This window comes from Acinetobacter sp. TAC-1, from assembly GCF_029025845.1.
GTDB classification, from domain to species: Bacteria; Pseudomonadota; Gammaproteobacteria; order Pseudomonadales; family Moraxellaceae; genus Acinetobacter; species Acinetobacter guillouiae.
On record NZ_CP118893.1, the window covers coordinates 1 to 57,671 of the forward strand.

The following is a 57,671-nucleotide window of genomic DNA, read 5'->3' on the forward strand; positions in this document are numbered from 1 at the left end:
ATGAGTAACATAGTATATAAAGATAATAATTTGGTTGAAGCATCGTATTCACTAAATCTATCTGAGCAAAGGCTAATATTAATTGCGATCATTGCTGCTCGAGAAATTGAGAAAGAACTTACTTCTGATACTATACTTACGATTCATGCTTCTGAATACATGAAACAGTTTAATTTAGGACGTCAAGCATCTTATGAAGCGTTACAATCTGCATGTGATAATCTTTTTGAACGGCATTTGAATTATAAAGCAGTAGATCCTATAACTGGAAAAATAGGAATATACAAAAGTAGGTGGGTTTCAAAAGTTGGTTATGTTAAGGAAGAGGGATGCGTCCAACTAATTTTTGCACCAGATATTATCCCCTTATTTGTAAAACTTGAAGAAAAGTTCACAAGATATGAACTTAAACAAATCTCACCACTTACAAGCATTTATGCTATTCGCCTGTATGAGTTACTCATACGTTGGAGATCAACTGGTAAGTTATATATTTCTATAGATGAGCTTAGATCAAAACTCGGATTGATAGAAGATGAATATAAAAAGATGGGAGACTTTAAAAAAAGGGTTCTTACCGTAGCTTTAAATCAAATTAACAAATTTACGGATATTACTGTTTCTTATATACAAAAAAAGGAGGGAAGAAATATTTCAGAATTACATTTCATGTTTGAAGAAAAAGAACAAAATAAAACGAGTACAAGTGCTCCTTTAGAGCCAACTTATAAATTGACAGCTAAGCAATGTATATTCTTTGCTAAAAAGCTATGTGATATTACTAACTATCCAAAATTTGGTAATGATTTCGCACATCGTGGAGAGACTCTAGAAGACTTTCAGGAAAGGATATCAAGTGATCTTCTTGATAGCGATAATGTTAGAAAGTATTTTTCTTATTTGTTAGAAGTTGGTTATGCTCCTAAATACAAGAAGTAACCCTTTAGTTAATTGTCACTTTAAACAAAAGACCACGCCCTTTCATACTAAGTTTTTAATTAAGATTGCTTTCATGTGATTTTAATATGAATTAGCATAAGTTACATAACTTATGCTGGTTAAGTAACCACCTATCCTGCCTTTATAATTTATTGCTGCAGTTCTCATCATCATTGGAATAAGTGGACAGATTCCTGACACGGAATACTATAACTGAGGTCACCTAAATAGGATGCATAAGTTATGCAAGTTACGCCACTTAAATAAGTTAAGGCGCTAAAGCGATAAAAGCTACATGATAGCCAGTACTGAGCACTGGCGATCTAAGTCAATGCTGCAGTTCTCATCATCATTGGAATAAGTGGACAAATTCCTGACATGGAAATTGCAGCGAGATTGGCTAAAGTTACTGCACTGATTATCAGTCGAGATGTCGTTATTGATTATGCCTTATACGGAACTCCAGAATTAGCCCTCGTTGCGAACAACAAAGCCAGAAATCCTGCAGTTCCGCGGACGCTGATAAGTAGACAGATTCCTGACACGGAATACTATAACTTACATCACTTAAATAGGATGCGTAAGTTGTGTAAGTTACGCCACTTAAATAAGTTAAGGCGCTAAAGCGATAAAAGCTACATGATGGTCAGTACTGAGCACTGGCGATCTAAGTCAATGCTGCAGTTCTCATCATCATTGGAATAAGTGGACAAATTCCTGACATGGAAATTGCAGCGAGATTGGCTAAAGTTACTGCACTGATTATCAGTCGAGATGTCGTTATTGATTATGCCTTATACGGAACTCCAGAATTAGCCCTCGTTGCGAACAACAAAGCAGAAATCCTGCAGTTCCGCGGACGCTGATAAGTAGACAGATTCCTGACACGGAATACTATAACTGAGGTCACCTAAATAGGATGCATAAGTTGTGTAAGTTACGCCACTTAAATAAGTTAAGGCGCTAAAGCGATAAAAGCTACATGATGGCCAGTACTGAGCACTGGCGATCTAAGTCAATGCTGCAGTTCTCATCATCATTGGAATAAGTGGACAAATTCCTGACATGGAAATTGCAGCGAGATTGGCTAAAGTTACTGCGCTGATTATCAGCCGAGATGTCGTTATTGATTATGCCTTATACGGAACTCCAGAATTAGCCCTCGTTGCGAACAACAAAGCCAGAAATCCTGCAGTTCCGCGGACGCTGATAAGTAGACAGATTCCTGACACGGAATACTATAACTTACATCACTTAAATAGGATGCATAAGTTATGCAAGTTACGCCACTTAAATAAGTTAAGGCGCTAAAGCGATAAAAGCTACATGATGGCCAGTACTGAGCACTGGCGATCTAAGTCAATGCTGCAGTTCTCATCATCATTGGAATAAGTGGACAAATTCCTGACATGGAAATTGCAGCGAGATTGGCTAAAGTTACTGCACTGATTATCAGTCGAGATGTCGTTATTGATTATGCCTTATACGGAACTCCAGAATTAGCCCTCGTTGCGAACAACAAAGCCAGAAATCCTGCAGTTCCGCGGACGCTGATAAGTAGACAGATTCCTGACACGGAATACTATAACTTACATCACTTAAATAGGATGCGTAAGTTGTGTAAGTTACGCCACTTAAATAAGTTAAGGCGCTAAAGCGATAAAAGCTACATGATGGTCAGTACTGAGCACTGGCGATCTAAGTCAATGCTGCAGTTCTCATCATCATTGGAATAAGTGGACAAATTCCTGACATGGAAATTGCAGCGAGATTGGCTAAAGTTACTGCACTGATTATCAGTCGAGATGTCGTTATTGATTATGCCTTATACGGAACTCCAGAATTAGCCCTCGTTGCGAACAACAAAGCAGAAATCCTGCAGTTCCGCGGACGCTGATAAGTAGACAGATTCCTGACACGGAATACTATAACTGAGGTCACCTAAATAGGATGCATAAGTTGTGTAAGTTACGCCACTTAAATAAGTTAAGGCGCTAAAGCGATAAAAGCTACATGATGGCCAGTACTGAGCACTGGCGATCTAAGTCAATGCTGCAGTTCTCATCATCATTGGAATAAGTGGACAAATTCCTGACACGGAATACTATAACTGAGGTCACTTAAATGGGATGCATAAGTTATGTAAGTTACGCCACTTAAATGAGTTGAGGTGCTAAAGCGATAAAAGTGGCACTGTTGGAAATATAGATTTAAGTCGATGATTTTTCCTTTAAAAAAAGTACTTAAAGACGGCTTTGTTGCACAAAGCTGTTTGTAAGGTCTGATTCAGCAATATAATTTCCGAATGAAGAAGCCAGCAACTAAAATCTACCGTACAACGAATTGGTCCGCATATAAACTCAGTGCGAGAAACTTTCAGAGCCAAGTGAATGAGATAACACTAAATATAAAAAAATGGAAGAATAATTTACTAAGTTATTGTTTTTAAGTTGATCCTTGTTTTATATGGGGGTGATAATAACTTCTGATTACTAGTTTTTACCTTAAATATACCGATTGAAAGATTCATTTAAAGGCTATGAATACATGAGTTTTACAGTTTGGCTAGGTCAGCATGAGTACTTTTCACAAGATTTAAGATCGACCATGAACGTGATTAAGTTATAGGGGATTGATGAAATAGTTTTTATGAATTTCTGGCTTTCTGGGCTGATTTTATCAAATTCATGTCTATGCAAAATTGCGACATATTTCTCGTGCTGGTAGTTATCCAGAGTTTGGTCTGCATCTATCCATAGTGCAGACCTTTTTTTGGTGACAGTTTTTTCTTAGTGATTTTCGATCTGGATGTAGTGATTTCACGTTTGCAGAATATATCTTGGCGGTGATCCATCTAATATTCGTGATTATAAAGAGAGCTAATTCACAGGTTCTACAGATTATGTAGCGACTAACTATATCAAAGTCTATTTGCAGTTGATGGTTGGCGCTTAGTTTATATTTACGCTTAGGTTTCAGTTAAAAAATCAATATTCTGTTGAATCCGTGATTGAATCATCTGTAGGGTAGATTCTCGAATTTGATGGGGATACAGGCGCTGCGCAATTTGACTAAATTGAAGTGCAATTTCACGCATGGTCAAGATGATCTCATCGACTTCTAGAGTAGTCAGATTAGCTTCTGAAGTACCGAGTTTATGTATGTCATTTCGGGAAATATTGAGCGCTTCTCCCATAATGTCCATTTGATGATAACCACCTGGACCCTCGCAGAAGGTCACATCATAGGCTGGAGCCAATTTCCATTGACCATTTTTCTCCATGAGAAATGAAAAGTTCTTAGTATGGTCATCCCGATTATTGAAAAGCACATTAAACACAGCACGTTTAAAAGCATGCAATCTTTCTCGTACATCTTGCGTACACATCAAGGTTGCCCGGAGAAAATTGCGATAGTCTAGGCTACCTGGAACTTTATAGTCTGCTCCTGTATATGCAGCCAAACTCTGCATTGGAATCCGCATACCATTTTGACGATCGAATCGTTTAGAAGCAAAAGCCGTTAAACCATTGGGCAAATTAAAGAAATGGGTATCTGGAGTCTCAATTGCACAAAGTCGCAAACATTCTGCATAGACGGCTTCAATGGCGCAGACTTCAGGATGCTCTTGCTGAGCAGGAAACTTAATCAGCCAGGCTTCATGTTGATCAGAATCTTGAGTCGAAAACTCTAAATTGACAGGATCTCGGTAAACCAACGCTTTTGGTCTGGCACCTTGAGGGGAGCCACCCATGACCAATAAATGCTGTAGAAATTCACCACCTTCACCTTTGAGTACTTCTTGAACTTCCTGGGCCAGTTGTTGTAAAGGGATATTTTCTGAGGTTTGCATGTCAGCAACACAAGGTTCAAAGGAGAGGGCACCCATTGCGTGACTACTAATATAGGTCAGACGCTCCAAAGGTCCAATTCGTGCTGAATTTAAGCCAATTTTTTTGAAATATCGATCCATCAACATCATGCCCCAACCATCTGGTAAAGCGTCATAGACTGGACCTGGGAGTCCCATTTGATGAGTAGGAAAACCTTGTCTGAATGGTAGACCTTTTAAAGGCAGCAAGTAAGAAGAGAGCTCAACACCTTGCTGTATTGCTTCTGGACTATATTCAAAAGCAATGGTGGGTCTACCTGTCGTGGCTGTTGAACTAATCAGCGTTCCCCATAACCATGATTCGCCCCAACCGTTGTAATAAACATTAAGTCTATTGAGCATTATCCCTTCCTCTTAATACGGTGGCGCTTACTTTGACTCTCATAGCGAAGAATGTCATTCACACTGTTAAGCTGAGGTTTAAATAGTTCCTGAAGTTCGTTTAATCGACCCAAGACCATTGCAATACGGACTAAATTTTCAACAGATACATTTCGTCCCGCTTCAAGATTCGAAACTGTATTCACGCCGACACCAGCGCGTGCTGCTACCTCAGCTTGAGACATCTCCAGAAAGAGTCGTTGCTTACGTAAACGCTCACCTAAAAGAGTCACAACTTCTTCTGGTTTAGTGAAATATAAATCCATTAAATTGGGTCTTAAGAATGAATAATTTAATTAAATCACAAAATAATGGAATTAATCTATAGCTATAGTGTGGCTAAGGAGGGCTTTGTTGCACAGCACATCAGAAGGGTAGGTATAGTCCTTGGGTATCGGTTACAGAAAATCATCAGGATGTACTTTGACTGATTGTTGATACGGAGATTTCAGTATTTTCATTTTTCCTAATAGGTCACATTACTTAGAAAGGGTTCTTCGAAAATTAGTTCATACTTTAAAAATCCTATAAATATTGAGGATATTTTCTTAATGCTTTCAATATAGCATGCGGCTATATGTAACTCGAACGGGCTTAATCTGCCTTTCAGTATAAATTTTTTGGGCGTGAGAGGGGAGAGGTGTGAGGGCAAGCAATTTATATCGTGGATACTTCTAAATTACTTATGTAATAGAAGGTGGTAAACATGGATTTAGAGGTAATAACACTAAATATAAAAAAATTGGAAGAATAATTTATTAAATTATTGTTTTTATGTGGTTATTGGTGATGTTATGAATAATAATAACTTTTTCTTGATGAATTTTACCTAAAAAAATTGATCAGATAATTTTCTTTAAATGTCATGCATACATAAATTTGACAGTTTGAAGGGATCGGTATGTGCATTTTTCACAAGGTTAAAGATCGACCATAAATGTGATAAACGGCAGAGGATCATTGAAAAATGAATGGATTTAAACACTACATGTATGCACGAAAAAAAGTATCGCTGCGGTTCTGCTGACAGGCTGTATTGAGCATTGAATGCAAATGATGTAGTAATTGTCTACAGGCTATAGGACCAGCATGAAGAAGAATGAAATGTAGTTGCCAATTTATAACCTTGGTTGAAAAGCATAGCATTGTTATTCGGAGAAGTGAGGTAAGCCATCCTTCTCTTATTCATTTAAAATGATTCTTACTCAACTGATCTCGACTCATGGGCTGGTTCCAATTAGACGGATAATAACTTCCATCCCCTATCTTTTTCTTACCACATTTCTTGCATTTAATCCCTTCTTTGGAGATTTGATTCAGCATCACTGTTGTCGGTTGAATCAAATCAATGACATAGTTCGTTGGTTCAGGAAAAGCAGAAGAGGCTGCTTTATTGCAAAAGAGAACATTCGGATCAAATGGATTGGATTGCACAAAAGCCATGATACAGCCACAGAGTAATTCACCTGCATGTAATCTGTAACATCCATTCAGGTCATCAGACGAAGATTAATCTGAAATTTAAGCACTAAACGCCATAAATCTATGTATGGGCAGACTTTTTTGAGACATATGTTGATAAACATGCGGCAAGTTACATTGCTTAAAAGTCTATCTAAGTTAACGATCTATTCAATTCTGGATAAGTAATCTGAATATTACGATCCTAAATTACCCGAAGAGTATTAAGATTTCTAAGAATCGTGATTGTTGGTTTATTTGGGAAATTAATCAGTGGATTGAAGCAAAGATGATGGCTCATTAAGGATTGTGGGCTTCGACTACTTAAATTTTAGGTATTTTGAATAAAGCATATTTCAAAAATCTTAATTAATGGATTTAAATTACCATAAAAACCTTCAATATTGGCTTGAATCCATTGTTGTTGAGAGTCAATGCGAGACCAATCAATACCATAACCACAATGAGCAATCAGATGCTCAAAGAAAATCCGTTGTGTACGTCCATTACCTTCACGGAATGGGTGTATGACATTAAGCTCACAATACAAGTCGGCAAGTTGAGGAATCAGTTGTTGTGGTGCTAAGCCTTGAAAGTATTTTTTTTCTTGAAGCGTTTTGAGTAGTTTATTGGTTTCAATTTCAATACGGGAAAAATTACAAAAACGGGTGTCACCTTTGGAAATATCGATTTGTCTTAACTTTCCTGCCCAGTCGTATAAGTCGCCAAAGAGCTGCGCATGAATTGATTTTAAGTATTGTAAGTCGTAAGGTGGTTCAGCATATTCAATTAAGTTACTTGCCAATCCAGACAGTTCTAGTTCAGCTTGTTCTAAAATTTGTTCATCATGAATATTGAGTTTGTTCTTTAGGATATTTGTGCCAGGGTAACAATACAGGCTGTCACCCATTTCCCCATATTTATCCATACATGCACCTGACTAAGTTTCGGGTTGCGAATACTTCTTATATTTTTGCAAGATTTCAGCTTTACTTTGTTGAGTTGTTTGAGCTGTCGTTGTAATGCCTTCAAGCTTTAGGCTGGCTTGATAGTTTTGCGCACGTGTCGCTTGAATATATTTTTTTTTCTGTTCAGTGGTTCTGAGCATTTCGAAACTCCATTGATGCTACACGTGAAGTAAGTATAGCAGAGAATCTTTTTGATCAATGCTGCATACACAGCATTTCAAAATGTAATACAACGGTATTGTTTCATGTAATAACAGAAAACTAAAAAAAAGTGGAAGAATTTTTAAAATTTAGACCACCCATGATAAGTAAACCATATGTATTTGTTGATAATTGTAATTTTGAGAAAATTTAGTTGATAAATTAAATGAATTTTAATATACAAAGATATGCTCATTTTTTATATCGATAAAAATGTTAAAATTTGACTATTTAGTAAAAAATATAGAGATATTTATGGGGCAATTTATCATGCCCTTTTGCTTTGAGCGACAAAATGTTCAATTTAAGATAGTAAAAATTAACTCAGAACTACTGAAAATCAAAAAGATTAAACAGAGCCAGAAAGTAGTAGTACAAGCAAAGTTCAAAATAATCTATGTGAAAATTTGGCAAAAAATATTGCTATTAATGCAAACGGAGCCATGCTTACGTGTACATTCTAATTATGTTGCAATCTTACAGTTGATACATAATCTTGATGATTTTATCGAAAAATCACAGCAACACTTGTGCTTTGAGAGAAAAGCTCAGAAAGAGCTGGATGCTAAATTTTTTGCTAGATTTTTTAAGCTGACAAAGAGTTCAATAAAAGATCAACTTTTACCAAATTGTTCAGATCGTAATGAATTTAACCAATGCAATTTGATAAAAAATTAAGCGAAAGCGAATATGCCAAAGATTGAAACAGAAGAGCAATTCTTAGATTTAGCAGAAAAATTCCAAAAAGATTATTGTTTATTACGCAATCATGTTGTGAATACACAATTTGTCGATCTATCAGATGATTTACGTGAAAAAGCCCATGCTCTATATAAGGAAGCACAACAGATATATGGCTATATATCTAGTTCTAGACAATTAGGTAAATATTATTATCTAGCTTCTTTAAGTTATTTTGCATGCCCGACTACTAGTAATACTCAAGAGCTGTCGTCTGAACGTTATTTGATTCTACAAGCGAGTTTTTTAACATATCGGCAGTATCAAGAATTTGCAAAAATTGATAAAGCTGAGAATAAGCAAAAACATGTTTGTGATCTCTTTCGCTATGTATCACGATATGTTCTGGATTCTAATCATGCTGAATTATTTCAAGAATGCAGTGAGCTACTAAATCGCTATGTCATGTACGAACGTAACTTGAAAAAGGAGGATCGTAATCAACTTTTTAATATTAAAGATTTCAAACAAGTACAAGCCATAGAGTATTTATCGGCTCTATTAATAATTTTTAAAAGACTTGATGATCGTCGTGTTGTTCATCGTCAGCGTAAGTCAAAAAAAAGTAAAGTTTTGCAATGGCCGACGAAAAATGAACTCAAAAAATTTCGTGAAATTAAAACGGGTAAGCAAGTAGATATTGGACATAACGCAAAGATCAGTATTTATGATGCCGCTCTTCACAAAGATGAAGAGGGTGAAGTTGATCTATTAGATCCTGAAATGGAGTTTTATTCAGAAGATGAAAAGTCTAAAAATTTAAATTATATACTCAGCGATAATGCGACGCATCTAATGCGGCATCGCCAGCGCCGTCATGCTCCTTTTGTTACAAATCCACATTATTTGGCGCCAGATATACTGAAGCAAATTGTTTATGTGTTGAGAACCGAGTTATCCGGGCACTGGAGGGATGCTGCAATCGCTGCAGCATGTTTATTGTCACTTTTGACGGGATTATCACCCGTCGCACTGATGGATTTTAACGAGCTTATTCAAGATGGAATTTTGATCCAGAATGGTTCAAGTAGACGTCGCGAATATTTACTCAAATTAAATCTTAAAATTACAGAGCAGAAGATTAAGAGCTTAAATCATGTGCGGTGGAATGAAGTGATGACACATCAACTACATTTACCTTCTGCTTGGTTTGACTATATAGAACAAGCATCGAATCCACTAATTTCATCAACACACATTAATACGAAACTTAAGAATTGGCTTGATAATCGGTTTGTAGGTTCGATCACTGTAGAAAAACTGCAGGCTCAATTATATTTTCATATATATTATGAAACATATAATGAATATCTTGCTCATGTAATTGCTGGGCGGGATAGTCAGCATCACATGCCTGGTATCTATTATGGCGGGCTACCGAAAACTCAACTCAGTAGCACATATCTAGCCTTTTTAGAAAAAGCACTTACACCACATTCCACACATTTTACTGAAGACACGGCTGAACTAAAAATATTGCAACAACAATTCAAAGTGCAATCTGCATTATCTATAGGAAGGATAGGGAGCCAACTGGCACTTGAACCCAATTTTGTGAAAGAGCAATTCCATATTTTACATAGACATTGTCACGAAAACATCCAAGAAGATAAGCACATTATTAATCAACTTAATGCATATGCGTGTTGGATGTGGCATATCAGTTTGTTGAGTTTGGCAAGTCGGCCTAAAAAAAACCTGTTGGGGAATTTGGATGATTATTGTGTTGAGCTCAAGCTTTTATATGTGAATGATAAAAAAAATAGTAAAGCAAGAAAAGATGGTCGTTTTATCCCTTTATCTGATTTTTTCATAAAAACACTGCAAAATTACACTGCCTTTTTAGAACAAATTATTGAAGCGTACGGTTCATTTTTTAGACAAGTCTTTGCAAAGAAGAAGATAACTGTAAATGATCTTTTTGGTAAGGTCATTTTTAGTAAAGATATCTTGCCGATAACTGTCAAAGAATGGCAGAGCAGGAAAATTAAGTTAATCCCTTTATCGAGAAAATGGGTGAATTCATATATGCAAGGAGTCTTTCCAAAGAATATGTATTCGAATTGGTTACGTCATTTTGACATGAACTTTTTGATGCATGAGCAGCAAGAGGGTAAACCAGCATTAGCTTTTCACTTAATTCAGGCCCTGTATGGTCATGACCAACGTGACCGAGAGGCTTTTCATCCGCATTCTTCACTTATCCCGAATGTCTATGTACAGCAAGCCCGCCAGCAATTGCAAGATAATGTCAAATCTTTATCGATTAAACACTTAGAGCGAAAATAGTTGTATGCAAAAAATCAAAGAACTAATAAAACCACAACTAGATGATCTATTTGTTGATATTCATAAAATGGTGAAAAAGTCGCTAGATAGACAGCCTTCTCCACCTGAAGTATTGACGAAAGAAATGCAGCAAAAACTTGATCAGCAGATCGCTGAAAAATGGCATGACATTAAAGATAGTGTTGATTGTTTGAGTCAAAAGTTGAGCCGAGACGAACAATCAAAACTGATGCAATTTACTGAAGATGAATTTAATAAAAGAAGGAAGCAATTCAACCAGAATGTAGATAAAAAATCATACAGAATTAAGCTAAATCCACATACTAAACGGATCGTACTGCCTAGAAAAATTGAGAGTACAGAGTCACGGTTAGAACAGGGGCATCTACATATCCATGTACTTAAGGAATTAAGGCAGTATTGGCAAGATTCATTTGAATATTGGAATGAACCAAAGTACTTATGGGGAAATTTATGCTTAAGTTTTATATATATTTCAGGCTGTGCAGATGAACAGCATTTGATTGCTATTCAGAAGCAATTGCAGGAGGCCATTGAGCTTGGTACAGATCTGAATTGTTTTCGGTTATACCATTCGGACTACAAAAAAATCACTAATCCATTGTTACTACATTATCGTGTTGAAAACTCTCAATATGGCAACGATGTAGAACAGGGAAAGTTGTACCAATGGAAACATGTTTTTTTTAACCCATATGCGCAGTTCATTTTGCAATATTTAAAAAAGTTGAAAGCTACTCAGAAAGAATTTTGTCTGCAACATTCAGTTGAAGATTGTATTTTAGAAAGCTTGAGTAAGATAGGCAGGAAAAAAAGTCTTGGGGATCTGCAATATCAAATTAAACGCCGTGGATTTCGTGCATTTAATGATGTGCAAATGGTACTCGAATTTAATCCAAACCTCAGCATAGATATATTTTTGAGTAATGTGCTTCAGCAAGAGATTAATACTGTTGCTTTAAGGCCATCCGAATTTAGATTGCTGTGGAATAATGATTACAATCAAGTCACAGAACCAGATAATCGCCCTATTCATTTTGAACAAGAGCAGTTACTTCCTGAAGTTCCGACTGTTCAAAGCAAATTACAAACGATTCCGTATGAGTTGATGTTGTTTGGTCAAAAGAAACGTAAAGGTCAAAAAGTTGAGCGTTTAGATAAAAAGAGGAATAAAGAAGAACGCACGCTACGTTTTTGGCAAGAAACTAGAAGGGTGTTAGAGGAGAAGATAGTTGATGCTAATACAGAGGAAAAGTCTTTAATTGATGCTCAACTACGCTTAATTCACTGGTTAATGCATTTAAAAAAACGAGGGCTTCAATTATCAACTATTGAAAGCTACTTAGGATCGTTTGGCAAAGAATTTATATTTGAGATTTGGCTCAATAAATTAGATTTAAAGCAACAATCCATAGATGACTATGAGGATTTATATCGGCAGCTATTGAAATACAGCAGTGAACGTGATGAAAAAGCAGTTCAACGAGATTCGGTGAAAGGAAAAACCTCTCGTAAGATGCACCAAAGCGCAGAATACCGTTTTGGTCGCCTAAAAGATTTTCATCAATTCTGTATAGAGAATTATGATGCTCCAGGGGTATTGGTGCTACAGAATTCAAGTTTTAAGCATTTACAAATTTGCAATGCACGGCTAGTGAGTCCTTTGCTATTTGGCAAATTATTGGAAAAACTAGAAAATTTAAGTCAAGAGCCAACGGCATCAGAGTGGGTCGATCATCTGAGTTGTTTAAAGCTGATGTATTTACTAAGTTATAGAACTGGACTTCGATTAAATGAAGTTCGTTGTCTTAAAATACAAGATATTATTTGCCCAGAGCTACTTTATAAAGAAAAAGAAAATACAGTTTTTAATAATATCACGCTTCATATCCAAGACAATTCATATCGCCGTCTGAAAACGCGAAGTGCGAATCGTCAAATACCATTGAAAATTGCATTGTCAGAACATGAGTTTTTAGTAGTACAACGTTACATACAACATCGTTATGAGCAATATTTGGTTAATCAGCAGGATGATCTACTTTTTAGTGTGAATCATCGTGTATTAACTGATCAATGTATCAGCAAAATTACAGTAGATTTGTTTAGTCAAATATTAGGTATGCATCATGGCTTTAGTTTTCATACATTACGCCACAGTGCTGCTAACTATCTAGCAATAACTTTGCTCGGTTCAAAAGAAATGATCAAGACCTACACAGATTGTCCTTGGGTAAAAGCAAAAAAGATGAGGGATTTATTGTTTGGTATGAAAGCACGTGCTCAAGAAGAGATTATTCAACATAAATGGCAGGTGCTCGCCTCTTGGATGGGGCATAGCAGTATTGAGCAAACGGCTTCAAATTACCTTCATGTTTTGGATTTATTAGCAGTCGATCGAATTTATAATTCGCCGTGTATCATTTCAAAAAAAGTATTAGAACAGTGTTTTAGTCCAGTGAAGTCAAGTACAGACTACATAAACCTAAATCGTTATACTCAGCAGCAGAAATGGTTTAATTCTTATCAGCAAACACAGCCAGTTACGATGGCTGGCCGACAAGAAAAGAAGTTTAGTATAGAGAAGAGTACTCTGACACCTTTTCAACGTTTGATAAGTTTTAGAGAAGGTCGTTTAAGCGAAGATACCCAAGCTCAAGAATGGATGCAACGATGTCAATGGATGAGCACTAAATGGATGGATCGCCAAAAATTTAATTTAAAAACGAATTATGTTTATAGTAAGAATTTAGAAGAGAGTTGGTTTGATGAACTTTACGAAAAGGCTAAAAAACTGACTCGTCCAGATGAAATAATTCCTCTCCTTGATTTTCATTATAAAGATGATAGGCAGCAAGATGCACTGAAAGAAAAGAACATGGTTAAGGCGCTTAAAATATTATTATTATTTGGAAAACTGCGTAAGAATTTTCTACATTTTCAATGCCGAATGAAAGGTGATGAGCAACAAATTGTTAATTTTATTACTGGTATAGAGCCAATGTTAGGAGATCATCTGTATTTAGAAAAACAAAACTACCCAGTTAATTTGGATGCTCCTGAGCGAACCGTTAAATTTAGTTTTCAAAGAGTTGTCGGCTCTAACAAAAAAAATGTTACTCCGCTGGTTATATTTAATTTAATGTTAAAAATGATGCAAAAAGATGAACTCTGGTTGAAATAGCCTAAGCAAACTAAAAGGGGAATTGTTTAAAAATCTCTCTGGTTATAAGTAAACTGTCTTTATGAAAAGCATCATACTAACTTTGATTCATAATAAAGGGAATTTAAAAGCTTTAGCATCACAATTTGGTCACTGGATTTTAGACAATAGTGTAAAGATTAGCACTTTGGTAAATCGATGAGCTAAAGTGTTGTAGTCCAAACTCGATCTGACAATTACCCATTTTTTAGTGTGCCCGTCAGGTTAAATTTGAACTGAATTTTTCTCAGCCCAAATTCATTTCCAATCAAGTTATGTTTCAAGTGGCGTGCGAACACTGCACAATTTAATTCACGGTGCCTAAGACAGGTATCAACTTCGGACCAGCCATTCTAGCTTTGCTAATGATTTCCACCAGCTCATCATAAGTCAGTTCAAACTTATCCTCACTATCAAATACATAGACCATATTCTTGCCTTCATGTTCAGGTGGAGTAGGTGGTACAAATCGTTTCGGGATAAGAATTTGTGCGAGTTGTTCGTCAGTTAATTTAAATAAGTGCATGTTTTTATCCTACTCTTGGTAAGTCAGACCATTTGGTTAAATACGAAGGTGATCTAAGGTTTTGATTCATGTGCCATGTGGCTTCTTTATTGTTGGCAATGCCTAGCGTGACGAGATTCTTCCCAAACCGTTCACTGATGGCTTCGATGGCATCTGAAAGCCTTTCTCGCTCTTGCTTATGTGAATAGTCCGTGAATAGATCGGGCACAAACTTGGATTGATCTGTAATTTCGAGCAGCACGATTCCCGCCTTTTTATACTTAAAGCCTTTCTTAAATATCTGATCGATGCCTTTCATCGCGGCCTTGGTGATGAGCAGTAGATCATCCGTATGCTCATGCATTTGAACGACGATGTAAGGCGAGTAGCGCTCTGTCTTATCAAAGCGACTGGTTTGGATATACACGCCGATCATCTTGCAGATTGAGCCATCTTCCCGCATTCGTTTCACGGCTCTGGCCACATAAAGCCGAACCGAAGCTTTAATGTCATCCATTTCATACACTGGGTTGCCATATGTTCGCTTTGGCAAGTGAACTTTAAGCCGTATTCACCAAAACCGATCTTGAATCGGGCATAAGTGAATTTTACAGTGTGGGAGATTTGGTCAGTAGCGTTTGAGTCAATTTCGAGCGAATAAAAACGTAAGCGATTGATGAGCGAAAGCCAAAGTTGTTGGTGTAAGGCGGTACGAAGCACTAGAAAAACCAAATAGGTGGGCCTGGACAGCTCACCTGAATCAACGTCTTGGCGGATGTTGAGTTTTAAGAGACTTGTGGTAATGCGGTACAAATCCAAAGTTGAGTTGGCAATGCCAGTAAAACTTCGGTCTACAGGACAGCATATTTTTGCTGCTCTGTAGTTCTCCAATCACACCCCTTTTTTGAGGGGTGTGATTCTTCGTTCCTGATTCCTCAAAAGCATCCAATTTTCTGCTGAAAATCGGCACAGCAATTTCATTGTTTTTCTTCTCAAAAGCCGCTCTATTTTTTCGCTTTTGATCTAAATTATTTTGCGATTTCTTTTATATATTTTTAAAGCTTTTAAAGCTTTTAAAGCTTTTAGCCAGCCTGTAACCATTGCAGTGTAACGATTACAGCGTCCATAAGACTACAGATTCCGACCTTAAAGACGACAGATTCCGACCTTAAAGACGACAGATTCCGACCTATTGACGACAATGTTTTATTAAGTCAGTATAACGCTATAGTTTAACGGATGCGTTTAATGGCTAAGGAAAAGAAATACGGTTTAAGTACCGTTGCACAAAGCAATAAATTGGTCGAAGCGATACACGGCATGACGCTCACTGAAAAGCGACTTTTCATCCATGCTAGCGGTCTAGCGCGACAGCAAAATTTGAAGGAAGGAGAAGTTCTAACCATTAGGGCGGACGAATTTGCGCGAGAATGCGGCATTGAAAGCCATACTGCTTATGAGGGATTGCAGGATGCTGTAGATCGTCTTTTTGGTCGCTATTTTAGTTATACAAGTGGTGCGGGTAATCCTGTGAAATGCCGCTGGGTGTATCGTTTGGAGTATAAAAATGGCATGGGGCAGATAGACGTTTCATTCCCTGCCGAAGTGATTTACATGTTTACCGTATTCAATAAAGATAATCCGTTTACGACTTACGACCGTAAATATATTCAGCAAATGACCAGTGTTTATGCGATTCGTTTTTATGAACTTTTTATGCAATATCGCTCCATTGGAAACAGAACATTAGAGTTAAATGAAATAAAAATAATGTTCCAGCTTGATGAAAAATATGATCGAATCTTCGATCTAAAAAAACGGGTTGTTGATGTGGCACTAGAACAGATCAATCAACACACCGATTACACCGTGACTTACGAACAGGTGAAGCGAGGACGTACTGTCCATGCGCTAAAATTCTTTTTTGTGCCTAAAAAGCCAGTAATTGAGCATAAGAAAGTCAGTAAACCTAAACCACCTCGAAACATATCCGCGCTTGCGGGTTTTGAGTCGGTGCTATTCAAAGAGATCACGGTAAATCATCCTGAAATTACCGAAAAATACGTGCGTGACTATGCTGAACAGTCAGGGTTTGTAATGGTTCAGGCATTGCAAAAGATCAAAGCGGACTACAAAGCGGCTGAAGAATTTAGTCTAGAAAAAACTGATTGATTTATGGAGACTACCTGTCAGAATTAACAGGTATGGTTAGTCCCATAAAAAAAACGCCAGCAAGGGGTTGCTGGCGTATAAAATGAATCTGCATTGACATGCAGGTATTGCCTAATTTATCAGGATTGATCCATATGTTGCATATCAAAATAACGATTTACAAAAACGAAATTAAAAAGCATCTCCCTGCCCTTATGAGTCTGCTCGGCACACTTATTTTTATGGCCGCATTCTTCGCGCTATCCGTTCACTTTAACGCTGCAATTGTCAAATGTCACTAAAAACTGACCCACTATTTGCATCTAAAATTGACCCACGTAGTTGTTAAAATATTACAGTCGTGAAACTCAATTAATTGATGGCTAACTCCTCCTGATCTATTTTGGTTTGTCGTGGTTTAGTTCGCTTTGTTGCAATTCCCTTGGTACTCGATTCTTTAAAGCGCCAAGACTCATTGCCTGTTTCGACGATATGACAATGATGCGTTACCCCCGCCAAAATAGATATCCATAGTGCGATATGTAGTTGCAGAGTGCCTAACAATATTACTATCTAGGAATATTTTCATGGCCATGCCTAACGAGGCTGTAGCGAAACTCCCAGCCGAATTTTACCCATTAAAGCGGTCCAAATAACAAACATATTTCATGCTGCTATTCAAATTCCAGCTCACTAAAGCGCAACAACTTCGCTACTTTTCAAATAGCCGCGCATCACCAAAAATAAAATATTTGTACTTCGAGTTTTGCTACAACTTCAACGAGTCTGTAGTAAAAGGAATCCGTAAAGACACTTATCCACAGCACTCTCTGTATTGATTAGTAGTAGGTTAAAAGCCACGCAAACGATTTTACATAATCGCCACTTATGAGTAGTGACGTAATTTTAATGTGTCTCGACCTATTTTGAGCCTTCCAGCTGCGTTCGGCCAGAAGCGGACGCCAGGGTGTGCCTTAAAATCCTGCTAAACCCCTCCCAGCTAGCTCCGCCAATTACCGGCGCCTCACTGCATACCAATTGGAAGTCTTATAGCCAAGCGTTTGAGTGCGATTGCTAATTGCTCGCAATAAAACTGTAACATTGAGTCGTTATGCTCACCTCATTATCTGATTTCGTAATCAAAAATAAAGATTGATTACAACAACGAGGGTCTGGCAGCAATGATTCAACTTCAAAATATTACCGTCCAGTACGGACAAATGATTGCGTTGCATCCAACTTCACTCACGTTTCAACAGGGACAGTTTTCAGTGTTGCTCGGTGCCTCTGGTGCAGGCAAATCAACAATGCTCCGTTGTCTTAACCTGATGCAAAAACCCACTAACGGCAATATAAACATTACAATGTTAGGTTCATTGTTGGACAAAAAAATATTGCAAGAGCATCGTCGGCGTACTGGCATGATATTCCAGCAGCATCAATTAATTGGTCGACTTTCTGTTTTGCAAAATGTGCTAATGGGTAGACTAGGTTATCACTCGACGCTTCGTACTCTTTTTCCTCTATCGAAGGAGGATCAATCTATTGGATTACACAGCCTTGACCGCGTTGGGCTACTTCACAAAGCACTCTCACGAGTGGATGAGTTAAGTGGCGGTCAGCAACAACGCGTGGGTATAGCTCGGGCATTAGCGCAGCGACCGGCACTTGTTTTGGCAGACGAGCCTGTGGCAAGCCTTGATCCAGCAACCGCCAACAAAGTCTTGGCGCTCTTACACCAGATATGCAAAGAAGACGGCATAACCGCTGTAGTCAGCCTACATCAAGTCGATCTCGCTAAACGCTATGCTGACCGAATCGTCGGTCTGGCTCATGGCAAGGTTGTGTTCGATGCAATACCAGCGGCTCTGACACAAACGCATGTAACTGAACTCTATGAACAAAAAGCGCAATTGAATTCAAACATTCCAAATATTACTCATAACCATTGTTTAACTTAAGAACTGAGGAGAAATAACCATGAAAAAGCTATTCGCTGTACTGGCTCTAATATTGTTTAGCCTCTTAGGTAGTGTCACATATGCCGCACCTAATCCTGACCCCGGCACATTAAAAGTTGCTCTCTTGCCTGATGAAAATGCATCAACCGTCATTAAAAATAATAAGCCTCTAGAGATGTATCTTGAAAAAGCTCTGGGCAAAAAGATTGAGCTTATTGTTACCACTGACTATTCATCAATGATTGAAGCAATGCGGTTCGGTCGTATTGATCTTGCATATTTTGGGCCCTTGTCTTATGTATTGGCCAAACAGAAAAGTAAGATTGAACCATTTGCAGCAATGCAACAAAAAGGCACAACAACTTATCAGTCAGTGCTAATTGTGAATAAGGCGGCGGGCATCAACAACATCACAGATATCAAGAAAAAAGCCGTTGCCTGGGGTGACAAGGCCTCTACATCCAGCCACCTGATCCCCAAATCAATGCTTGCTGATAAAGGATTATTTGCCGGAACGGATTACAAGGAGCATTTCGTAGGCGCTCACGATGCAGTGGCGATGGCAGTTCAGAATGGACACGCGCAGGCCGGTGGTCTGAGCAAGCCCATTTTCAAATCGCTCGTTCTGAGCGGCTTGATCGATCTAAACAAAGTGAAGGTCTTAGCGGAGTCAAAACCGTTTCCTCAGTACCCATGGGCTATGCGCTCTAACTTAAAACCAGAGCTTAAAGAAAAAATTCGTGCTGCCTTCCTCGATTTGAAAGATCCGAACGTGTTGAAACCATTCAAGGCTGAAGGATTCGGGCCTGTAACAGATAAGGATTACGATGTCGTGCGTGATTTAGGTAGTTTGCTAAAGCTAGATTTTTCCAAGTTCTAATTTTTTGAGGTCTCTACAATGAATACGAACTTCGAAGCCATATTGTCAGAGCAGCGCCAAAGCTGGAATCGAGTAGTTAGGTATGTGATATTGATTTTAGCTATTGTCGTCGGATGTTGGTATTACGTTGGTCTATTTGATGGTGAGCGTTTAGGCGAAGGCGTGCCAAGTCTTGTTAGTCTCATTGGTGAGATGTTCCCTCCCAACTTTAGTGAGTGGAGAGCATGGGTCAAGCCAGTGCTCGATACCTTAGCCATGAGTATTGCTGGAACCGCCATCGCTGTGCTTTTGTCCGTGCCCTTGGGTATTTTGGCTGCACGCAATACCAGTCCACATCCAGCGGTCTATCAGGCTGCGCGTGCTCTGTTAAATGTGTTGAGATCTGTTCCTGAGCTTATTATGGGTATAGTTTTCGTGGCAGCTGTCGGCTTTGGTGCACTGCCGGGTGTGTTGGCATTAGGCCTGCACTCAATCGGCATGATCGCTAAGTTTTTTGCGGAAGCGATTGAGCATACAGATCAAGCACCAGTTGAAGCTGCGCAGGCCGCAGGTTGCAGCCCGCTACAAGTGATATTTCATGGCATTTTTCCGCAAGTATTACCGCAAATGGCCGACACCGCGATTTATCGGTGGGAATACAATTTTCGCGCCTCAACGGTGATGGGAATGGTCGGTGCCGGCGGTATAGGTTTCGAGTTGATAGGATCGCTGCGTCTTATGCAATACCAAGAAGTATCCGCGATATTGCTGGTCATTCTTGGGATGGTGACGCTAGTTGATACATTCAGTTCATTCTTGCGTCGCAAGTTCAAGTAGCTAACCCATATAAAAAATCCGGTATACACATGAGGGTCCACATGAAACAAAAAATAGTTCTTACCCACTGGGTTCATCCTGAAATTATCGATTATTTACAATCTGTTGCGGATGTCGTTCCCAACATGACCCGCGATACTATGTCGCGCGCAGAATTGCTGGAGAGAGCAAAGGATGCTGACGCACTGATGGTATTCATGCCTGACAGTATCGATGATGATTTTCTTGCGTCCTGCCCTAAATTGAAGATTGTAGGTGCAGCACTCAAAGGCTATGACAACTTTGATGTCGATGCTTGTACCCGCCGTGGTATTTGGTTCAGCATCGTGCCGGACCTTCTGACCATCCCAACGGCGGAGCTGACAATTGGATTGCTTCTTGGCCTGACTCGCCATCTGGCCGAGGGGGATCGCCGTATCCGAACTCACGGATTTAACGGGTGGAGACCGGAACTATACGGAACGGGTTTAACAGGACGCACACTCGGAATCATCGGTATGGGTGCGGTCGGGCGAGCGATTGCGAAGCGCTTATCGAGTTTTGATATGCGGGTGCTTTATTGCGATGACATCGCCTTGAATCAAGAGCAGGAAAAGGCCTGGAATGCACGACAGGTGAGTCTCGATGAATTATTAAGTAGCAGTGACTTTGTTGTACCTATGCTGCCAATGACGCCGCAAACTTTGCACTTATTGAATGCAGAAACAATTGGCACAATGCGCACAGGAAGCTACTTGATCAATGCGTGTCGTGGTTCAGTTGTCGATGAATTAGCTGTTGCCGAAGCACTTGAATCTGGAAAATTGGCGGGTTATGCGGCAGATGTTTTCGAATTGGAAGAGTGGATCCGTGTTGATAGGCCAACAGCTATTCCGCAGGAGTTACTGACCAATACAGCGCAAACATTTTTCACCCCACATTTGGGGTCTGCGGTCGACGACGTGCGTTTCGAAATCGAGAAACTAGCAGCCAATAATATCTTACAGGCACTGACCGGCCAAAGGCCATCCGATGCTATCAATAATCCAATTTTGGAAGGCGTTAATTGATCAATCTTGAACGCGTAGTTACTTTTCTGGCTGTCGTGAATCGGGGTGGCTTTCGTGAAGCAGCCAAGCACACAGGGCTCTCACAGTCAGCTGTGACTCAGCATGTTAGGCGCCTAGAAGAGTCGCTGAGTGTCAATCTGATTGTGCGAAACAACGCAGGTTGTACGCTCACAGAGGAAGGCAAAGTGTTTTTGCCTTATGCGGAAAACCTAGTGCGCACCGGATCCAGAGCGTGCGCATTATTCGACACAAATCGTCTTGTAATAGGCGCGAGCTCGAATATCGGCATCTATGTATTGCCACCGCACTTGAGGCGGTTCAAGAAAACAGCAACTTGCAATTTTGATGTAGTCATTGGCGATAATCTTACCATTGTGAAAAAACTGGAAAACTTTGAAGTCGATGTGGCCATTATGGAATGGTGGGATCAACGAGAGGGATTTGATGCATGCGTTTGGCGAAGTGAAGAACTAGCTGTGATTGTGCCGGTGGAGCATCCGTGGGCCAAATTGGCGAGTATTCCATTAGATTGGCTGAAGGGAGAGAAATTGCTGGGGGGAGAAACAAGTAGCGGCACAGGGCGTCTGTTACAGCATTTTTTCGGAAGCGTGGCAGATTCTATTGGTGTATCTATGCAGCTTGGAAGCACAGAGGCGGTTAAACGGGCAGTACAGGCAGGCTTGGGTATTTCATTGGTGATCTCTTCGTCTGTGGTCGATGAGTGCGAGAGTGGTCGACTAAGAAGCGTTAAAATTGAAGGGATCACCCCCTACAAAAATCTTTACGTTATTTGTCGTAGCAATATGCTTGAAAATACACCATCGGCACATTTCAAAAAATTTCTACTTCAGTAGATGGATGGTATGTTGTTTATGCCAACAGTTAGAAAGTGTGAAGTTTGCCGTGACATATCATGATTTTAAGTTGATGGTAGCATTTTATTCATTTGCGTTATTTCTCTAGAAGGTAGGCGTCTAAATACTAAGTTTTCTACCTTTAAAAGGCCATATCGAACATCCACTTTAATCTGCGGTATCAAGAGAAGATTATTTTTTGCGAACATCCGCTTTGGGCACAACTGAGCCGGTTCTGGTGCTTTGAAATTAATTTAGATCAATTGCATCGCATATCCACCAGCTAACGTGTCCGTTAGTCTCACTAGCCCCTTTTCGGGTACATCTAGTGTGTCAGGTGCTTAGGCTCTAGCGCAAAAGGCGTACTCTTAATCTTCTCAAGACTCGCCTGTATCCAACCTGCTTTGGTCGCCTGATCATCACTGTGGTCAATGTCCGCGTCATTCAAACCTGATATGTGCTGAATTAGCAGGAGACTTTCACTTGGGATATGCTAGGCAGCTAACCGATAAAAGTTCTCTGCTATTTGATTTGGCGTTTTAAAATCCAAACTCTTTTGAATTCTTCGCTGATTATAAAATAACACAATGTATTTTGTAATATCTGCTTTAGCTTCATCTCTGGTTTTATAGTTGCAATGATGCACTAATTCATTCTTGAGTATGCCCCAGAAACTTTCAATCGGTGCATTATCGTAACAGTCCCCACGTTTGCTCATTGAACCTTGAAAATCACATTTTTCCAGTATCTTTCGATATTCATGGCTGCAATATTGGCTGCCTCTGTCCGAATGAATAATTAAGCCTTTCGTTGGTTTTTGATTACGAATCGCCATAGTCAGTGCATTGCAAACAAGTTGTGCGGTCATACGCTCATTTAAGCTATAGCCAACCACTTGTTTCGTGTACAGGTCTTTTACTGCTGCCAAGTATAACCAACCTTCAGCAGTCCAAATGTATGTAATATCGCTTGACCATGCAAGATTGGGCTTAGTCATTGAAAACTGTTGCTCTAGTAAATTTGCGTAGATCGCTCGATTATGATCACTCTTCGTAGTTCTTTTGAAACGCTTATGACGCTTACAATACAGCTGGTTGAGCTTTTTTATTTGACGTACAGCATACGTACTGATTTTGATACCTTGCGCTTGTAAATGCTTAGTTAATCGAATATAGCCATAGCTTTGTTTAGTTTCCTCATGAGCTATTTTGACCAAAATTGTCTGTTGATTTCGCTGAACCAATCTTTTATTCATGCCTCGTTTTAGCCAATCATAAAATCGTGACACTGAAACGTGAAGTAATCTAGCCATAAAGCTAATCGGGAATAAATATCTTTGCTGTTTCATATAGGCGTACCTTACTGACTTTCTTTCGCAAAGTACGCTGCTGCCTTTTTTAGAAATTCACGTTCCATTTCAGCTGTTTTGAGCTGTTGTTTGAGCTTTTTATTTTCTTCGAGTAAGGCATTTAGATCAGGTGAATATTGTTTAGTGCCTGCTAAGGTGCCAGTCTTTGCTTTATTATTCCAATTTGAAAGAGTTTGCATTGAAATGCCAAGTTGTCTGGCTGTTTCCGATACATTGCCTTGATTGGCTTCAATCAATTTTATTGCTTCAACTTTAAATTCTGCGGTGTAAGTCTTCTGTTTCTTGCTCATGGTAAACTCCTGATGAGTGTCTATAGTTTACCAAGTTAAAACCTCCTGTTTTCTCAGCACACATCATGACTTATGGGATGCAAAACTACGTTGGGCGTGAAGTCATAAAAAAATTAATCAGGATTTTGCATAAATAGTGCGCCGTAAGGCGCATTATTTTTAAGGAAGGTTTGTATTACTCGACAATATATAACTTATGTTTTTTCTTCGGGGGCTCAACTTTAGCTAAAGCATCAAATGTTAATTGATTAAAATCTTCTTCAGAGATTCCAATTTCATCAAGCATTTTATTTTTATCAAAAGATGGTTGTGAGGCTAAAACAGAGATAATTTTGGGCAACATCAAACTCTCATCTCGATGAGTTTCTTCAGGTTCATTAATGTTGTAGCCCAACGAATTGATCTTTATAGAGTTACTACGATTAACCCAATCACTAACTAATCCCAGCTTGTGAGCTTTATAGTTAATAGCCTTCAGGGATGTTCGCCAAATCTTTTTATACTCAATCATATTTTCTAGTGAAAAATAGCGTGGAGCAGTAGAAAGAAATGCATCTGTTGGCATTAAAAATTCAGATGAAAATTGATCCGCTTCAGTTTCGAGAACACGATTATCTTTCTCGACACGAATTTTTTTGTTATGCGTATGCATAACGATATGACCAAGTTCGTGTGCACAATCGAAGCGGGCTCTTTCGGCAGACTTAAATGTATTTAGAAATATGAAAGGGCTACCACTTTCATCATCAAAAAAAGATAGTGCATCAATTTCTCGAATTTCAGTCGGTAATCTAAAGACACGGATTCCCTTTAGCTCACACAACGAAACAATGTTATTAATCGGTTGATTACCTAAAGCCCATAAACCTCTCAACTCTGACGCTAGGTGATCGGCATACTTAGATTCACCCAAAAACTCAGTAATATCTAAATCAGGACGGTGAAAAGTAGGTAACTTTACTTTCTGATTTAAGTACTTGTTAATATTTATTGCTAAAAGAGTATATGCCTCATTAGCTTTTCTATGCTGTGCTTTAATACGAGCAACCGATCTATAGAAGATTTGGTCTGTTTCATGTGGTTGTGTGTCATTACCTGCAAAGAATGACTTGGGTAAATTTAATACACGGCATATATCATCTTGATCATTTTCATTGATTTCTTTATCCACGTCTAAAAGTTGCTTTACCTTAGAGATAGAGCAACTCAATTTTTCTGCGAAATCGGTATTGCTAAGTCCTCGTAATTCTTTAGCAATACGTAAACGATCTTTATTAAACACATTAACCTCAGATTAAACTACAAGCTGAATATCAAAATCATCTGGTTTAATTTCATTAGATGGTTCCAATACTGGCTTAGGATCAGTTTTTACAGGAACTGTATTATCTATTTCAAATGCAATTCTGCAAGTATGGTCACTTGGTAAAATTGAAATTTTTTTCGCTTTTAAGTCCTGTACGAAGCTAGTTGGGTATGCAAATTCAAAAGGAATATTTGGGATATCAATGTCTTTATAGGCTGGATGTGATGCTGAAGGAAAGTATAAAATCCATGTTCTCAATTTTGTCTCATCATCATAAGCAGACTGATTCTCCTTAATATTATTTAATGTCATTAATCCTTTTTCACAGTGTGCTGATACAACTTGATCAGCTAACCCCAATGCAATATTCCCGCTCATAAAGATAATTTGTATTTTCTTTACTGTATTCTCAATTCTTGGCTGGCTGTCATTGTGGAATATCCAAGCAGGATCAGATTGTCGAAGCAGTAAAGCAATCTGTTCTCCAATTTTTCCCCATCGTGCAATAAAGCGTGCACGGTTATAGTGAGTATTTGTTCTATAGTCAGCATCACCGATCATAATTGCGTTTCTGACTAACTCGAGATCAGGTAATCCTAACTGTTTAGCTTTTTTGATAGCATTTTCACCTTTGAAAAAATCACATGGCGTGGGTTCAGAAGGTTGGATTGATTCTTCATCAAGGAGATTTAAATTCATCTTAAAAGTTATCCTAAAGTAGCGAATGTCTTTTTTATAACATCTTTTGATGTTTTAAAAAAGACATTTTTATAAATGTGTGCTATCTTCACTTACAACTTGATAATAAGAATTTTGGAGAAGAGACGTTGAGTAACTTATTCATTAATCATAAAAATTGTCCTGAATGCGGTGGCCGTATCAAAGGCTATTATTACTACTGTGGGCAGTGTGGTAGTCAAAATGTTGTAAACTGGAAGCACACGGGGATATTTTTGTTGATTGCTGGAAAGATTTTTCTGGTTGCTATGCTTTTTTTGCTAAAAAATTTTGTTCAAATCCATTTTTTTCACAAGTTTCATTGTGCTAATTTTTTAAATAATTCATAGAGGTTGATAGTAAAATGAAAGTTAAAGATTTAATTAAATAATTAGAAGAGTTTGATCTGGAATTAGATGTTTTAATTGCTAATGAAGAGAACAAAATCATTGGCATAAAAACCCTAGCCCGATTCTTTGAAATAAGCTATGTTTCTTTTGTTCATCCAGAGACACAAAGAAATGATATGGAAAGAAATGTTGAATTTACCTTTTTAGGAATGTCGACTAAAGACTCTAGAGTTATTGTTTTTATTGACGTTGTTCCATAATTTTCAAGTAGTCAAAATGAGTATACAATATTCATGTGATGCAAGAAGATACAACTGGATAGGATGGGCCCATAAGTATTTGAAGCTGCCTCGTGTATGATCATGGGGACTGTCCAAACAAACGGCTTTTGAGAGTGCTGCCTGATACGAAAAATAATATCCAAGAGATGCTAGCGGTAAATTTAGTGTAAAATTTAATGCTAGCCATCATTAAAACTTATTTAAAAATATGAAGTTATATCGCACAGATTGGAATATGTTTCCTAAAACGGTTATTGACCGTGGTCTTGGAGATGCAACCTCTCATTACATGTATGAAGCTGCTAAAGCAGGGGATGTTGAAAGTGCGTATATTTTAGCTAAAGATTTAGTTTCGGATGAGGCGATTGCTGAACTAGAAAGAATTATCGATGGTCGGGAAACTATTATAGTACCTGTACATGCTGAGGAAGCAGTCGGTCGTAATATGATTCCTTTAGCTACTTCAGCAGTTATAGCAAAGAAACTTGGGCTTGAAGTTGATACGAATATAGTTCAAGCTATAAAAGTATCAAGAACTGGCGGTGATGGGTGGCATAGATTAGCCAACCCACCAGCATTTGATGGGACAATAAACAATGATAAATGTGTTATTATTGTTGATGATACCCAGACCCAAGGTGGTACTTTTGCAGCATTAAAAGGTCATATTGAAACAACTGGGACGAATAAAGTTATTGGAGCATATGCACTGACGGGTAAACAATACTCATCACAATTAGCTCTAAGTAAAGAAACTCTTCAGCAATTGAGGGATGTATATGGTAATCTTGAAGCATGGTGGAAATCGATTTACGGGTACGATTTCGAAAGGCTCACAGAGTGGGAAGCAAAGTATATCCTCAACTCTCGTAAAACAGCTGACGAAGTCCGAGATAGAATCATTGCGTCAAAACAAACGTGATGCTTATGCACTTATGATGAAAATGAATTAATTATTATTTAATTAAGTTAAAAGACTGCTATATAGCGGTCTTTTTTGTTTTTGAGCTCTACAAATTTTAATGAGTACATATAGTTACTTTTATAAAAATGATAATAAAGGGTAGAGGAGGTCATCTAAGAATTTAAAGCACAAGACTTATTTAACATTGATGACAGAAAAAGTGAGTTGTTGGGAACTTAAAGAAGAGGTGGTACTTATAATGGTTACTAAAATACAAGTACTTAAAATATTAAATATATAAAACAATATATTACAAATATATATGATGCGTAGTGTACGCATCATATATATTTTCTTCTATTTTGATATAATGGATCTCGTCAATCCGCTGATAGGTTTCATTTAAATTTCATGAGTCTTACTGAAATTAAAGTTCGCCAAGCTCATTGCAAGGAAAAAACTTGTTTTTTATCCGATGAAGATGGACTTAGCCTGAAGATTGAGCCGACTGGAAGAAAATCTTGGTGCTATCGCTATACAGATCCACAAACAAAAAAACGTCGCCGCATTCAGTTGGGGCTTTATCCTGATTTATCGCTGAAAAAGGCACGACAAGTCAAAGATGACTTTAAAGACAATAATTATTGTTTTGAGCATGATACTGTCTCTAATGTCATCACCTTTCGTAAGGTAGGGGAGGAGTGGCTGCAGTTCAAACTGAAAAATGCATTTAATGATTCACCCCGCTGCGGTGTACTACAGTTAGCAGAAAGATGTTTACAGCAAGATATTTATCCAGACCTTCAGGATTTACCTTTTCAAAACATCAAGCGTTATGACCTGGTTTCAGTAATCAAAAAAATAGAGGGACGCCAAGTAAAAGAACCTGTCAAGAAAGCTTGTAGTTATTTGAACCAAATTTATGACTACGCTGTAGCGATGGGTTATTGTGAATTCAACATCGCGCATGGTTTAAATAAAATCGCCATTAACAGTAAAATCAAGAAGAATTATCCGTATTTGAAAGCGGAGGATATATCAGATTTTAAGAAAAATTTATTAAAATTGGATGCCCATCCGATTATTAAAAAAGCACTGCTGTTCAAATTACATACTGGCGTGCGAGGGGCTGAATTGTTATTGGCTGAGCCTCATCATTTTGATTTAAATGAAAAAATCTGGAAAATACCTGCCTTGCATATTAAACAGTTTCGACGAAAAGTCATATTAGGCCATGAGATTCCCGACTTCTTAGTTCCACTTTCAGATCAGGCTTTAGATATTTTAAAAGACGTCATGCAATGGTCATACGGTGAAAAGTACATTTTTGCTAGCCCACGGAAACATAATCAACCGATTCATTTTAATACATTAAATATGGCTATACGTAAGATGGGCTATGGAAAACATCAATTATCCTCTCATGGACTACGTTCCACTTTTAGTACCATTTTGAATGACTCAGGTTTGTTCCAGGATAACTGGATTGAGGCACAACTTTCACATATTGATAAGAACCGTACCCGTGCCAGCTATAATCACGCTGACTATTTAGCCCAGCGGACTGAAATGATGCAGTGGTGGGGTGATTATTTAAGTACTGCTAAGTGAAAATCGTACTTTTATACATAGACTTAAAACATTATGGGGTTTCAAATGGATAGTAAACAATATACTTGCCGTGTTACATGGTCAGCAGAATATAATGAGTATGTTGGGTTGTGTGCTGAGTTTCCATCATTGTCTTGGCTTGATGCGGATCAGTCTAAAGCATTCTCAGGAATAGAGGAGCTCGTTGCTGATGTTGTCGCTGATATGATTAGCAATAATGAAAAAGTTCCTACACCACTCTCCGGGAAAATATAGTAGGCAGTTTGTTGTCCTTGTTCTCAGTGGTTCAACAAAAACTAGCCCTCGAAGCCGCAGAACGTGGCGTGGACATAAATTGTTTAGTATCAGTAAAAAGAGCGATGTAATTTTAGTACGAGTGAGTGATAGAGCAGGAACCTATGCTTCATATATTCAGTAAATGGTATGTTTTTGAATTAATCGGTATTTTTAAATAAAGCTTTCTTTGATTTAGTGCTTTTTATTTAATAAATTAATTTTAAAAACAACTTAGGCTAATTGATAAACACTATCTGGAAAGATTAAAAGAAAATATTTTTTAATTTCTGCTAATTCATTTAAGGCTGGTTCCCTTTCAAGCAGTTGAAATGTCCAAATAAGTACAGCCTGATGATTATCATAGCAAGTATTTACTCCAAGAAAATTAGCCATTCCATAACTTCTATTGATGTTCATTTCTTTAATTAATTGATTTCCTAAGTCACGAGCTTGCTGGCTGATCAATAACTCATTTGGTAACACGGCGGTCATCTCCACAAAATAATCTAATGCAGGTTCAATCCTTATATTTAAAAAGTTATAATTTAGTTGAAATGGATAAAATATACTTTCTATAAGTTGTAATAACCTGCTGTAGGTTAATTTTAGCAAAGTATTACTCAGTCAACAACTTTAAATAACCCACAGCAAGTTATTTTTTGTAAATTAATTTAAATATGATTACTTGTAAGTTATCTAGCCTCATGGGCGATAGAAAAATTTTAAAATTAAGTGAAGTGGTGCATGCAACAGGTATCAATCGCAACACGCTCACAAGTATGTATTATGACCGTGCTGTACGTATTGAATTACCAGTCGCCGATAAGTTGTGTAAGTACTTTAACTGTACGATGAATGATTTGTTTGAGTTTAAGGAAGAAGTTGAAGAAAAAGATTAACTTAATACTTCGTTTGATAAGTTTTTCGAAGAAAAAGACTAGCCAATACTTAGTTTGATAAGTTTTTCTCTGCAGATCTAATATTGAATTTTATAAAATATCATTACAAACAGATACTAATTTCATTACTTCTAAAATGAAATCAATCGAATGGTAGAGTTTTTTTGCTATTTGCATTTTAAGGTGGGATTTTGAGGCCTTGTTGCGCAAACCTACCGATAAGGTCTTATACAGCAATAGCCTACACCTAAATTTATCGTACACCGAATTGGTCATCCTACAATCATGCTTTGATCAATCATGGTAATTTTACAATTTGGTTTGATACTAAGATTCAATGATATTCGCAGTCACAAGGAAAACATGGTCGAAATCAAACTTATTCTGACATAGCCATTCAGTGCTATCTCATGATTAAATCCTTATTTCGTCTTTCTGTATGCATGGTGACTGGCTTTGTCCAAAGCTTGATTAAACTTTGCGGATTAGATTGGACAGCTCTGGATTATTCAACCATTCGCAGAAGACAAAAGCATATTGATATTCAAATTAGCTATGAAAAGAGTTGCAATGGACTGCATCTACTCGTTGATTCCACGGATTTGAAGTTCTTAGGTGAAGGTGAATGGAAACGTAAAAAGCATTAGCCGAAATATCGTCGCCAATGGCGTAAACTTCATATTGGTATAGATACTAAAACCCTGCTAGGTAGAACACTATGGAAAAAATGGTCAGGCTATCATCGCCGAAGTTTGGTCGAAACAAAGATGCACTGCATCAAATTATTAGGCGATAAATTAATGGCAAGAAGCTTTCCTAGTCAGATGAGTGAAATTCATGCTCGCGTAGCAGTCCTCAACAGATTTATGGAATTAGGCCGACCTAATACCCGAGTTGTAACTTAAATTTGAGTTGCTTAGGAAAACTCAATCTTTAAAGGCTTTATGCAACAAAGAACTTCGAAATTGATTTATGGATTATGAGCACCCTAAGGGCTTATAATTCAAAATATTTTCAATTATGGGGTGGTGAATTTTGGATAAGGTGAAAGCAAAAAAAAATAGGGTAAGCGGATTAAATGGTTGATCTTACCTTTGCATGAGAGTGAGGCAAACCGGCATCTCATCGGATTATCTGGTTGGCACTCCAACCTACTGCTGATGCATGCTTCCCTCGCTAATTCCAGCAAGAACCCCACACGCCTTAACTTCCCGGTCATCGTTGCAACGCGCTCTTAGTGAAACGAGTTGTTTCTCAAGCGCCTGTAGAGCGGTTATCTGCGAGCGCACATGAGAGATGTGATCATCGAGCAAGGCATTGACAGCGGTACAGGACTGATGAGGGTCGTCCTGATAGCGCTTTAGTTCGTGAATTTCTGCCAGTGACAGATCCAGGATGCGGCAGCGACGAATAAAGGCCAGCCGCTCAACGTGTTTCTCGGTATAGACACGGTAACCGTTCTCCTGCCGACCAGGCGGCGGCAACAAGCCCTGCCGTTCGTAGAAGCGGATCGTCTGTGTATCTACCCCTACTGACTGTGCCAACTGACCAATACGCATCGGGTTCCTCCGCAACGGATTCTCTACGCTATTGACATTATAGCTACTATATAGTTTTAAATGAAAACCCGATCACATTCAAGTGGAGTCATATCATGAGTAAAAACTGCGGAGGCCCCTGTGGCGACCATGCAAGGCCTGCGTCGGATACCGATATGCAGGCCTCCTCCGATGCGTCGGGGGAATGGGTCAGTGTTTATGCCGTGCCGAAGATGGACTGTCCATCAGAAGAGCGCATGATTCGCCTGGCCCTGAACGGCGTTGAGGGGATTCGGGCACTGTCCTTCGACTTGTCGAACCGCCGGTTGAAGGTCGTGCATGACGGTGAGGTCGAGCCCGTCACCTCGAAACTGAAGACCTTGGGGCTAGGCGCCTCGCTTCAGGAAACCGTCGCTGCAAATCCGGAGACCATCAAGGCCGCCGAGTTTTCGGCAGCTTCTGCTAAGCAAGAATCCGGGACCCTGCGCTGGTTGCTCGGCATCAATGCACTTCTGTTCGTGGTGGAAATGACTGCCGGTCTGATCGCCCGGTCCACTGGCCTGATTGGAGAATCCCTGGACAATTTTGCCGATGCGGCGGTGTACGGGCTTGCCCTTTATGCGGTTGGACATAGCGTGAAAATGCAGGTACGTGCCGCGCATCTTGCTGGTGTACTGCAACTGATCTTGGCTGTGGGCGTACTCATAGAGGTGGTGAGACGCTTTGTATTCGGTAGTGAGCCTGAATCGCTGGTGATGATGGCTATCGCATTCGTCGCATTGATTGCCAATACCAGTTGTCTGCTGCTCATATCCAAACATCGGGAGGGCGGGGCGCACATGAAGGCAAGCTGGATATTCTCGGCCAACGACGTGGTGATCAACCTGGGGGTCATCACCGCCGGCGCTCTGGTCGCGTGGACCGGGTCCAATTATCCGGATCTGATTATCGGCACCATCGCGGGGGTAATTGTACTTAACGGTGCTAGACGCATTCTGGCGCTCAAGGATTAAGCAATGTCCATTTTTGGCAAACATCTGTCACCGTACGCTCTGTTGTCCATATCGGGCCTGCTGGCAGCGTCTGATCAGGCCATAAAATGGCTGGTGCAACAATCAATGGCATATGGCGAGTCTATTTCAGTGACCTCATTCTTTAACTGGGTACACGTATGGAATACCGGTGCCGCATTCAGTCTTTTTGCGAATGGTGGAGGCTGGCAGCGCTACTTTTTTATCGGAATCGCGGTAGTGGTCTCGATTTTTCTGATCAAGCTGATCCTTGAAAATCGTCATAAAGGAGAAGCCATCGCTTACAGTCTTATCCTCGGTGGCGCCATGGGCAACCTGATTGACCGGGTCTTTCGCGGCTATGTTGTGGATTCCTTTGATTTCTATTGGCGAGACTGGCATTGGCCGGCCTTCAACCTGGCTGATATTGCAATTGTCCTCGGTGCCTTACTTTTAGTTTCCAGCGGCTTTGTTGCACAAACCTATCTGTAAAGGCTTTTTCAGCGATATAATTTTCAAATGAAGAAGCCTACACACAAAATCTACCGCACAACCAATTGGCCCGCATATAACCGAGCACTCATTAATCGCGGAAATATTGCCCTTTGGTTTGATCCTGCTACGCAATGGTATGCTCCATCAAAAGGCAAACAAGGGCGAAATCAAACCTACTCCGACGCAGCCATCCAATGCTGCTTAATGATTAAATCCTTATTCCGTCTATCTTTACGTATGGTCACTGGCTTTGTGCAAAGTCTGATTAAACTTTGCGGATTAAATTGGACCGCACCAGATTACAGTACGCTTTGTAGAAGACAAAAGCATATTGATATTGCAATCAGCTACCAAAAAAGTAGCGATGGGCTGCATCTACTCGTAGACTCTACAGGGATGAAGTTTCTAGGTGAGGGCGAATGGAAACGCAAGAAACATGGAGCTGAATATCGTCGCCAATGGCGTAAACTACATATTGGTATAGATGCCAAAACCCTACAAATACGCGCTATTCAGCTCACAACCAATAATGTCTGTGATTCACAGGTGCTTGGTGATTTACTTAATCAGATTCCACAAGATGAGCAGATTGACTCTGTTTATACCGATGGAGCTTATGACACCAAGCAATGCCGTCAGGTCATTGCAGATCGGCAAGCACATGCGGTGATTCCACCTAGAAAAAATGCGAAACCATGGAAAGATACAAAGAGTAGCTCGCTAGAGCGAAATGAATTACTTCGAACAATTAAACGTTTAGGTAGGACACTATGGAAAAAATGGTCAGGCTATCATCGCCGAAGTTTGGTTGAGACTAAAATGCACTGCATCAAATTATTAAGAGATAAACTCAGTGCAAGGAGCTTTGATAGCCAAGTCAATGAGGTTCATGCACGTGTAGCAGTCCTCAACAGATTTACGGAATTAGGTCGACCACTTACCCAAGTTACGCCTTAAATTTGGCTCAATTAGGGGCGCTTTGCCTTTCAAATCTTTGTGCAACAAAGCCATTTGGAATATAAATAAGATTTAGTTAAAATTAACATTATTCATATAAATTAACATTATGTATTACATTTACTAATAATTTAAAATAATTAGTAGAAAAAAATTATGTTTTAATTATTTCTTTGATTATATAAGTTGAGAGTAAAAAATGATTAATACGGAATTTTCAAAGTGTATTTCTGCATGTACAAACTGTTCACTTATTTGTACTGAATGTGCAACTTCTTGTTTAAAAGAAAAAGATTTAGAGATGATGCGTGAATGTATTCAACGTTGTCTAGAATGTGCAGATATTTGTCAGTTATGTGTGCGTATGCAACAACATAACTCACCTTTCCTCAAAGAGATTTGTGAGCTTTGTGCTAAGATCTGTGAATATTGTGCGGAAGAGTGTGAAAAACATTCACATGATTATTGTAAAAAATGTGCTGAGGCTTGCCGTCAGTGTGCAGAAGAATGTCGAAAAATTGCCATGTAAAATACTTCAATAATGTTAATTATATGGCTCTAGACTAACATAATCATTCTACTAGTCTAGAGCCTTTCCTAAAATTAACATAATACACCTTATACGAAATTCTTATATTTTTTTCTTTATTTTTCAATGGTATAATACAATCTTTAAAGCCCCTTTTCTCCAATCGGGGCTTTTTTATGATTTATTACGTTCTCTAATCCCCCCATTTCTCTTAGGTCTCTTTTGTTAGCGCTGACTGGATATTGACGGTCATTTAATTCACAGCTTTAACCAAATCGAACTATATACATTTTCAAATTTCGTACTTGAGCGAAAGTAGGAAAGTGTTGCCTGGAGAGAATAAGAAATGGGTTCTACACGACTATTGACCAATATTATTCAGCGTAAAGTCATGTTGCCAGAAGAAATGTCACCTTCAATGCAGCGTGACAATTTTGAAGTGACACTGACTGATTTTGAAAAGCATCCAATCATCAAATGTTTATTTAAGGCGGATAACCAGCGTTCTACGGAATGTTGGAGCGTGCAAGAAATTGCAAACTTTATTGAGGATTGCACAGAAGATCAAAACATCAATTTATGCATTTTGTATTGGAAAGATATACACAGCAATATTTACATTATTGATGGAGCACATCGTCTTTCCTGTATCTATGCGTGGATCAATAGATATTTTGCGGATGAGCAAGTCCCTCAAGCACCTAATTTCAATGATCAACAAAAACAAGATATTCGTTACCTCCGCAATTATTTAGGAGATCTTGCTGATTTTCAAAAAATTTGTACTGATGCCGAATTTGCAGAAAAAAAAATCGAAATTAGGCGATATTAAAATCAGTTTCCGGCAGGTACTGGGGACTCCGGAAGATGCGCGACGGGTATTTCAATCTATTAACTCAGATACTAAACGTTTAGATAAATATGAGGAATATCACCTAAGAAATCGCGGTAGTGACGCGTATTATGCGATCTATGCCTGTTGTTATATCAATGACAATAAATCTAACCTAGAAGAGCTCCAATATACACGTTTAAATGAGTTGATTGAGTTAGGGGAGAGGATCCACCAGTTACTTTTTTCGACCATTTTATTAGACAATGAAATGAGTCATGGCAAAAAAATTGGCCTGGTCAATGAGCTGATGAATATCATTGCGGGTGATCAGATTCATAATATTATGAGTCTGAATCAGGGGGAGCGCGTTGAAAACCTAATGTCGCATCTGTTGACCATTCTTTGCAGAATAGCGACGCCTGTAAAAAATGCTGGGGTTCCGAGTTTGGGCTTACATCCATACTTATATTTTTATAAGGATCAGAGTTTTCAGATTACTTCTTTTCTTGCATGGTTTTCAATTGTGTATGAAATTCATGAAAGCCGCATGCAGATTCATCATCGAAAGATTAGTTTCAAGGACTTCACCCGGGTACGCCGTAGTATTGAGTTCTTGATCGCCAATTTCCCCGTGGCGACCACCGAAACGGTCGGCAAGTTCGGCAGTGGTATCAAGGGCTATGATCGGCTACAAATTGTCTATAAAGCCTTTATTTGCTTAAGCTTGGAAATGGAGGTTGATTTTGATGATGAGGAATGCCTGAATACCTTTATTCTGTCCATGTCTAAGGCCTTCAAGTACATAAACTTTAACGAGTTTTATGTCGAAAGATTTTTGGGTGGTTATGATGATGCAGTCGTCAAGCATGTGGTGGGATATGTGGAGTCGATTAGTCCAATTTCTCGGTCAAAGCCCAAGGCCTTTTCGGGGTCGTCTCAGGAAACGGAAAATATAGCACGCTAAGGATTTTCACTCCGACTTCTTTTAACGATATCCAACACGGTATTTTTGCTTAGATTGACCAGCCGACCGACTTGTCGATAAGAGTGTCCAGCAGACACCAACTCCAACACTTTAGGTGCCAGACGATCTGACTTGGTACGTTGACCAGGACGACGACCAAACACAACGCCCCGCGCTTGTGCCGCTGCTACACCAGAGCGCACACGTTCACGTAGTAAATCTCCCTCAAACTCTGCTAATGCAGACATCACAGAAGCCATGAGCTTTCCCTGAGATGTGGAAAGGTCAAACTGCAAACCTGTTTGTGCCACCAGAGATACCCCGAAATGCCCAAGATCTTGTAATGACTGTACGAGATCCACGGTGCTTCTGCCCCAGCGTGTCAATTCCGTCACCAAGATGGCATCGATTTCACGAGATTGCGCCATGGTCATCAAGTATTTTCTTTGCAATCTCTCATCCTTACTGCCTGATGCAGTTTCTTTCCAAACACCGACAACATCGTAGCCGCAACGATTGGCGTAGGCACGTAGGTCATATTCCTGTCGTTCGCAGGACTGATCGTTCGTTGATACTCGGCAATAAATGGCCGCATTCTGTCCCAATTGAACCTCCTTGCGAAATTGCAGCGCAAAGCTAAGCGTGGCGGTACAAAATAATGTACCTTTAATAGTTTAGTTTATTTGGGACTAATGAGCCATGCCGCGCCATTCTATTTTGTCGTCCACGGAATTGGGAAGCCTGTTCGAAATTCCAGATGATAGAGCTTTTATGCTTCAGCATTACACTCTGAGTGATTCTGATAAATCCATAGTCCATCAACATCGAGGGGCATCCAACAAGCTAGGCTTTGCAATTCAACTTTGCTACATGCGTTACCCTGGAGTGATATTGGGTATTAACGACGAACCATTCAAACCCTTACTTTTCATGATGGCTGCTCAACTTAGTATATCAGTGGACTGCTGGAATGATTATGGTCAGCGCGAGCAAACAAGACGAGAACATATTGCCGAATTGAAAAAAGTTTTTGGGTTCAAACTATTCACCTTGAGTGACTATCGGCAATCGGTCAATATGATGGTGGATTTGTCCCTTCAGACAGATAAAGGTCTTATTTTAGCCACAACTCTCGTTGAAAATTTACGACAAAAATCAGTCCTTTTGCCAGCTATAAATGCAATTGATAGTATTTGCGCAGAAGCAATCACATCTGCCAACCGCATAATTTATACTGCTTTGACGAGCTCACTTTCAGAAACTCATCGTCAAAATATAGATGCTTTGCTGAACCGTAAAGAGGGCAGCAAACTGACAATATTGGGGTGGCTTAGACAGTCACCAGCTAAACCAAACTCAAAGTACATGCTTGAGCACATTGAGCGGCTGAAGTGCTTACAAGCCATCGATCTACCTGAAGACATTGGAAAACACGTTCATCAAAATCGCTTACTGAAAATTGCTCGCGAAGGTGGGCAAATGACTCCTGCTGATTTGGCCAGATTTGAATCTCAACGTCGATATGCCACTTTGGTAGCAATCGTTGTGGAGAGTATGGCCACGATCACCGACGAAATTATTGACCTGCATGATCGCATTATTGGAAAGCTATTTGCTATCGCAAAAAATAAACACCAGCAACAATTTCAATCATCAGGTAAAGCGATCAACGACAAAGTGCGTTTGTATGGGCTTATCGGGAAAGCCTTGCTAGATGCCAAGCAAAATGGCAGTGATCCGTTTGCCGCCATCGAAACTGTTATTTCATGGGATGCTTTTGCAGCAAGTATTACTGAGGCAGAAAAACTGGCGCAACCCGAAGACTTTGATTTTTTACCACGAATTGGCGAGAGCTATGCAACTTTACGCCGTTACGCGCCAGAACTTCTTGCCATACTTAAATTGCGTGCTGCCCCAGCAGCAAAAGATATGCTTGCCGCTGTAGAGTTGCTCCGCAGCATGAATGTTGATAATACACGAAAAATCCCCTCTAATGCTCCAATAGCGTTTATCAAAAAACGGTGGGCAAGACTAGTCTTTACCGATGATGGTATTGATCGCCGCTATTACGAAATATGTGTGTTATCTGAACTTAAAAACTCGCTACGGGCTGGGGATCTCTGGGTACAAGGCTCTCGCCAATTCAAAGACTTCGATGAGTATTTAGTGACTGCTGATAAATTTAATCAGCTAAAACAGTCCAATGAGTTACCTCTAACCATTACTACTGATTGTGATCTATATTTGCAAAGTCGCCTTTCACTATTGGAGCAGAAATTAGCAATCATTAATCGCATGGCAGCGACCAACGATTTGCCTGATGCGATGATCAATCAATCTGGTCTAAAAATAACACCTCTCGATGCCGTGGCTCCTGATACAGCCCAAACTTTAATTGACCAAACAGCAATGCTGTTACCACATATCAAGATCACCGAATTATTAATGGAGGTCGATGAATGGACAGGCTTTACTCGACACTTCACTCATTTGAAAACGGATGACACTGCGAAGGATAAAGCGTTATTGCTCACGACCATACTGGCTGATGCAATTAATTTAGGGCTGACGAAAATGGCCGAATCATGTCCTGGTACAACTTATGCCAAACTCTCATGGCTACAGGCTTGGCATATCCGTGATGAAACTTATTCAACGGCATTGGCCGAATTGGTGAATGCTCAATTGAAACAACCTTTCGCTGAAAACTGGGGAGATGGCACTACCTCCTCATCAGATGGCCAACGCTTCCGCGCAGGTGGCAGAGCTGAAAGTACAGGACATATCAATCCAAAATATGGCGCAGAGCCTGGAAGGTTATTTTATACACACATTTCTGATCAATACGCACCATTTAGCAGTAAGCTGATCAATGTGGGCGTTCGTGATTCAACCTATGTTCTTGATGGGCTGCTGTATCACGAGTCTGATTTACGCATCGAGGAACACTACACCGATACGGCTGGATTCACCGACCATGTTTTTGCACTCATGCACATGCTAGGGTTTCGATTTGCACCACGAATTCGTGATCTGGGCGATACGAAACTCTATATTCCAAAGTCAGACATAGACTATGCCGCACTTAAACCCATGATTGGCGGCACACTGAATATCAAACAGATTCGTACTCATTGGGACGATATTTTGCGTCTGGCCGCATCAATCAAGCAAGGGACTGTCACAGCGTCGCTAATGCTACGTAAACTCGGTAGTTATCCACGACAGAATGGTTTGGCATTGGCATTACGAGAGCTGGGGCGTATTGAGCGCACACTGTTTATCTTGGATTGGTTGCAAAGCGTAGAACTACGCCGTCGGGTTCAAGCTGGATTAAATAAAGGTGAAGCCCGTAATGCATTAGCGCGCGCCGTTTTCTTTTATCGATTGGGTGAGATTCGAGATCGAAGCTTTGAGCAACAGCGTTATCGAGCCAGTGGCTTGAATCTAGTGACCGCCGCCATTGTATTGTGGAACACGGTTTATTTAGAGAGAGCGACTAACGCCCTACGAGGGCATGGTCGCACAGTCGATGATACCTTGCTGCAATATCTGTCACCGCTGGGGTGGGAGCACATCAATTTAACTGGGGATTATCTATGGCGAAGCAAAGCCAAGATAGGTGGTGGAAAATTTAGGCCATTGCGCGCAATTGAAAAACCTTAGCGTGCTATATTTTCCGTTTCCTGAGACGACCCCTACAAGGGCCGTAAGCCGTCACTGACTCCTGAACAAGTGGCTCTGCTGCATCAACGTCTTGAATCTGGCGACTACAAAACCAAGCGAGCATTGGCGAAGGAGTTTGGGATTTCTGCGCCAACGCTGTATCGGTATCAGTAGTAGTTCCAGCTATTTGATATTATTTGTCTATCTATTGAAAATTTTTCTGAGTAAAACAGGGTCGGCATCCTGAACTGAGCTTGCTCCAATTTTATTTGCTGCTAACCGTAAACAGGAATCGACCGATACAAACCAACTTGCCATCAAGTAGTAACTGAACCGATACTGTCGTAATGCGCCGACCCGCACGAACAATACTGGGGACTGCCTGTAACGTACCTATAAATGCTGGCCGCAGGTAATCAAAGGTCATCGTGGAGCATAAGGGCAGCTCATTATCACCACGCTGACGGGCAAGATAGGCGGCGGCGGCCACTTCACCAAAACTCGCGAGAATGCCGCCATGAAACGTGCCAATCATCGGGTTGCCGATATGCGAATCACGAAAGTCCATAAAGTACTGTATTTCTCCATGTTGCATTTCCTCACGAAAACCTAGAAAATCGACAAAAGGCTCGTCACACAATTTTAGTGGGGGTGTTTCCGCGCTCATCTGATTTACTATACTCATATCACTCGCCTCGCGCTTCATTGCTGTCAAAAGAGGGTCCCATCGTGCCGATTGCGAAAGAACCAGTGACAGTAGCCAGTAGCTCACCACTGTCTTCTGCAACCGCTCGGCCCGTGATAAAGGCCACCGTATCGGTTCTACCAATGCAATCCACTATCGCCTTTAAACCTACCGCAGAGGGAATACGTCGCAAAAAATCGACACGCAAATCAATAGTGGCAATCGGCTCTAACGACCGCAATGACGAAAAAATAGATAAGCCGCAAGTCGTATCCAGCAGCGTCACCAAAGCCCCTCGATGCAGTGAGCCTTTACGGTCAGAGAGTTGCTCAGAGAAGGGCATCGTCATCTCGGCATGACCATCGCTCACTGCACCAACACTAATATTGAACATATTGAATAAAGGGTGATTAGTACCAAAAAACGCCTTAGCCATGGTCAGGTGTGCCGTGTTATTACTGTCCATTTTTGAACTCCCGCCATTGCTGGCTGATTTTATTGCGAAAAAATTAGCGGCACGTCTCAAAGTGCAAGGGCGGCATCTGTATAATTACGTTCGGCCTGCATCACCGCCACAATGGCCTCTTCAATGGCGGCATATGGAAAGTTTGTGCTTTCCGAGGCAGACTTCAAACACATGGCTAATGCCGTCCATGCTTTTTCGCAAGCCCTCATTAACAGGGGCAGTCGATATTGCTGTACACTTGCGTCATAGTGAACCGCTTCATCAAGGAATTCAGCGTACATTTTGCGGAAGCCGCCGCCACCTGTGCCACGCTTTTCAATAATTTGGTAGGCAAATCGGGTCGTCCAGTGCCAATCGCCTGTGGCTCCCCAACGACTCAGTTCGGCCAGCCATGTTTCCAGTGCCGATATGCCACTCACAGCTAATGACTTGGCGTTGTCATGGATGACACCGGTAATCATCTCGGGGGTAATTTCGCCTTGAAACGCGGTGGGCGTGAACATATTGCCATAGTGAATAAATGGGGGCTGTGTAGAAAAACGTGCGCGGGTCAGTGCCTCTCGCGTCACCGACAAAACACTCGGACGCTCGGTATCGGTGACAAATACCGCACCTGTCTCTGGATTTCTCGACCAAGCGGCTATGGCGTGACCGGGAAAGTGCGTGCTGCTGTTGAAGTAAGGTAAATAAAAAATATCCGTCAGCAACAGGGTGGGGTGACCCGCATCCAAACATTTCTCCAGCGCGGTGGCTGCCGATTCGGGTGACTCGAAGGTTTGCCACTCAAAGGGTATACCGATACTTTCAAATACGCGCGCTTCAAACCCCAAAGACCGCACATGCACTAAAAATGGCACAGGGGCGTCAGCCATTTCCAAATAGGTCACGCCAAGCCCTGAGCCTAATCCAAAGCACATGGCCTCGGAAATATTCAGCCCATTAAACTCGAGCAAATCACGAATTGCGGAGCTGCCACAATGCCTCCCGATGGCGTGCGTGATACGGGATGGAGTCTTATAGTTGGTCACAGGTTTTTTGCCTCTTCGTGAAAATCTGGATTAAGGATGCCTCTTGTCATCATCTGCCATATCGCATCCGCGATCTGTTCAAGATTGTACTTACCATTTTCTTTATACCAAGTGGCAGCCCAGTTTATTGCTCCTAGCCCAATCAGTCTTAACAGATCTGCATCCACATCGTTTCGGATACAACCATAAGACTGCAGATCATCAAGAATTGTCTGCCAATATCGCTCGTATCTGTCTCTCTCAGCAATAATCTGCTCACGTGCGACTCCATGTACCGAGCGCCACTCAAACAACAACACATAAACCATATCGTCACCCGACATAAGGATATCGACATGTGTCTGCAGTGCCGATTGCATTTTTTTGAGTGGATCTTGAATCGCGGAAGTCGCCTCAACAATCCTGTAAATAGTTCTCTCAATAGCAAGCCGCATCATATCAACCAAAATATCGTCTTTACTACGATAGCGGTAATGCAGACTGCCTGGAAGAATACCACAAGCACTGGCAATTTCTCGCACACTGGTACGCTCAAAACCCTTTTCTCGAAACAGCTTGGCAGAAGCGGCTAATACTCTCTCGCGGTCAGCAACTTCGACTCGCGTAGATTCACTACTCAACATAGTTTGACTCATAACATTATATCAATAAGACAGGTTACTCGACTTGGTCAAGTCGAGTCGAGTCTTTCACGGTCTCTCCTGATCTATACAGCTTTTGCAATGGGGACATTAAAAACAATTCGTGACGCTTCCATAGGGTCTTGATGCTTATCATATTCAGCCAGCCAAGAATTAACCTTTTCTGGGATTTCGGTGTCGCTAGGATGGAAACCTGGCTTAAACCAGTCCAGATAGCGTGGAATAAGTCTGGTAATCAGGCCACGTGGTCCATAGAGGCGATAAAATCCCTTAGCAAGCACCAATGGCTGACCTTGTAGTTTGTCAATTTTCAACATATGCCAAAGAACTGAGCCAACCACCGCATGTACCAGTAGCGTTCCGATAATCAAAGCAGATGCGCGGGTGAAATACCCCCCACCTGCCGCTGTTTCGTAAACATCAAAGGCTACTGTTTTGTGTTCGACTTCTTCTACCCCATGCCACATGAACATGGCACGCATTGCGGGATGAGCATTCTTGAACATCTCACCCTCACCCTCCATAGCACCCTCGCCTAGTACAGCAGTAATATGTTCAAAGGCAGCTGTCATGGCCAACAGATACTTGGCGGGCAGGTGTTTTTGGGAGAGCCGAATAAATAATTTGAATCTTGCGATGACCTTTTCGACATGAATGCCTTGCGACTGCATCACCGCATTATACTGGTCATGCACAATGCCATGTTGCGCTTCTTGGCGAAAAAAGTTTTTGATATCTTCTCTCAGTTTAGGATCTGTGACCAGATCCTGATAGTTACGCACCGACTGAATAAAAAAACGCTCTCCATCGGGGAAGTGAATAGAAAGTGCATCAAAGAAGCGTGTTAACACCGGGTCACCGTCGTTCCAAAAAACTGGAACATCACTTAAATCAAACCGCGGCTTACGTGGCTGGATATTGATCATATGAGTCATGGCGAGAGTTTCCTTGTAAAGGCATCGAATGTCTGTAAACCTGCTATCACATTTGACCTTGAGCAATATTTTTCACCTTGGTCAGGCACAGCAAATATCACACAAGAATTCAACGGGTATTGGTCAAATGACCAAATGCATATTTTGAATATATATTGGTCGATTGACCAAATGTCAAGCCTGTCCTCAAAATTTGATAGAATGAGTTAACAACGCAGCAGGTGAGCCAGATCATCTTTGACATCGAATATAGCTACCAGACCTTTTGGCAGAGGTGTTTTTTTAATGTTAGTTTTTTTACATTAGAGTGTGTTGACGTTTGAAAATATTGATTGCAAATTGGAGGCAGACTCAGAGAATTAAAGCTCTCCCCATCCGAGTCCACCATGCCACGCTTTATGCTGAACGACCAACATTGAGCAAAGATTTCTCCTATGCTCAAGCAACAGGACATTGATCACAAACCAAATTTACGGCTCACCGTAGAAGCCATGCTCTACAGAATGTGGGTGAAATGTCCATGGCTAGACCTACCTCCTGACTGAGTTTGGTCAGCAGCCTAATCTCTACAAAAGATACAACGACTGGTCAGCAAAAGGTTTTTTCCAAAGCATACTCAGGGTTTTATCTACTGACTCTGATATAGAGTAGGGGTTATGGATAGCAATTACGTCAAGGCACATCAACATAATGCACGTGCTGCAACTCACGATCAGGAGGCGATTGGCTTAAGTCGAGGTAGCAAGACAAGTAAGATCCATCTTGCCGTAGATGGGTATGGATTACCCATCGTGTTTGCGATCACGGGTGGTGAATTACACAAAGCCAAAGCTGCACCTGACTTGCTCTCACAGGTATCTATCGATGCCATTCTGATTAACATCTGAATCAGCGTAATGCAAATCTAGCCTGATGTAGTTTTAAGCTACCCCATCAACGCCTGTACCGCAATCGACTCATCCGCCAACCGCAGTGGATCGACCGCCGTACCAGCCGTGATCAGCTTTTTGCTTAGCATAAACTCCTGCGGACGATTCACACAATCCGCCGCAATCAGGCGACCCGCCTGCAAATAAAACGCTGCAAAGCTACGCCTTTGCTGCACATCACCCCGAATCACGATCTGATCATACCCCTGACTGAGTCCCGCAATCTGCAACTTTAGATCATACTGATCTGACCAAAACCAAGGCAAACTCTTCGAGGTCCGCTGTAAGCCACACAAGGTCGCCGAGGCAATTTTGGCCTGTTCATTGGCGTTTGGTACCGACTCCAAGCGCATCCGCCGCTGATAAATCGGATTAAACGCATTGGCACAATCCCCGATGGCCACAATCTCTGGCGCACTGGTACGGCAATACTCATCAATCACAATACCATTGTCCACCTGCAAGCCCGCGTCCAGCGCCAACTCGATATTCGGTACAACCCCGACCCCGATGATCACCAGATCTGCATCGAACATCGAACCATCGGCACACAGCACCGCTTGCGCCCGCCCCTCACCCGTGATCGCCGTGACCGACACACCGGTATGAATCGTCACACCCTGTTCGCGATGAATCCGCGTATAAAAGTCCGACACTTCCGGTGCAGTTACCCGCTGCAAAATCCGCTCGGCGGCTTCCAAGACCACCACCTGCATGCCCTGCTCGGTCAATGCGGCGGCTGTTTCAAGACCGATATAGCCACCACCGATCACCACTGCTTTGCCGTTGGGTTGTACAAATGGCTGGATAGCCTGTACATCGCTGATATTTCTAAGATAATGCACACCTGCCAAATCAGACCCAGCCAGCGACACCGTCCTGACTCGTGCACCGGTACACAGCGCCAACTGGTCATACGCAAGCGTACTGCCATCTTGTAGTGTCACGCTGCGCGCTGCCCGATCAATCGCAACCACCCGCCCGTGCCGAAATTCGATCTGATTTTTTTGATAAAAAGCGGCTGGCCGAATCAATAACTCATCGACCAGTTGTGCACCGCATAAAAAGGTCTTGGACAACGGCGGTCGATGATACGGCAAATACGGCTCATCGCCGATCACCACAATCTCGCCCTGCCAGCCATCTGGCCGCAGACTTGCCGCCAACTGCGCCGCAGCATGACTTGCGCCAATGATGACGATTGTTTGCATATGAATTCACTCAGTTCATGGTTGATGCACAGCATCAATTGTTGCCGACGACAGTTGCAAAATGCCTCTGTCGCCTATTTTGATACCTACGCTTTGGCAGTCAGTTTGACCATCATCTTGGCATAGCCGCGCACAAAGTTAGACTGCACCAACTCTGGCTCACCCAATACCTCAATATTGTCGAAGCGAAGCAATAACTCCTCCCACAGAATCCGCAACTGCATCTCGGCCAAGCGATTGCCCATACAGCGATGCACACCAAAGCCAAATGACAAATGATTGCGTGCACCTTTACGATCAATCAAAAACGCATCTGGCTGTTCAATCACCCGCTCGTCACGATTGCCCGAGGCATACCACATTAAGATCTTGTCGCCCTTACGGATGGTTTGGCCGTGCATCTCGATGTCTTGCTTGGCGATGCGACGCATATACGCCAGTGGGGTCTGCCAGCGAATGATCTCGGACACCATATTTGGAATCAGGCTCGGTTGGTTTTTCAGTTTGACAAACTGCTCAGGAAACAGGTTCAGCGCATATACCCCGCCGGTCATGGAGTTCCGCGTGGTGTCATTCCCACCGACAATCAGCAAGGCCAAATTGCCCAAAAACTCCATCGGACGGTGAATCAAATCCTTGGTATCGTCATTGCTCAGCATTAAGCTAATCAAATCAAATCCCATCGGCTCACCTGCCGCTTGCTGAGCCGCCTTGGCATGCCACAGCGCGGCAAACTGCTTGGCCATATCAGCGGCGGCATTAAAAAGCACATCGTTGTCGCTAATCTCACCGCCCGTGGCTTCTGCGCTGCCCGCCAACGTATCAGACCAGTACACCAGCTTGTGCCGCTGTTCATACGGAAAATCTAACAAGGTCGCCAGCATGCGTGCGGTGATTTCTTTGGACACCCGCTCCACCCAATCAAACGGCGTATCGAGCGGCAAATCATCCAAAATCTCTTGTACCCGACTGCGGATCAGCCCTTCCATTTCTTTTAAATTTTTCGGTGCGACCACACCTTGTACCGCTTGACGCTGCACATCGTGCTTAGGCGGATCCATTGCAATAAACATTTCCACATCCAGTCCGGCGGGCGGCTTGCCAATCACAATCACCGGTTCCGCCGAAAACAGCTCGTGGGATTTGTCCACGAACACAATATCGTCATAACGGGTAATCGACCAAAATGCACCGAATGGACTGCTTTTTTGGTAATGAACAGGACGCTCGTCGCGTAGCCGCTTAAAGTATGACTGCCATTGATGCTGTCGATATAAAAACGGATTGCTCATATCGATGTCTTCGAGCTTGAGCGTGGCAACATCGGGGATTGGCTTTTCTACAAAATCAGGGAACGGTTGCGCCTGTGTCACCCGTTGCTTGACCTTTTGGAACACCTGCATGCCTTTCACTTGTAAATGCATGGGTATCGGCAGCAGGGCTGAAATTTGGTTTAGTGTGGCTTGCATGTTTTTCATGATTCATTCCTCAATGATGATGCTTAACAGCTGTTGAAATCTGCCGTCACTACATTTGAAACTCAGGCAAATGCACCACCATGCCATCCATTGCATCGGACAATTGAATCTGGCACGCCAAACGAGACGACGCCGTACCTTCTGGTACCATCTCTAGCATGCGCGCCTCTTCGTCATTGGGCTGTCCTGTCGCCGCCAGCCAAGCACCGTCAACGATCACATGACAGGTTCCACAAGCACATTCGCCACCGCAATCTCCATCAATGCCGGATACGCCGTGATCGATAGCCAGTTGCATCAGCGACTTGCCCGCTTCGATGTCAAGTACGGTGGCGGTACCGTCATACTCGATCAATGTAATTTGACCCATTATTACTACTCCTGTGTGGTATACGGTTGCTGGTGACGCCGATGAAAATAGCCATCCCTCTTTACTCATAATAGACATGTATCCATACTGCTTACAGGTCTCTTGTTGACAATATAGGGTCATTAAAAGACGATTATGGCGCTGTAGCCCCATCGTCGATTGCATTTTTCTAGTCGATGTTCTTTCATACTGGTCTGTTATTGAGGTGTTTGAGCCATGTTGCATCCAAGTCTGCTGACTGGTCTCGCCAGTACAAGTGAATCTGCTAATATCCCCTGTAGCTATACCCGTCTGATTGGCCGAGAGCTGGACTTGCAGGCGCGTGACCTACCTAAACTATTAAAATTCACCACGCTGACCGCTGAACAACTGATGCGTGACGACACGATGATCACGGCCAGCCAACAGATTCAAATCTTACAAAATAGCTTGGAGTTGTCCGCATCCGATCAGTTTGGCTTGCGTTTAGGGCAGCGGCTCACGCCGTCAACACATGGCTCGATGGGCTTTTTAATCAATAGCAGCCCGAACTTATTGGCCGTGTTACAAGCGTTTCAAACTTTTTTGCCGACCCGTATGAGTTTGATTAGGCTCGAAACACACACCAATGCTGAGTGGACGACCTGCTTGATTTTCTTTGAGCAGACCTTGAGTCATGCAGTACATCGGCTACTGTCCGAAACTGTTGCGGTGATTTTTTCGGAATGTGCCGAATTTATTGTTGGACGACCGCTGACCGAGGCGGTGATTCAGTTTAGCCATCCCGCCCCCGATCATCATGCCTGTTACGCGGATTATCTTGCCGGTACCTATCAGTTTGATCAGCCACAACTGTCGATCCGAGTGCCGACCGAGTTGTGCTTGATTGCCAATGCATCCGCGCAGCACGATAGCTATCTGCTGGCGATGCAACAATGCGAAATGATCCTCAACCGGCTCAAGACCCAACAACACAGCACCACCTACCAAGTGCAAAAAGCCATGCTGTCCTATCCGCTCGGGCAACTGAGTGAAGAGGATCTGGCTGCAGCCTTGTTTATGAATAAGCGTACGCTGGCCAGACGTCTGGTCAAAGAGAACACGAGTTACCGGCTGATTCGAGATCGGATTTTATCTGAGAAAGCCAGTAGTTATTTACATGACCCTCAAATATCGGTCGAGGCAATTGCCAGCTTACTGAATTACCACGACTCTGCTAATTTTCGGCGCGCGTTTAAACGCTGGTTTGGTGTATCACCAAGTGCTTATCGGCGAAAAATCACCCATCGGCAAGAAGAAAATGACCTGAGAGAATGAGGTTGTTCGTATGATTGTTAATACGTTGAAACATCAATACGCCCTAGAAAAATACCTTAAAACGCTATGTCAGAGATGGCAATCATATGGCAGCCCTCCACTTCCAATCCGATAACCTCAACTCAACCCAACGCTTGCAACCCGCTGTGAACTCTGTAGAGGTTTTAATTCCCATTGCAGCCCATCCACCGTCAATGTCTTCAGTTAGGGGTCGTCTCAGGAAACGGAAAATATAGCACGCTAAGGATTTTCACTCCGACTTCTTTTAACGATATCCAACACGGTATTTTTGCTTAGATTGACCAGCCGACCGACTTGTCGATAAGAGTGTCCAGCAGACACCAACTCCAACACTTTAGGTGCCAGACGATCTGACTTGGTACGTTGACCAGGACGACGACCAAACACAACGCCCCGCGCTTGTGCCGCTGCTACACCAGAGCGCACACGTTCACGTAGTAAATCTCCCTCAAACTCTGCTAATGCAGACATCACAGAAGCCATGAGCTTTCCCTGAGATGTGGAAAGGTCAAACTGCAAACCTGTTTGTGCCACCAGAGATACCCCGAAATGCCCAAGATTGTTGACGCTCACTTAATATTGACCAGCGATGCTCGTTGAATATTGACCAGGCATTTAAGCAATGTAGCGTACTACACTGCTGTGGATAAATCGATCAATTGCTGTTGCTTTTTCTTCACTGATCGACGGTTAAAATAACTCTCCTTTCTCTGCTTCTCGTTTCTTTATACGCTGCTTGGCTTCCTCCGTGCTTTGCTTAAAACGATAGGATTCATTACCCGTTTCGATGATATGGCAATGATGAGTCAGTCGATCCAGCAGTGCAGTCGTCAACTTAGCATCACCAAATACATTGCTCCATTCCGAGAAGCTCAAGTTCGTCGTAATGATAGGGGTCGTCTCAGGAAACGGAAAATATAGCACGCTAAGGTTTTTCAATTGCGCGCAATGGCCTAAATTTTCCACCACCTATCTTGGCTTTGCTTCGCCATAGATAATCCCCAGTTAAATTGATGTGCTCCCACCCCAGCGGTGACAGATATTGCAGCAAGGTATCATCGACTGTGCGACCATGCCCTCGTAGGGCGTTAGTCGCTCTCTCTAAATAAACCGTGTTCCACAATACAATGGCGGCGGTCACTAGATTCAAGCCACTGGCTCGATAACGCTGTTGCTCAAAGCTTCGATCTCGAATCTCACCCAATCGATAAAAGAAAACGGCGCGCGCTAATGCATTACGGGCTTCACCTTTATTTAATCCAGCTTGAACCCGACGGCGTAGTTCTACGCTTTGCAACCAATCCAAGATAAACAGTGTGCGCTCAATACGCCCCAGCTCTCGTAATGCCAATGCCAAACCATTCTGTCGTGGATAACTACCGAGTTTACGTAGCATTAGCGACGCTGTGACAGTCCCTTGCTTGATTGATGCGGCCAGACGCAAAATATCGTCCCAATGAGTACGAATCTGTTTGATATTCAGTGTGCCGCCAATCATGGGTTTAAGTGCGGCATAGTCTATGTCTGACTTTGGAATATAGAGTTTCGTATCGCCCAGATCACGAATTCGTGGTGCAAATCGAAACCCTAGCATGTGCATGAGTGCAAAAACATGGTCGGTGAATCCAGCCGTATCGGTGTAGTGTTCCTCGATGCGTAAATCAGACTCGTGATACAGCAGCCCATCAAGAACATAGGTTGAATCACGAACGCCCACATTGATCAGCTTACTGCTAAATGGTGCGTATTGATCAGAAATGTGTGTATAAAATAACCTTCCAGGCTCTGCGCCATATTTTGGATTGATATGTCCTGTACTTTCAGCTCTGCCACCTGCGCGGAAGCGTTGGCCATCTGATGAGGAGGTAGTGCCATCTCCCCAGTTTTCAGCGAAAGGTTGTTTCAATTGAGCATTCACCAATTCGGCCAATGCCGTTGAATAAGTTTCATCACGGATATGCCAAGCCTGTAGCCATGAGAGTTTGGCATAAGTTGTACCAGGACATGATTCGGCCATTTTCGTCAGCCCTAAATTAATTGCATCAGCCAGTATGGTCGTGAGCAATAACGCTTTATCCTTCGCAGTGTCATCCGTTTTCAAATGAGTGAAGTGTCGAGTAAAGCCTGTCCATTCATCGACCTCCATTAATAATTCGGTGATCTTGATATGTGGTAACAGCATTGCTGTTTGGTCAATTAAAGTTTGGGCTGTATCAGGAGCCACGGCATCGAGAGGTGTTATTTTTAGACCAGATTGATTGATCATCGCATCAGGCAAATCGTTGGTCGCTGCCATGCGATTAATGATTGCTAATTTCTGCTCCAATAGTGAAAGGCGACTTTGCAAATATAGATCACAATCAGTAGTAATGGTTAGAGGTAACTCATTGGACTGTTTTAGCTGATTAAATTTATCAGCAGTCACTAAATACTCATCGAAGTCTTTGAATTGGCGAGAGCCTTGTACCCAGAGATCCCCAGCCCGTAGCGAGTTTTTAAGTTCAGATAACACACATATTTCGTAATAGCGGCGATCAATACCATCATCGGTAAAGACTAGTCTTGCCCACCGTTTTTTGATAAACGCTATTGGAGCATTAGAGGGGATTTTTCGTGTATTATCAACATTCATGCTGCGGAGCAACTCTACAGCGGCAAGCATATCTTTTGCTGCTGGGGCAGCACGCAATTTAAGTATGGCAAGAAGTTCTGGCGCGTAACGGCGTAAAGTTGCATAGCTCTCGCCAATTCGTGGTAAAAAATCAAAGTCTTCGGGTTGCGCCAGTTTTTCTGCCTCAGTAATACTTGCTGCAAAAGCATCCCATGAAATAACAGTTTCGATGGCGGCAAACGGATCACTGCCATTTTGCTTGGCATCTAGCAAGGCTTTCCCGATAAGCCCATACAAACGCACTTTGTCGTTGATCGCTTTACCTGATGATTGAAATTGTTGCTGGTGTTTATTTTTTGCGATAGCAAATAGCTTTCCAATAATGCGATCATGCAGGTCAATAATTTCGTCGGTGATCGTGGCCATACTCTCCACAACGATTGCTACCAAAGTGGCATATCGACGTTGAGATTCAAATCTGGCCAAATCAGCAGGAGTCATTTGCCCACCTTCGCGAGCAATTTTCAGTAAGCGATTTTGATGAACGTGTTTTCCAATGTCTTCAGGTAGATCGATGGCTTGTAAGCACTTCAGCCGCTCAATGTGCTCAAGCATGTACTTTGAGTTTGGTTTAGCTGGTGACTGTCTAAGCCACCCCAATATTGTCAGTTTGCTGCCCTCTTTACGGTTCAGCAAAGCATCTATATTTTGACGATGAGTTTCTGAAAGTGAGCTCGTCAAAGCAGTATAAATTATGCGGTTGGCAGATGTGATTGCTTCTGCGCAAATACTATCAATTGCATTTATAGCTGGCAAAAGGACTGATTTTTGTCGTAAATTTTCAACGAGAGTTGTGGCTAAAATAAGACCTTTATCTGTCTGAAGGGACAAATCCACCATCATATTGACCGATTGCCGATAGTCACTCAAGGTGAATAGTTTGAACCCAAAAACTTTTTTCAATTCGGCAATATGTTCTCGTCTTGTTTGCTCGCGCTGACCATAATCATTCCAGCAGTCCACTGATATACTAAGTTGAGCAGCCATCATGAAAAGTAAGGGTTTGAATGGTTCGTCGTTAATACCCAATATCACTCCAGGGTAACGCATGTAGCAAAGTTGAATTGCAAAGCCTAGCTTGTTGGATGCCCCTCGATGTTGATGGACTATGGATTTATCAGAATCACTCAGAGTGTAATGCTGAAGCATAAAAGCTCTATCATCTGGAATTTCGAACAGGCTTCCCAATTCCGTGGACGACAAAATAGAATGGCGCGGCATGGCTCATTAGTCCCAAATAAACTAAACTATTAAAGGTACATTATTTTGTACCGCCACGCTTAGCTTTGCGCTGCAATTTCGCAAGGAGGTTCAATTGGGACAGAATGCGGCCATTTATTGCCGAGTATCAACGAACGATCAGTCCTGCGAACGACAGGAATATGACCTACGTGCCTACGCCAATCGTTGCGGCTACGATGTTGTCGGTGTTTGGAAAGAAACTGCATCAGGCAGTAAGGATGAGAGATTGCAAAGAAAATACTTGATGACCATGGCGCAATCTCGTGAAATCGATGCCATCTTGGTGACGGAATTGACACGCTGGGGCAGAAGCACCGTGGATCTCGTACAGTCATTACAAGATCTTGGGCATTTCGGGGTATCTCTGGTGGCACAAACAGGTTTGCAGTTTGACCTTTCCACATCTCAGGGAAAGCTCATGGCTTCTGTGATGTCTGCATTAGCAGAGTTTGAGGGAGATTTACTACGTGAACGTGTGCGCTCTGGTGTAGCAGCGGCACAAGCGCGGGGCGTTGTGTTTGGTCGTCGTCCTGGTCAACGTACCAAGTCAGATCGTCTGGCACCTAAAGTGTTGGAGTTGGTGTCTGCTGGACACTCTTATCGACAAGTCGGTCGGCTGGTCAATCTAAGCAAAAATACCGTGTTGGATATCGTTAAAAGAAGTCGGAGTGAAAATCCTTAGCGTGCTATATTTTCCGTTTCCTGAGACGACCCCTTTTCGGCATTAACCAAGAGTCTGCTTAAGCACAATTTTCTGGTGGGTAATCATAACTTTTGCCTCATTTGTGATGGATTGATCTATCTTGATTCTACTGAATCGGATCATCGGATTGCCAAAGCCGTAGGTGGGCAAGGTGTTCTAGAGAATGGTCTGCTGGTTCATCCCATCTGTAATAGAATGAAATCAGATCTGAGTCTGGAAGAGATTAGAGCGGATTTGTTTGGTGAATTACTGTATTAATCAACAGAGCGATGAGCTCATTTTTGCAGATGTATCAATGATTAATCACATGATTTAACTTTTGATACATTCAGCCAATGTGGTTATTTTTAATTCAGTCCAGAATCACAACCAGAAACTAGCTGTAGTTTCTGAATGACCGTCAAGGTCCTTAGTTTCGCCCATAGATTCCCTCTGTGGGCTTTTTTTTTGATCAAAAATTGTATAGATGCTCTAAAATAAACCTTTTAGCATTTCATAAGCAATTAGGATTAAGGCTGAGACCATCAGCACAACAAAAATGAGTTCCACTCTAGTTAACATCTTAGTTCCATTTACTTTTCACTTAATTTATATAGCAGTTAACTCGTAGCATCAATGAAATAACATGACATGGAAAATAATCAAAAAGACAGAATTTGGATTTTGATCAGATCTGCATGTTTACATGCTTCTACAGTAGCTTTGAATGTTTCACTTAACCTTTAAACTTTTCTTAAAACTAAATATATTTACATATACATTCTAAAATTTGATAGAATTTATTAAAACTTTAGATTCTAAGTGTAAATAATGAGAAGCGCTAATATTCGACGTGATGGCTACTTAAAATTTCTGAATACATGGCAAGACCGTGATGTCATTAAAGTACTTTCAGGTGTGCGTCGCTCTGGAAAATCCACCTTATTGGCGATGTTTCAACAAGACCTAAAAGCACAGGGTGTACAAGCCGAAAACATCATTGCCATCAACTTCGAATTTATGGAATTTGAAGAACTCACCGATTACCGTAAACTACATGATTATGTATTGTCCAAAGTTGATAAAAGTAAAAAAAACTATGTTTTTTTAGATGAAATACAACATGTTACAAATTTTGAGAAAGTAGTCGACTCTTTATATGTTCGGGATTATATCGATTTATATATTACAGGTTCAAATGCATTCTTTCTAAGTGGAGAACTTGCGACGTTACTCACAGGACGCTATATCGAGCAACATGTTTTACCCTTGTCATTCCAAGAGTTTAAACAGTGGCATATTGAAAATAATCCGATCATCCAACAATTATCCAATCGTGATTTGTATGCCATGTACACGCACAGTAGTTTCCCCTATACGCTTGCCATGACTAGTCAGCAGGAAACCTATGATTACTTGCAAGCGGTCTATGCCAGTGTAATGTTTAAAGATGTTATTCCTCGTTTGAATACTGCTGATATTAACTCTCTCGAGCGTGTCGCAAGATATTTGGCAAGCGTGACAGGCTCACCCATTTCCATCAATAAAATTAAAAATACCTTTGTTTCAAGCGGGGTTAAAATCTCATTTGAAACAGTAAAACGCTATATTCAGGGCTTACAGGACAGTTTGTTATTTTATAGTGCCGCACAATTTAAAGTACGCGGGCGTGAGTTATTACAATCCTCTGAAAAATACTATTTAGTTGATGTCGGATTGCGCCGGATTATGTTGCCTGATGCTAATGCTGATCAAGGTCATATCTTAGAAAATGTGATTTATCTTGAGCTTGTCAGACGAGGTTATACGGTCTATGTAGGGCGGGTTGATGAATATGAAATTGATTTTGTTGCTGTCGATACTTTACAGAATTTAACTTATTATCAGGTGGCATTAGAAACGCTCAATGAGGAGACACTCAGCCGAGAGTTACGTCCATTACAGAAAATTTCTGATTCGTATCCCAAATATTTACTTACCTTAGACACGATAGGGGCTGAAGCAAATTATAATGGTATTGTAAAAATGAGTGCTCTCGATTGGTTGCTATCTGAAAATAAGTAAAGTTGAGGGTAGACATGAATACTCTTATTTATTGATTAAAACTCAAAGACTTTTCAGCATCATCCAAGAATGTATTCAAGCATAATTTCTGCTCCAATTGTGATGGATCGATTTACCTCGATTCGATTGAGTCAGACCCTCATGATTGAGCCAGAGTCGCTTACTGAAAGTAGCGAGAATTGCGCTGGAGTTTCTGAAGGATATTAATTCCTTAGTTTGCCCATTCATCCATCTGGGCATTTTTTTTGATTAAAATACAATGCGGTTCTTGCTAAAAAATGACGGCACCCACCATAAAACACAATATTCCAAAAATAATCCAAGGCCAGATCTTTGTCTTCGGTTGTTCTAAATTCTGAGGATTATATTCCGTGTGTTCTAGCGATGTCGGTTGTGGAACACGGGTCTTTTTAGAGTAAGGTTGGTGTTTAGAGTAAGATAGTCCCGTACCTGGAATGCCGACACTGGTTCGCGTACCTTTTTTCCCAATATTTAGAGAAGCACCAGGTTTGCCAATGCTGGCACTGCTGATGCCTTTATGGGTCAGATTAATTTTAAAACCCGGGAATAATTTAATACTTTTACGAAATCTAAAACCCATATTGCTCTCATTCTAAAACTTAGCTCAATTCACGCGCTATACCAGGATCCATGATCTGCTAGAGATCGTACTTTGACGGCTATCATCAGGATACTAGTATATTTTTTATCTGATGATTGCAATACTACCTTTAAATACCGTCAAAAATCTTTACTGTATATTTGCTGTAGGGTAATCTTAAAACTGCTATTTATTGACTGATTGGTATATGACGACAGATAAGCATGAGGTGCTTCTTAGGATGCGGGCGATCGAGCTCCTTGCATATTGGGAAGGTCGTTTGGTTACCAATCGTTTGATGAGCTGGTTTGGACTGAGTCGACAACAGGCTTCTGCGGATATCAAGCGCTATAATACGCTGTATAACCCCGATACCTTGATTCATGATCCCTCAGTCAAGGGTTATGTGCCTAAAGCCAGCTTCCAGCCTGTACTGACTACAGCGCATATCAATGAATATCTCAATATGCTCTCGGGCTTGGTCAGTGAATCGCATGCCCTGATTGCGATGCCAGAACCGAATCTTGCAGCAGTTCAATTACCTGATCGCAGTGTGCGTCCTGAAGTCATCAGGGAAGTGTTGCGTGCCTGTCGAACACAAAGCTGTCTCAAAATTATTTATGCCTCCATGCAGAATCCGCAGTGGCATGAACGCATGATTTCCCCACATACCCTGGTGTATACCGGTTTTCGCTGGCATGTCCGTGCCTATTGCCATCAGAGCAAGCAGTTTAAGGACTTTTTACTCTCCAGAATTGATCGCACACCTGTTGTGGTGGCGATTGAGTCAGTAGACCCTGCTCAGGATCAGCAATGGCATGAAGAAATTGTACTGACGCTGATCCCGAATCCAAAATTGAATGAAGCTCAAAAAGCGCTGGTCGAAAAAGACTTCGGCATGCCTGATGGCAGATTACAGATTCCGGTGAAAAAAGCCCTGGCTCACTATACCTTGCAGCGCTATCAGGCCGCGATCACGCTGGCTGAGGCGGATGATGCCTTGAAATATCCCTTGGTACTACAACGCTCAGATATCGAAAAGC

Annotated in this window: 49 protein-coding genes and 7 pseudogenes (1 of these 56 running past the window's edge); 30 read left to right on the forward strand and 26 right to left on the reverse strand. The window is 41.3% G+C overall.

Features of this window, described 5'->3' with window-relative positions:
* The 3 genes from repM (at position 1) to PYV58_RS22330 (ending at position 2,836) form a co-directional block, all read left to right on the forward strand.
* Positions 1 to 939, forward strand: a complete 939-nt coding sequence (repM, locus tag PYV58_RS22320) for a replication initiation protein RepM (RefSeq protein ID WP_002046604.1) — start codon at positions 1 to 3, stop codon at positions 937 to 939.
* A gap of 722 nt (positions 940 to 1,661) precedes the next feature.
* Positions 1,662 to 1,805 carry a hypothetical protein gene (locus tag PYV58_RS22325; protein ID WP_153565456.1) on the forward strand — a complete coding sequence of 48 codons (144 nt, stop codon included), beginning with the start codon at positions 1,662 to 1,664 and terminating at the stop codon, positions 1,803 to 1,805.
* Positions 1,806 to 2,692: 887 nt separating this feature from the next.
* Positions 2,693 to 2,836, forward strand: a complete 144-nt coding sequence (locus PYV58_RS22330; protein WP_153565456.1) for a hypothetical protein — start codon at positions 2,693 to 2,695, stop codon at positions 2,834 to 2,836.
* Between the two features lie 1,071 nt (positions 2,837 to 3,907).
* Here PYV58_RS22330 and PYV58_RS22335 read toward each other — a convergent pair.
* From PYV58_RS22335 to PYV58_RS22355, 5 genes are all read right to left on the reverse strand, one after another.
* Positions 3,908 to 5,173 (reverse strand): type II toxin-antitoxin system HipA family toxin, encoded by a 1,266-nt coding sequence (locus PYV58_RS22335; protein WP_000934717.1) that lies wholly within the window; start codon positions 5,171 to 5,173, stop codon positions 3,908 to 3,910.
* A complete protein-coding gene (locus PYV58_RS22340; protein WP_000366814.1) occupies positions 5,173 to 5,478 on the reverse strand; it encodes a helix-turn-helix transcriptional regulator in 306 nt (101 codons plus the stop codon). Before PYV58_RS22340 ends, PYV58_RS22335 begins: the two co-directional genes overlap by 1 nt.
* A 919-nt stretch (positions 5,479 to 6,397) precedes the next feature.
* Positions 6,398 to 6,655: a hypothetical protein gene (locus tag PYV58_RS22345; RefSeq protein ID WP_004726728.1), complete on the reverse strand. Its 258-nt coding sequence runs from the start codon at positions 6,653 to 6,655 to the stop codon at positions 6,398 to 6,400.
* Positions 6,656 to 7,004: 349 nt separating this feature from the next.
* A complete protein-coding gene (locus tag PYV58_RS22350; protein ID WP_004826955.1) occupies positions 7,005 to 7,601 on the reverse strand; it encodes a putative adenosine monophosphate-protein transferase Fic in 597 nt (198 codons plus the stop codon).
* Positions 7,602 to 7,613: 12 nt separating this feature from the next.
* Positions 7,614 to 7,781, reverse strand: coding sequence for a YhfG family protein (locus PYV58_RS22355; RefSeq protein ID WP_002125865.1), 168 nt, complete (start codon positions 7,779 to 7,781; stop codon positions 7,614 to 7,616).
* Between the two features lie 274 nt (positions 7,782 to 8,055).
* On the opposite strand from PYV58_RS22355, the gene PYV58_RS22360 reads away from it, so the two are divergent.
* Genes PYV58_RS22360 through PYV58_RS22370 form a run of 3 tightly spaced genes read left to right on the forward strand, consistent with a single transcriptional unit; the run spans position 8,056 to position 14,077 of the window.
* Positions 8,056 to 8,520, forward strand: a complete 465-nt coding sequence (locus PYV58_RS22360; RefSeq protein WP_000911011.1) for a hypothetical protein — start codon at positions 8,056 to 8,058, stop codon at positions 8,518 to 8,520.
* Positions 8,521 to 8,532: 12 nt separating this feature from the next.
* Entirely contained in the window at positions 8,533 to 10,872 is a 2,340-nt protein-coding gene (locus tag PYV58_RS22365; RefSeq protein ID WP_002058482.1) for a hypothetical protein, read from the forward strand.
* 4 nt (positions 10,873 to 10,876) lie between these two features.
* Entirely contained in the window at positions 10,877 to 14,077 is a 3,201-nt protein-coding gene (locus PYV58_RS22370; RefSeq protein ID WP_006582679.1) for a site-specific integrase, read from the forward strand.
* 325 nt (positions 14,078 to 14,402) lie between these two features.
* On the opposite strand, the gene PYV58_RS22375 is transcribed toward PYV58_RS22370, so the two are convergent.
* The gene (locus PYV58_RS22375) at positions 14,403 to 14,621 is read right to left on the reverse strand and encodes a hypothetical protein (protein ID WP_000550047.1); all 219 of its coding nucleotides are present in this window, start codon (positions 14,619 to 14,621) and stop codon (positions 14,403 to 14,405) included.
* A gap of 4 nt (positions 14,622 to 14,625) precedes the next feature.
* Positions 14,626 to 15,144, reverse strand: a pseudogene (locus PYV58_RS22380) (DUF4113 domain-containing protein); the annotation flags it as partial.
* Between the two features lie 704 nt (positions 15,145 to 15,848).
* On the opposite strand from PYV58_RS22380, the gene PYV58_RS22385 reads away from it, so the two are divergent.
* Positions 15,849 to 16,772 (forward strand): RepB family plasmid replication initiator protein, encoded by a 924-nt coding sequence (locus tag PYV58_RS22385; protein WP_004777687.1) that lies wholly within the window; start codon positions 15,849 to 15,851, stop codon positions 16,770 to 16,772.
* A gap of 351 nt (positions 16,773 to 17,123) precedes the next feature.
* On the opposite strand, the gene PYV58_RS22390 is transcribed toward PYV58_RS22385, so the two are convergent.
* Positions 17,124 to 17,270 carry a hypothetical protein gene (locus PYV58_RS22390; RefSeq protein WP_009389218.1) on the reverse strand — a complete coding sequence of 49 codons (147 nt, stop codon included), beginning with the start codon at positions 17,268 to 17,270 and terminating at the stop codon, positions 17,124 to 17,126.
* A 662-nt stretch (positions 17,271 to 17,932) separates the two neighbouring features.
* Between PYV58_RS22390 and phnC the strand changes: the two genes are divergently transcribed.
* Genes phnC through PYV58_RS22415 form a run of 5 tightly spaced genes read left to right on the forward strand, consistent with a single transcriptional unit; the run spans position 17,933 to position 22,311 of the window.
* Entirely contained in the window at positions 17,933 to 18,712 is a 780-nt protein-coding gene (phnC, locus tag PYV58_RS22395; RefSeq protein WP_009389228.1) for a phosphonate ABC transporter ATP-binding protein, read from the forward strand.
* A 19-nt stretch (positions 18,713 to 18,731) separates the two neighbouring features.
* Positions 18,732 to 19,592, forward strand: coding sequence for a phosphate/phosphite/phosphonate ABC transporter substrate-binding protein (gene phnD, locus PYV58_RS22400; protein WP_009389226.1), 861 nt, complete (start codon positions 18,732 to 18,734; stop codon positions 19,590 to 19,592).
* Between the two features lie 18 nt (positions 19,593 to 19,610).
* A complete protein-coding gene (phnE, locus tag PYV58_RS22405; RefSeq protein ID WP_004757464.1) occupies positions 19,611 to 20,408 on the forward strand; it encodes a phosphonate ABC transporter, permease protein PhnE in 798 nt (265 codons plus the stop codon).
* Positions 20,409 to 20,449: 41 nt separating this feature from the next.
* Complete coding sequence (locus PYV58_RS22410; RefSeq protein ID WP_004757466.1) at positions 20,450 to 21,457, forward strand: phosphonate dehydrogenase; 1,008 nt, start codon at positions 20,450 to 20,452, stop codon at positions 21,455 to 21,457.
* Entirely contained in the window at positions 21,454 to 22,311 is an 858-nt protein-coding gene (locus tag PYV58_RS22415) for a LysR family transcriptional regulator (RefSeq protein ID WP_009389225.1), read from the forward strand. Before PYV58_RS22410 ends, PYV58_RS22415 begins: the two co-directional genes overlap by 4 nt.
* A 493-nt stretch (positions 22,312 to 22,804) precedes the next feature.
* On the opposite strand, the gene PYV58_RS22420 is transcribed toward PYV58_RS22415, so the two are convergent.
* From PYV58_RS22420 to PYV58_RS22430, 3 genes are all read right to left on the reverse strand, one after another.
* Positions 22,805 to 23,970 (reverse strand): IS3-like element ISAba21 family transposase gene (locus PYV58_RS22420; RefSeq protein ID WP_085947552.1). Its coding sequence is split into 2 segments (ribosomal slippage): positions 22,805 to 23,712 and positions 23,712 to 23,970, totalling 1,167 coding nucleotides; the frame shifts between segments, so codons are not numbered across the junction.
* A 175-nt stretch (positions 23,971 to 24,145) separates the two neighbouring features.
* Positions 24,146 to 25,252, reverse strand: a complete 1,107-nt coding sequence (locus PYV58_RS22425) for an ImmA/IrrE family metallo-endopeptidase (protein ID WP_000482094.1) — start codon at positions 25,250 to 25,252, stop codon at positions 24,146 to 24,148.
* A 12-nt stretch (positions 25,253 to 25,264) separates the two neighbouring features.
* On the reverse strand, positions 25,265 to 25,975 hold the full coding sequence (locus PYV58_RS22430; protein ID WP_001052588.1) for a hypothetical protein: 711 nt from the start codon (positions 25,973 to 25,975) through the stop codon (positions 25,265 to 25,267).
* Between the two features lie 857 nt (positions 25,976 to 26,832).
* Here PYV58_RS22430 and PYV58_RS22435 point away from each other — a divergent pair.
* The 3 genes from PYV58_RS22435 (at position 26,833) to PYV58_RS22445 (ending at position 29,394) form a co-directional block, all read left to right on the forward strand.
* Positions 26,833 to 27,546: a hypothetical protein gene (locus tag PYV58_RS22435; RefSeq protein WP_001986287.1), complete on the forward strand. Its 714-nt coding sequence runs from the start codon at positions 26,833 to 26,835 to the stop codon at positions 27,544 to 27,546.
* Positions 27,547 to 27,939: 393 nt separating this feature from the next.
* Positions 27,940 to 29,139: an integrase arm-type DNA-binding domain-containing protein gene (locus tag PYV58_RS22440; RefSeq protein WP_000059658.1), complete on the forward strand. Its 1,200-nt coding sequence runs from the start codon at positions 27,940 to 27,942 to the stop codon at positions 29,137 to 29,139.
* 33 nt (positions 29,140 to 29,172) lie between these two features.
* A complete protein-coding gene (locus tag PYV58_RS22445) occupies positions 29,173 to 29,394 on the forward strand; it encodes a hypothetical protein (RefSeq protein ID WP_001986288.1) in 222 nt (73 codons plus the stop codon).
* 252 nt (positions 29,395 to 29,646) lie between these two features.
* Here the strand turns inward: PYV58_RS22445 and PYV58_RS22450 are convergent, their stop codons facing one another.
* Positions 29,647 to 29,898, reverse strand: a complete 252-nt coding sequence (locus PYV58_RS22450) for a hypothetical protein (RefSeq protein ID WP_004658363.1) — start codon at positions 29,896 to 29,898, stop codon at positions 29,647 to 29,649.
* A gap of 194 nt (positions 29,899 to 30,092) precedes the next feature.
* On the opposite strand from PYV58_RS22450, the gene PYV58_RS22455 reads away from it, so the two are divergent.
* Both PYV58_RS22455 and PYV58_RS22460 read left to right on the forward strand, forming a co-directional pair.
* The gene (locus PYV58_RS22455) at positions 30,093 to 30,314 is read left to right on the forward strand and encodes a helix-turn-helix transcriptional regulator (protein ID WP_004658364.1); all 222 of its coding nucleotides are present in this window, start codon (positions 30,093 to 30,095) and stop codon (positions 30,312 to 30,314) included.
* 251 nt (positions 30,315 to 30,565) lie between these two features.
* Positions 30,566 to 31,219: pseudogene (locus PYV58_RS22460) on the forward strand (IS5 family transposase).
* Between the two features lie 246 nt (positions 31,220 to 31,465).
* Here the strand turns inward: PYV58_RS22460 and cadR are convergent.
* Positions 31,466 to 31,873, reverse strand: a complete 408-nt coding sequence (cadR, locus tag PYV58_RS22465) for a Cd(II)/Pb(II)-responsive transcriptional regulator (RefSeq protein ID WP_001219642.1) — start codon at positions 31,871 to 31,873, stop codon at positions 31,466 to 31,468.
* A gap of 95 nt (positions 31,874 to 31,968) precedes the next feature.
* On the opposite strand from cadR, the gene PYV58_RS22470 reads away from it, so the two are divergent.
* The 5 genes and pseudogenes from PYV58_RS22470 to PYV58_RS22865 form a co-directional block, all read left to right on the forward strand.
* Positions 31,969 to 32,865, forward strand: coding sequence for a cation transporter (locus PYV58_RS22470; protein ID WP_009392494.1), 897 nt, complete (start codon positions 31,969 to 31,971; stop codon positions 32,863 to 32,865).
* A gap of 60 nt (positions 32,866 to 32,925) precedes the next feature.
* Positions 32,926 to 33,354 carry a signal peptidase II gene (lspA, locus tag PYV58_RS22475; RefSeq protein ID WP_227549024.1) on the forward strand — a complete coding sequence of 143 codons (429 nt, stop codon included), beginning with the start codon at positions 32,926 to 32,928 and terminating at the stop codon, positions 33,352 to 33,354.
* Positions 33,355 to 33,381: 27 nt separating this feature from the next.
* Positions 33,382 to 34,314, forward strand: coding sequence for an IS5 family transposase (locus PYV58_RS22480; RefSeq protein ID WP_000743262.1), 933 nt, complete (start codon positions 33,382 to 33,384; stop codon positions 34,312 to 34,314).
* 199 nt (positions 34,315 to 34,513) lie between these two features.
* A complete protein-coding gene (locus PYV58_RS22485) occupies positions 34,514 to 34,843 on the forward strand; it encodes a four-helix bundle copper-binding protein (RefSeq protein ID WP_004827037.1) in 330 nt (109 codons plus the stop codon).
* A 346-nt stretch (positions 34,844 to 35,189) separates the two neighbouring features.
* Positions 35,190 to 36,606: pseudogene (locus PYV58_RS22865) on the forward strand (HNH endonuclease); the annotation flags it as partial.
* A 32-nt stretch (positions 36,607 to 36,638) separates the two neighbouring features.
* Here the strand turns inward: PYV58_RS22865 and PYV58_RS22500 are convergent.
* Positions 36,639 to 37,247 (reverse strand): recombinase family protein, encoded by a 609-nt coding sequence (locus PYV58_RS22500; protein ID WP_004726718.1) that lies wholly within the window; start codon positions 37,245 to 37,247, stop codon positions 36,639 to 36,641.
* 94 nt (positions 37,248 to 37,341) lie between these two features.
* Here PYV58_RS22500 and PYV58_RS22505 point away from each other — a divergent pair, with 94 nt between their 5' ends.
* Both PYV58_RS22505 and PYV58_RS22510 read left to right on the forward strand, forming a co-directional pair.
* Positions 37,342 to 40,308 (forward strand): Tn3-like element ISAcsp1 family transposase, encoded by a 2,967-nt coding sequence (locus PYV58_RS22505; protein WP_004726714.1) that lies wholly within the window; start codon positions 37,342 to 37,344, stop codon positions 40,306 to 40,308.
* Between the two features lie 33 nt (positions 40,309 to 40,341).
* Positions 40,342 to 40,482 (forward strand): annotated as a pseudogene (locus PYV58_RS22510) (helix-turn-helix domain-containing protein); the annotation flags it as partial.
* Positions 40,483 to 40,573: 91 nt separating this feature from the next.
* Here PYV58_RS22510 and PYV58_RS22515 read toward each other — a convergent pair.
* From PYV58_RS22515 to PYV58_RS22535, 5 genes are all read right to left on the reverse strand, one after another.
* On the reverse strand, positions 40,574 to 40,993 hold the full coding sequence (locus PYV58_RS22515) for a PaaI family thioesterase (RefSeq protein ID WP_000029507.1): 420 nt from the start codon (positions 40,991 to 40,993) through the stop codon (positions 40,574 to 40,576).
* 1 nt (position 40,994) lies between these two features.
* The gene (locus tag PYV58_RS22520) at positions 40,995 to 41,459 is read right to left on the reverse strand and encodes a PaaI family thioesterase (RefSeq protein WP_000378064.1); all 465 of its coding nucleotides are present in this window, start codon (positions 41,457 to 41,459) and stop codon (positions 40,995 to 40,997) included.
* 56 nt (positions 41,460 to 41,515) lie between these two features.
* A complete protein-coding gene (locus PYV58_RS22525; protein WP_000186299.1) occupies positions 41,516 to 42,487 on the reverse strand; it encodes a BtrH N-terminal domain-containing protein in 972 nt (323 codons plus the stop codon).
* Positions 42,484 to 43,110 (reverse strand): TetR/AcrR family transcriptional regulator, encoded by a 627-nt coding sequence (locus PYV58_RS22530; RefSeq protein WP_000952904.1) that lies wholly within the window; start codon positions 43,108 to 43,110, stop codon positions 42,484 to 42,486. The genes PYV58_RS22525 and PYV58_RS22530 overlap by 4 nt, the downstream gene beginning before the upstream one ends.
* 83 nt (positions 43,111 to 43,193) lie before the next feature.
* A complete protein-coding gene (locus PYV58_RS22535; RefSeq protein ID WP_000149466.1) occupies positions 43,194 to 44,063 on the reverse strand; it encodes a metal-dependent hydrolase in 870 nt (289 codons plus the stop codon).
* Positions 44,064 to 44,719: 656 nt separating this feature from the next.
* Here PYV58_RS22535 and PYV58_RS22540 point away from each other — a divergent pair.
* The gene (locus PYV58_RS22540) at positions 44,720 to 44,950 is read left to right on the forward strand and encodes an IS5 family transposase (RefSeq protein WP_004656998.1); all 231 of its coding nucleotides are present in this window, start codon (positions 44,720 to 44,722) and stop codon (positions 44,948 to 44,950) included.
* 38 nt (positions 44,951 to 44,988) lie between these two features.
* On the opposite strand, the gene PYV58_RS22545 is transcribed toward PYV58_RS22540, so the two are convergent.
* From PYV58_RS22545 to PYV58_RS22555, 3 genes are all read right to left on the reverse strand, one after another.
* A complete protein-coding gene (locus tag PYV58_RS22545) occupies positions 44,989 to 46,203 on the reverse strand; it encodes an FAD-dependent oxidoreductase (RefSeq protein WP_001193555.1) in 1,215 nt (404 codons plus the stop codon).
* An 86-nt stretch (positions 46,204 to 46,289) separates the two neighbouring features.
* Positions 46,290 to 47,681 (reverse strand): cytochrome P450, encoded by a 1,392-nt coding sequence (locus PYV58_RS22550; protein WP_004658516.1) that lies wholly within the window; start codon positions 47,679 to 47,681, stop codon positions 46,290 to 46,292.
* 49 nt (positions 47,682 to 47,730) lie between these two features.
* The gene (locus PYV58_RS22555; RefSeq protein ID WP_004658513.1) at positions 47,731 to 48,051 is read right to left on the reverse strand and encodes a 2Fe-2S iron-sulfur cluster-binding protein; all 321 of its coding nucleotides are present in this window, start codon (positions 48,049 to 48,051) and stop codon (positions 47,731 to 47,733) included.
* Between the two features lie 216 nt (positions 48,052 to 48,267).
* On the opposite strand from PYV58_RS22555, the gene PYV58_RS22560 reads away from it, so the two are divergent.
* Complete coding sequence (locus tag PYV58_RS22560; RefSeq protein ID WP_004658508.1) at positions 48,268 to 49,347, forward strand: AraC family transcriptional regulator; 1,080 nt, start codon at positions 48,268 to 48,270, stop codon at positions 49,345 to 49,347.
* Between the two features lie 240 nt (positions 49,348 to 49,587).
* Here the strand turns inward: PYV58_RS22560 and PYV58_RS22565 are convergent.
* From PYV58_RS22565 to PYV58_RS22575, 3 genes and pseudogenes are all read right to left on the reverse strand, one after another.
* Positions 49,588 to 49,938: pseudogene (locus tag PYV58_RS22565) on the reverse strand (recombinase family protein); the annotation flags it as partial.
* A 120-nt stretch (positions 49,939 to 50,058) separates the two neighbouring features.
* Positions 50,059 to 50,271, reverse strand: a pseudogene (locus PYV58_RS22570) (ATP-binding protein); the annotation flags it as partial.
* A gap of 22 nt (positions 50,272 to 50,293) precedes the next feature.
* Complete coding sequence (locus PYV58_RS22575) at positions 50,294 to 53,260, reverse strand: Tn3-like element ISAcsp1 family transposase (RefSeq protein WP_004726714.1); 2,967 nt, start codon at positions 53,258 to 53,260, stop codon at positions 50,294 to 50,296.
* Between the two features lie 94 nt (positions 53,261 to 53,354).
* On the opposite strand from PYV58_RS22575, the gene PYV58_RS22580 reads away from it, so the two are divergent.
* From PYV58_RS22580 to PYV58_RS22590, 3 genes and pseudogenes are all read left to right on the forward strand, one after another.
* Complete coding sequence (locus PYV58_RS22580; RefSeq protein ID WP_004726718.1) at positions 53,355 to 53,963, forward strand: recombinase family protein; 609 nt, start codon at positions 53,355 to 53,357, stop codon at positions 53,961 to 53,963.
* A gap of 33 nt (positions 53,964 to 53,996) precedes the next feature.
* A pseudogene (locus tag PYV58_RS22585) lies at positions 53,997 to 54,242 on the forward strand (HNH endonuclease signature motif containing protein); the annotation flags it as partial.
* 552 nt (positions 54,243 to 54,794) lie between these two features.
* Positions 54,795 to 56,027, forward strand: coding sequence for an ATP-binding protein (locus PYV58_RS22590; RefSeq protein ID WP_009513514.1), 1,233 nt, complete (start codon positions 54,795 to 54,797; stop codon positions 56,025 to 56,027).
* 271 nt (positions 56,028 to 56,298) lie between these two features.
* On the opposite strand, the gene PYV58_RS22595 is transcribed toward PYV58_RS22590, so the two are convergent.
* Positions 56,299 to 56,628 (reverse strand): DUF4236 domain-containing protein, encoded by a 330-nt coding sequence (locus PYV58_RS22595; protein WP_000506885.1) that lies wholly within the window; start codon positions 56,626 to 56,628, stop codon positions 56,299 to 56,301.
* A gap of 208 nt (positions 56,629 to 56,836) precedes the next feature.
* Between PYV58_RS22595 and PYV58_RS22600 the strand changes: the two genes are divergently transcribed.
* Positions 56,837 to 57,671: the 5' portion of a WYL domain-containing protein gene (locus PYV58_RS22600; protein ID WP_275059836.1), read on the forward strand. It continues 32 nt past the right edge of the window; 835 of the gene's 867 nt are visible here — the first part of the coding sequence; it begins with the start codon at positions 56,837 to 56,839; its stop codon lies beyond the right edge, outside the window.

What these genes read in the sequence shown, in the direction of transcription:
- PYV58_RS22545 (WP_001193555.1), bottom strand. Translation starts at nt 46,203, where the DNA reads ATGCAAACAATCGTCATCATTGGCGCAAGTCATGCTGCGGCGCAGTTG.
- PYV58_RS22555 (WP_004658513.1), bottom strand. Translation starts at nt 48,051, where the DNA reads ATGGGTCAAATTACATTGATCGAGTATGACGGTACCGCCACCGTACTT.
- PYV58_RS22455 (WP_004658364.1), top strand. Translation starts at nt 30,093, where the DNA reads ATGATTACTTGTAAGTTATCTAGCCTCATGGGCGATAGAAAAATTTTA.
- PYV58_RS22595 (WP_000506885.1), bottom strand. Translation starts at nt 56,628, where the DNA reads ATGGGTTTTAGATTTCGTAAAAGTATTAAATTATTCCCGGGTTTTAAA.
- PYV58_RS22560 (WP_004658508.1), top strand. Translation starts at nt 48,268, where the DNA reads ATGTTGCATCCAAGTCTGCTGACTGGTCTCGCCAGTACAAGTGAATCT.
- PYV58_RS22485 (WP_004827037.1), top strand. Translation starts at nt 34,514, where the DNA reads ATGATTAATACGGAATTTTCAAAGTGTATTTCTGCATGTACAAACTGT.
- PYV58_RS22575 (WP_004726714.1), bottom strand. Translation starts at nt 53,260, where the DNA reads ATGCCGCGCCATTCTATTTTGTCGTCCACGGAATTGGGAAGCCTGTTC.
- PYV58_RS22330 (WP_153565456.1), top strand. Translation starts at nt 2,693, where the DNA reads ATGGAAATTGCAGCGAGATTGGCTAAAGTTACTGCACTGATTATCAGT.
- PYV58_RS22370 (WP_006582679.1), top strand. Translation starts at nt 10,877, where the DNA reads ATGCAAAAAATCAAAGAACTAATAAAACCACAACTAGATGATCTATTT.
- PYV58_RS22345 (WP_004726728.1), bottom strand. Translation starts at nt 6,655, where the DNA reads ATGGCTTTTGTGCAATCCAATCCATTTGATCCGAATGTTCTCTTTTGC.
- PYV58_RS22365 (WP_002058482.1), top strand. Translation starts at nt 8,533, where the DNA reads ATGCCAAAGATTGAAACAGAAGAGCAATTCTTAGATTTAGCAGAAAAA.
- PYV58_RS22480 (WP_000743262.1), top strand. Translation starts at nt 33,382, where the DNA reads ATGAAGAAGCCTACACACAAAATCTACCGCACAACCAATTGGCCCGCA.
- PYV58_RS22445 (WP_001986288.1), top strand. Translation starts at nt 29,173, where the DNA reads ATGGGGTTTCAAATGGATAGTAAACAATATACTTGCCGTGTTACATGG.
- PYV58_RS22340 (WP_000366814.1), bottom strand. Translation starts at nt 5,478, where the DNA reads ATGGATTTATATTTCACTAAACCAGAAGAAGTTGTGACTCTTTTAGGT.
- phnC (WP_009389228.1), top strand. Translation starts at nt 17,933, where the DNA reads ATGATTCAACTTCAAAATATTACCGTCCAGTACGGACAAATGATTGCG.
- PYV58_RS22350 (WP_004826955.1), bottom strand. Translation starts at nt 7,601, where the DNA reads ATGGATAAATATGGGGAAATGGGTGACAGCCTGTATTGTTACCCTGGC.
- phnD (WP_009389226.1), top strand. Translation starts at nt 18,732, where the DNA reads ATGAAAAAGCTATTCGCTGTACTGGCTCTAATATTGTTTAGCCTCTTA.
- PYV58_RS22430 (WP_001052588.1), bottom strand. Translation starts at nt 25,975, where the DNA reads ATGAATTTAAATCTCCTTGATGAAGAATCAATCCAACCTTCTGAACCC.
- PYV58_RS22505 (WP_004726714.1), top strand. Translation starts at nt 37,342, where the DNA reads ATGCCGCGCCATTCTATTTTGTCGTCCACGGAATTGGGAAGCCTGTTC.
- PYV58_RS22435 (WP_001986287.1), top strand. Translation starts at nt 26,833, where the DNA reads ATGAAGTTATATCGCACAGATTGGAATATGTTTCCTAAAACGGTTATT.
- PYV58_RS22540 (WP_004656998.1), top strand. Translation starts at nt 44,720, where the DNA reads ATGGATAGCAATTACGTCAAGGCACATCAACATAATGCACGTGCTGCA.
- PYV58_RS22470 (WP_009392494.1), top strand. Translation starts at nt 31,969, where the DNA reads ATGAGTAAAAACTGCGGAGGCCCCTGTGGCGACCATGCAAGGCCTGCG.
- PYV58_RS22530 (WP_000952904.1), bottom strand. Translation starts at nt 43,110, where the DNA reads ATGTTGAGTAGTGAATCTACGCGAGTCGAAGTTGCTGACCGCGAGAGA.
- PYV58_RS22440 (WP_000059658.1), top strand. Translation starts at nt 27,940, where the DNA reads ATGAGTCTTACTGAAATTAAAGTTCGCCAAGCTCATTGCAAGGAAAAA.
- PYV58_RS22550 (WP_004658516.1), bottom strand. Translation starts at nt 47,681, where the DNA reads ATGAAAAACATGCAAGCCACACTAAACCAAATTTCAGCCCTGCTGCCG.
- PYV58_RS22355 (WP_002125865.1), bottom strand. Translation starts at nt 7,781, where the DNA reads ATGCTCAGAACCACTGAACAGAAAAAAAAATATATTCAAGCGACACGT.
- PYV58_RS22535 (WP_000149466.1), bottom strand. Translation starts at nt 44,063, where the DNA reads ATGACTCATATGATCAATATCCAGCCACGTAAGCCGCGGTTTGATTTA.
- PYV58_RS22360 (WP_000911011.1), top strand. Translation starts at nt 8,056, where the DNA reads ATGTTAAAATTTGACTATTTAGTAAAAAATATAGAGATATTTATGGGG.
- PYV58_RS22590 (WP_009513514.1), top strand. Translation starts at nt 54,795, where the DNA reads ATGAGAAGCGCTAATATTCGACGTGATGGCTACTTAAAATTTCTGAAT.
- PYV58_RS22410 (WP_004757466.1), top strand. Translation starts at nt 20,450, where the DNA reads ATGAAACAAAAAATAGTTCTTACCCACTGGGTTCATCCTGAAATTATC.
- PYV58_RS22385 (WP_004777687.1), top strand. Translation starts at nt 15,849, where the DNA reads ATGGCTAAGGAAAAGAAATACGGTTTAAGTACCGTTGCACAAAGCAAT.
- phnE (WP_004757464.1), top strand. Translation starts at nt 19,611, where the DNA reads ATGAATACGAACTTCGAAGCCATATTGTCAGAGCAGCGCCAAAGCTGG.
- PYV58_RS22520 (WP_000378064.1), bottom strand. Translation starts at nt 41,459, where the DNA reads ATGGACAGTAATAACACGGCACACCTGACCATGGCTAAGGCGTTTTTT.
- cadR (WP_001219642.1), bottom strand. Translation starts at nt 31,873, where the DNA reads ATGCGTATTGGTCAGTTGGCACAGTCAGTAGGGGTAGATACACAGACG.
- repM (WP_002046604.1), top strand. Translation starts at nt 1, where the DNA reads ATGAGTAACATAGTATATAAAGATAATAATTTGGTTGAAGCATCGTAT.
- PYV58_RS22515 (WP_000029507.1), bottom strand. Translation starts at nt 40,993, where the DNA reads ATGAGTATAGTAAATCAGATGAGCGCGGAAACACCCCCACTAAAATTG.
- PYV58_RS22375 (WP_000550047.1), bottom strand. Translation starts at nt 14,621, where the DNA reads ATGCACTTATTTAAATTAACTGACGAACAACTCGCACAAATTCTTATC.
- PYV58_RS22335 (WP_000934717.1), bottom strand. Translation starts at nt 5,173, where the DNA reads ATGCTCAATAGACTTAATGTTTATTACAACGGTTGGGGCGAATCATGG.
- PYV58_RS22325 (WP_153565456.1), top strand. Translation starts at nt 1,662, where the DNA reads ATGGAAATTGCAGCGAGATTGGCTAAAGTTACTGCACTGATTATCAGT.